Origin of the sequence: Aeromicrobium halocynthiae, assembly GCF_039531385.1 — a bacterium.
Lineage (GTDB): Bacteria > Actinomycetota > Actinomycetes > Propionibacteriales > Nocardioidaceae > Aeromicrobium > Aeromicrobium halocynthiae.
In genome coordinates this window covers 731,537-787,094 of sequence record NZ_BAAAPY010000001.1, presented here as the reverse complement: position 1 = coordinate 787,094, position 55,558 = coordinate 731,537, and the positions used below count along the sequence as shown (strand labels likewise).

Genomic DNA, 55,558 nt, shown 5'->3' with positions numbered 1-55,558 from the left:
CATCCGCGAGGACCGTCCTGACGACCTCGCCGCCGGCGCCCCCGACGACCTCTGAGGTCCGACGACCTCTGAGGTCCGACGACGGTGCCTCGGGAGCACTGCGCAATCCGTGAACACCTCTGGTGCACACCTGTCCACTAGGATGGCCTGATGCGTGACATCACCTACCCGGTCGTCATCGTCACCGCCAAGACGCTCTTCAAGGCGCTCGGCATGCGGTTCCAGACCTCGGGGACGGAGCACATCCCGACCACCGGCGGCGCGATCCTGGCCGCCAACCACATCGGGTACGTCGATTTCGTCTTCGACGGGCTCGCCGCGCAGCCCAGCAACCGCCTCGTGCGCTTCATGGCCAAGAAGGAGGCCTTCGACCACGCCGTCGGTGGTCCGCTGATGCGCTCCTTCCACCACATCGAGGTCGACCGCGACGCCGGAGAGTCCTCCTACCGCAAGGCCGTGGAGTACGCGCGGTCGGGAGAGATCGTCGGCATCTTCCCCGAGGCGACGATCAGCCGGTCCTTCGAGATCAAGGACCTCAAGACCGGGGCCGTCCGCATGGCCGCCGAGGCCGGTGTCCCGCTGATCCCGATGGTCACGTGGGGCACCCAGCTGCTGAAGACCAAGGACCACGAGTCCGACCTCTGGGGGCGCGGCAAGACCATCGCCCTGCACGTCGGCGCCCCGCTCGACGTGACCGGCGAGGACCCCGTCGCCGAGACCGCCCGGCTGCGCGACGCGATGTCGACGCTGCTGGACAGGGCCATCACCGAGTACCCGCTCTCGCCCGAGGGGCAGTGGTGGGCCCCGGCGCGGTACGGCGGCCTCGCCCCGACGCCCGAGGAGGCGGCACGGCTGGACGCCGAGGAGAAGGCGGCGAAGGCAGCCCGCCGGGCGGCCCGCCAGGCCGAGAGGGACGCGTCGTGAGGGCGCTCGTCGGCACGACGCTGCTCGCCGAGGCCGACCAGGACGAGCTGGTCCGCATCGAGGGCAACGGGTACTTCCCGCCGTCGAGCCTGGTCGAGGCGCTGTTCACGCCCAGCGCCACGGCCTACCACTGCCCGTGGAAGGGCGATGCGCAGTACTGGGACGTCGGGCAGGGTGACGACGTCCTGGCCGATGGCGCGTGGTCCTACCCGCACCCGATCGAGTCGTCCTTCGATCGTGTGGGTCAGGACTACAGCGGGTACGTCGCGTTCGACCGGCGGGTCACGATCGAGCAGTAGCAGGTGGCGGCCGACCAGTGGTCGTCCTGCACAATGAGGGCGTGAGCGAACCCGTCGTCCTCGGCATCGAGACCTCCTGCGACGAGACCGGCGTGGGCATCGTCCGGGGGACCGAGATGCTCGCGCACGCGGTCGCCTCGAGCGTCGACGAGCACGTCCGGTTCGGTGGCGTGGTGCCCGAGGTGGCCAGCAGGGCGCACCTGGAGGCGATGGTGCCGACCCTGGAGCTCGCCTACGAGCAGGCCGGCATCGACGTCCGTGACGTCGATGCCATCGCCGTCACCAACGGCCCGGGGCTCACCGGGGCGCTCCTGGTGGGCGTCGCCGCTGCCAAGGCGCTCGCCGTGGCGCACGACAAGCCGCTCTACGGCCTCAACCACCTCGTCTCCCACGTCGCGGTGGACCAGCTGCAGCACGGCCGGCTCGACCGCCGCGTCGCCGCGCTGCTCGTCAGCGGTGGCCACACCGAGATCCTGCTCGTCGACGACATCACCAGCGACGTCACGATGCTCGGGTCGACGATCGACGACGCCGCGGGGGAGGCGTTCGACAAGGTCGCCCGGCTGCTCGGGCTGCCGTACCCGGGTGGCCCGCACATCGACCGCGTGGCCCGTGAGGGCGACGGCTCGGCGATCGCCTTCCCGCGCGGGCTCACGGCCGCGAAGGACGCGCAGCGCTACCGGTACGACTTCTCCTTCTCCGGCCTGAAGAGCGCCGTCTCGCGCCACGTCCAGCGCGAGCAGGCGGCGGGCAGGTCGATCGACGTGGCGGACGTCGCGGCCTCGTTCCAGGACGCGGTGGTCGACGTCCTCACGCGCAAGACGATCCAGGCCTGCCGCGACCACGACGTCGACACCCTCGTCGTCGGCGGTGGCGTGGCGGCCAACGGTCGGCTCCGCGAGATGGTGCAGCAGCGGGCGGACGCCGCGGGGATCGAGGTGCGCATCCCGCGACCGTCCCTGTGCACCGACAACGGTGCGATGGTCGCCGCGCTCGGCGCGGAGGTGGTGCGCCGCGGCATCGGCTCGTCCTCGCTCGACCTCGGAGCCGTCTCGAGCCGGCCCGTCTCCGACATCGTCGCCTGAGCACGCGCGCGGCTTCCGCCCGTCGGCTCCGGGGAGAGGGTCCGAAGGCCGGTGACGTGCATCACATGGCCACGTACACTGCGGCCATGGGGCGAAGCGACGACTTCGCAGTCCCTCCGGGTGCGGACCCGGACCGGCTGACGAGACACCTGCACCGGGCGCACGACGACTTCGTGTCCTCCGGGAGGGCCGACCCCTCCGTGCGCAGCCTGGTGCTCGAGTCGTGGCGCCGCAGCCTCGACGGCGGGCTGGACCCCGAGCTCGACCTCCCGCGTGTGAACCTCGACGACGACGAGCTCGCCGAGATCCGCAGCTGGCACCCGTTGGCCGCGGGCATGCCGGTCATCCGGCGACTGCTCGTCGAGAGCGCGGGGGAGGCCGGGTTGCTCGTCGCGGTCAGCGATGCCGCGGGACAGCTGCTGTGGGTCGAGGGTTCGCACGGCCTTCGCTCGCGTGCCGAGGGCATGCACTTCGTCGAGGGCGCCGACTGGAGCGAGCGCAGCGCCGGCACGAACGCCCCGGGCACGGCTCTCGCCCTCGACCGTCCGGTGCAGTTCCTCGGCCCCGAGCACCTCGCGCGTCCCGTGACGCCGTGGAGCTGCTCGGCGGCACCGATCCACGACCCCGACACCGGGGCGATCCTCGGAGTCCTCGACCTCACCGGGGGTCCGGAGGTCGCCACCAACCAGAGCCTGTCCCTCGTCCGGGCGACGGTGGCTGCCGTCGAGGCCGAGCTGCGCATCCTGCGACTCGACCACGAGCGCAGCCCGGTGCGCAGCGGCGGGTGGTCGATGCCCCGCCTCGACGTGCTCGGCAGCCACGGTGCCACCCTGCGGTCCGGGCCCACCACGAGCCGCCTCAGCCTGCGCCACAGCGAGCTGCTGCTCCTGCTCGCCCTGTCCGGCGACGGACTCACCACCGCCGAGCTCGCGCTGGGGTTGAGTGAGGAGGAGCAGGCGGCGGTCACGATCCGCGCCGAGGTCTCCCGCCTGCGGCAGGTGCTCGGGCCGATCGAGCTGCGGTCCCGGCCCTACCGGCTCGCCCAGCCGATCCGCACCGACGTCAGTGACGTCCTGGAGGAGATCGCAGCCGGTCGCCTCCGCCGTGCCGTGGCCGCGTACTGCGGACCGGTGCTTCCGGCGTCGACCGCCCCCGGTGTGGAGGACCTGCGCGACGCGGTCCACCGACGCTTGCGCTCGGCGCTGCTGGCCAGCGACGACGTCGACGCCCTGCTGTCCTTCGCCGACACCCCGCACGGGCGCGACGACCTCGACGTCTGGCTCCGTGTGCTCGAGGTGCTGCCGAGCAGCTCTCCACGACACGCCGAGGTGGTCGGGCAGGTCGACCGGCTGGACGCCGAGCTGTCGCTCTGAGGGTCGACGAGCCCGGTCGCGACGTTGCCAACGTCGTTGCAACGTGGCCGTGACTAGCGTCACACGCACGCGGTCGCCCGTCAGACCGCTCGTCCACCTGTCATGAAGGAGCACCCCGTGAGCGTCTACGCCCAGCCCGGAACCGAGGGTTCCGTCGTCACCTACAAGTCCCGCTACGACCACTGGATCGGCGGCGAGTACGTCGCCCCGTCCTCCGGTGAGTACTTCGAGAACGTCTCGCCGGTCAACGGCAAGGTGTTCACCGAGATCGCCCGCGGCAACGCCGAGGACATCGAGAAGGCGCTCGACGCCGCGCACGCCGCCGCTCCGGCCTGGGGCAAGACCTCGGTCGCCGAGCGCGCGAACATCCTCAACAAGATCGCCGACCGCATCGAGGAGAACCTCGAGATGCTCGCTGTCGGCGAGACGTGGGACAACGGCAAGCCGGTCCGCGAGACGATGGCCGCCGACCTCCCGCTCGCGGTCGACCACTTCCGGTACTTCGCCGGCGCGATCCGTGCGCAGGAGGGTCACCTGTCGCAGATCGACGACGACACCGTGGCCTACCACTTCCACGAGCCGCTCGGCGTCGTCGGCCAGATCATCCCCTGGAACTTCCCCCTGCTGATGGCGACCTGGAAGCTGGCGCCTGCGCTCGCGGCCGGCAACGCCGTCGTGCTGAAGCCCGCCGAGCAGACGCCGGCGTCGATCATGCTCCTGATGGAGCTCGTCGCCGACCTCCTGCCCCCGGGCGTGCTCAACGTCGTCAACGGCTTCGGCGCCGAGGCCGGTGCCCCGCTGGCCTCGAGCAACCGCATCCGCAAGATCGCCTTCACCGGTGAGACCACGACCGGCCGCCTCATCATGCAGATGGCCAGCCAGAACCTCATCCCCGTCACGCTGGAGCTCGGCGGCAAGAGCCCGAACATCTTCTTCGAGGACGTCGCCAGCACCGACGACGCGTTCTACGACAAGGCGCTCGAGGGCTTCACGATGTTCGCGCTCAACCAGGGCGAGGTCTGCACCTGCCCGAGCCGCGCGTTGATCCAGAACTCGATCCTCGAGCAGTTCCTGCCGGCGGCGACCGAGCGCACGAAGGCGGTCAAGCAGGGCAACCCCCTCGACACCGACACGATGATCGGCGCCCAGGCCAGCAACGACCAGCTCGAGAAGATCCTGAGCTACTTCGAGATCGGCGTGCAGGAGGGCGCCCGCATCATCACCGGTGGTGAGCGTGTCGACCTCGGTGGCGACCTCTCGGGCGGCTACTACGTCGCGCCGACGATCTTCCAGGGTCACAACAAGATGCGGATCTTCCAGGAGGAGATCTTCGGCCCGGTCGTCTCGGTCACCGGGTTCGACGACTACGACGACGCGATGAGCATCGCCAACGACACGCTCTACGGACTCGGAGCCGGCGTCTGGTCGCGCGACACGAACACCGCCTACCGGGCCGGCCGCGACATCCAGGCCGGACGCGTGTGGACGAACTGCTACCACGCCTACCCGGCCCACGCGGCCTTCGGCGGGTACAAGTCGTCGGGCATCGGGCGGGAGAACCACTCGATGATGCTCGACCACTACCAGCAGACGAAGAACCTGCTCGTCTCGTACTCGCAGAACGCGCAGGGCTTCTTCTGATGGAGGGCCCCCCGTCGGCCACCGCGGGTGGGACGTCCCCGGCGGACGACCCGGTCCGGCGCGTGGACGTCACCCCGGAGGCTGCGGACCTGCTCCGCAGCCTCCGGGCGTCCCACGGCCAGCCCTTGATGTTCCACCAGTCCGGCGGGTGCTGCGACGGGTCCGCCCCCATGTGCTACACCCGGGGGTTCTTCATCGTCGGTCCGTCCGACGTCCACCTGGGTGACCTCGACATCGGTGCCAGCGACGTCGATCCCGAGGGCATCGTGCCGGTGCACATCTCCCGAGAGCAGTTCGCCTACTGGTCGCACACCCACATCACGATCGACGTCGTACCCGGCCGAGGCGCCGGCTTCTCGATCGAGGGGCCGACGGGTCACCGGTTCATCATCCGTTCCCGGGTCTTCACCGAGGCGGAGATGGAGCAGCTCGCGGCGGCCGGCGGAGCGTAGGCCCTGGGGCGTGTGGCCTCCGCGACGCTCCGGCGGAGGAGATGTAAAACACTGTTACGCTCGCGGGCACCGTGACTCCGGGTTAGTTTCGGGGTCCAGCCACGTGAGGAGCGACATGGGTGACATCGGGTTCAAGCTGAAGGTCCTGCGGCGGATCGGCATCATCCAACCCACGTCCCCGGCTCGCGGCCTGAAGGCGGCCAAGGCGCTGCGCACGTGGGGGCCCGGCTTCCCGTCCGGCGTGGCCGCCACCGCGGCTCGCTTCCCGCAGCAGACCGCGATCCACGACGACGCCGGCGACATCACGTGGGGCGAGCTCAAGGCCGACATCGACCGATACACCCAGGCCCTGAAGGACCGAGGCGTCGGTCCTGGCGTCTCCGTCGCGGTGCTGCAGCGCAACCACCGCTACCTGGTGATGACGCTCGTCGCCGTCATGCAGGCCGGCGGCCGCTTGCTGCTGCTGAACACGATGGCCAGCTCCTCCCAGCTGACCGAGCTCACCAAGCGCGAGGGGGCGGAGCTCGCCGTCATCGACTCGGAGTTCCTCGAGGTCGCCAAGAACATCCCTCGCGAGTCGATCGTGCTCGCCTGGGCCGACGACGACGCCCCGGACGACCTCCCGACGGTGGCCTCGATCAGCGCGGACATGCCGTCCGACCCCCACGACAAGCCCGAGAAGTCGGGCCAGATCATCATCTTCACCTCCGGCACGACCGGCCTGCCCAAGGGCGCGCGCCGCGAGGAGCCCAAGGACCTCAAGCCGCTGCTGGCCTACTTCGGCGCCATCCCGTACCGCGGCAACTCCACCGTCGTGCTGGCCGCGCCGTTGTTCCACTCGTGGGGCCTGATCAACTTCGGGTTCGGGTTGTCGACGGCACCGACGTACGTCCTGCGCCGCAAGTTCAGCCCCGAGCAGGTCCTGAAGGACATCGAGACCTATCGCGCGCGCGTCCTCGTCGTGGTGCCGCTCATGATCCAACGCCTCGTCGACGCCTCGAGCGAGGCGATCGAGAAGCGCGACGTCTCCAGCCTGGAGATCACCGCGTCGAGCGGGTCGGCGCTCGCCGGCGACCTCGCGAACCACTTCATGGACCTCTTCACCGACTCGGTCTACAACTTCTACGGCGCCACGGAGACCGGCTGGGTGACCATCGCCAGCCCCGAGGACCTGCGCGCCGCCCCTGGGACGGCCGGGCGCCCGCCGTGGCGCACCACCGTCAAGATCCTCGACGAGAACGGCAAGGAGCTCCCGCAGGGCGAGACCGGCGTCATCCACGTCGGCAACGACATGCCCTTCGGCGGGTACACCGACGGCAACTCCAAGTCCTTCGCCGACGGGCTCATGCACACCGGCGACCTCGGCTACTTCGACGAGGACGGTCGGCTCTTCGTCGCCGGTCGTGACGACGACATGATCATCTCCGGTGGCGAGAACGTCTTCCCGCGCGAGCTCGAGGACGCCCTCATCGAGCACCCGGCCATCTCCGACGTCGTGGTCACGGGCGTGGACGACCCCGACTGGGGCCAGGCGCTCGCGGCGTACGTCGTCGTCAAGGACGGCCAGGAGATCGACGCCGACGGCGTGATCGCGCACGCCAGGGAGCACGTGGCGCGCTTCGCCGTCCCGCGCAAGGTGACGTTCCTCGACGAGCTGCCGCGCAACCCCACGGGCAAGGTCATGAAGCGCGAGCTCCCGGACCCGGCCTGAGCGACTCCTCTGGTCCGCTGTGGCAGGCTGACCACGTGAGGACGACGGTCGAGGACCACGCGCGGACGCGGCCGGACGGCGCAGGCACGTGAGGGTCGTCGACCGCATCGACCGGTTCCAGCGCGACCACCCGGTCATCGGCTTCCCGATCGCGGTGATCTACAAGTACTTCGACGACCAGGGACCCTACCTCGGCGCGATCATCGCCTACTACGGCTTCATCGCCATCTTCCCGGTCCTGCTGATCTCGACGTCGATCCTCGGATTCTTCCTCGACGGTGATCCCGGTCTGCGTGACCGACTGCTCGACACCGCGCTCGCGCAGTTCCCGATCGTGGGCGACCAGCTCGGTCGCCCGGAGGGGCTGCAGGGCAGCACGAGCGCCGTCGTGATCGGTTCGCTCGTCGCGCTCTACGGCGCCACGGGACTCGGGCAGGCGAGCCAGAACGCCGCCAACGTCGCCTGGGCCGTGCCGCGCAACAGTCGCGCCAACCCGTTTCTCATGCGGCTGCGCAGCCTGATCTTCCTGGCCATCGCGGGTCTGGGGATCCTCGCCCTGGCCGTCGCGAGCTCGGTGCTCGCCAACATCACCATCTTCCCGACCCAGGACGCCGTCTGGGTCCAGCGCGGCATCCAGGTCGTGCTCTTCGTGTTCACCGTCGGGATCTTCGTCGGCCTGTTCCGCCTGGTGAGCCTCGGTCGGGCCGGCATCCGTGCGGTGCTTCCGGGTGCCGTCGTCTCGGCGGTCGGCTGGCAGCTCCTGCAGGTCCTCGGCGGCATCTACGTCTCCGCGATCATCACCCGCACCAGCCAGATGAACCAGACCTTCGCGCTGGTCCTCGGTCTGGTGGCCTTCCTCTTCCTCGCCGCGCTCGTGGCGGTGATCGGGCTCGAGGTCAACGTCGTGCTGCGGCGTCGTCTCTACCCGCGCGCGCTCCTGACCCCGTTCACCGACAACGTCGACCTCACCCGCGCGGACAAGAAGGCCTACACGATGTACGCCAAGGCGCAGCGTCACAAGGGCTTCCAGCACATCGAGGCGCGCTTCGACGAGGACTGGCAGACCATCGAGCAGCCCGCGGTCGGTGAGTCGGTGGAGCCGCCTCGACGCGTGGAGGACCCGGCGGCGCACTAGGCTGTGGGACGTCGCGGCCGTGCTGCGACGACCGGACTCCTGCGACAGAAGGACACGCTCATGCCCACGGGCAAGGTGAAGTGGTACGACGCCGAGAAGGGCTTCGGCTTCCTCTCCTCCGACGAGGGAGGCGACGTCCACGTGCGCGCTGATGCGTTGCCTGAGGGCGTCGAGACCTTGAAGTCCGGCACGCGGGTCGAGTTCGGGATCGCGCAGGGGCGACGTGGCGACCAGGCGCTGCAGGTGCGCGTGCTCGAGCGCGCCGGCACGGCGCGGCCCGCCGCGCCGACCAAGCGCAAGAAGCCCGAGGAGATGGTGACGATCGTCGAGGACCTCATCCGCGTCCTCGACGGTCTCGGGGAGGGCTACCGGCACGGTCGCCACCCCGATCGCAAGGCGGCCCGGCCGGTGGCGCAGCTCCTGCGCGGTCTGGCCTCGGAGCTTGACAGCTGAGGGGCTCGACGGCTGAGGGGCTCGACGGCTGAGGGCCGACTCCTGAGGGCTCGCAGGTCGGGTGGTGACGCCGTGACCACCGGTGGCGTACGTTGACGGTTGAACCGTCAACCGTCCGATGCCGAGGGCCACGCCATGAACACCTACACGATCGCGGACATCGAGTCGCGCCTCGTCCCGAGCGAGCGCATGCCCGTGCTCTTCGTCGGTCACGGCACGCCGATGCACGCCATCAGCGACAACGACATCACGCGCACGTGGGTCCGTGAGGGAGAGCGGCTCCCGCGGGCACAGGCGATCGTCGTGGTCAGCGCGCACTGGCAGACCCCGGGGTCGACTCGCATCACCGACGCGCCCCGCAACCGCGTCATCCATGACTTCTGGGGGTTCCCCGACGAGCTGTTCGCCGTCGACTACCCGACCGAGGGCGATCCGCGCGTCGCTCGCATCCTCGGGCGCGCCCTCGCCGCGTACGAGGCCGCCCTGGACGACCAGTGGGGCCTGGACCACGGTACCTGGAGCGTGCTGCGCTTCCTCGACCCCGCCCCGACGGTCCCTGTGCTGCAGGTCAGCCTGGACCTCTCGATGCCGCTGCCGGCGCAGTACGAGATGTTCACCCGGCTGCGGTCCCTTCGGCGGCGCGGCGTGCTGTTCATCGGCAGCGGCAACATCGTCCATGCGCTCGGCCGCGTTCGCTGGGAGGGTGGAGCGCCGTGGGACTGGGCCGAGCAGTTCGACGCCGACACCGCCGACGCGCTGCGCGAGCGGCGGGTCGATGCCCTGGTCGACCCCTTCGGCACGTGGGCCGAGGCCCGGATCGCGGTCCCGACCGACGACCACTACCGTCCGATGCTCGCCTCGCTCGCCCTGCTCGAGCCGACCGAGGACGTCCGGTTCTTCAACGAGACCATCGACCTCGGCGCGATCGGCATGCGCAGCTTCGTCTCCGCCTGACCTCAGCTCCCGCGCGTGCGGTGCGCGTCGCGGATGACGTAGGCGAACCACGCGGTGAGCACCACTGCGACGGCGATCATGGCCACCGTGAGGTCGACGTCGGCGGTGAACAGGCCGATGCCGACGAGCCCGCCGATCACCCAGGACAGCTGCAGGAGGGTCTCCGACCGTCCGAACATGCTCGTGCGCACCTCCTCTCGCACGTCGCGCTGGATGAGGGCGTCCAGGCTGAGCTTGCCCAACGACTGGCAGAGGCCTGCCGTCAGTCCGAGGAGGGACGCGACCGGCCAGACGAAGAACAGTGCGGCCACGACGAGCACCGCGACGTCGAGCGCCAGGACCGCGAGCACGACCCGGTGCGGGCTCCGTGACTTGGTCACGTTGCCGATGACCACGCCGAGGGTGTTGCCGACGCCGGCGGCACCGATCACCAGTGCCATCAGGACCGTCGCGTTCCCGGTCCAGCCGAGGCTGTCCGGCGGCTCACGGAGCGTGAAGGCCATGAAGATGGTGAGGAAGCCGGTGATGAGCCGCAGCCCGGCGTTGCTGCGCAGGGCGTCGACCACGTGCCGCGTGATGGAGATCCCGCGACGTCGCCCGCCCATCTCGGCGAGGTCGACCTGCTCCTCGCCGTCGCTGGAGTCGACGCGCGGGGGCAGCAGGATCGCGAGGATCGTGCCGATCACGAACAGCACGAAGGCGTACCGCAGCGCCCAGGGGGCGCCGATGGTGGCGGCGCCGACCGCCAGCGGGGCGGAGATCGCCGCGGCGGCGGTGCCGGTCAGCGAGATGCGGGAGTTCGCCTTCACCAGGGTGAACGCCGGCGGCAGCAGGCGCGGGACGGTGGCCGCTCGAGTGACGCCGTACGCCTTCGAGGCCACGAGGCAGCCGAGGGCGGCGAGGTAGAAGGCCGGCGACTCGTCGACGACCGCACCCGCGAGCACCCAGCAGCAGAACGCACGGATCGCCAGCGTGCTGCCGATCGCCCACCGACGACCGCGGCGGAACCGGTCGAGGAAGGGTCCGATCAGTGGGGCGACGATGGCGAACGGCAGCATCGTCAGCAGCAGGAACAGGGCCACCTGGCCGGCGGCCTGCTCGGTCGGGACCGTGAAGAACAGGGTGCCGGCCAGTGAGACGGCGATGGCCGCGTCGCCGGCGGTGTTGAACGCGTGCAGCTCGAGCAGTCGCGACAGGCCGCTCTCTCCTGCACCGCCGGAGTGGGTGAAGCGACGCGCTCCGTTCACGGCCCCGACACCGCCTCGCGCGACGAGCCGACCGGTGCCGAGGGAGATGCGCTTGGCGGTCCCGGCCGAGCGCGCCACCACGGACCCGCGGCGCCCGCCGCCCGTCGGCGGATCGACCTCGGACCCGCGCTGCGCGTCGTCGGGGGCAGTGGGGACCGAAGGCCCGTCTCCGCGCAGCCGGTCCCACCCGTCCTGGCCGGGCGGATCGTCGTCGTCGGCCATGGGCTCATCCTGCCCCACCCCCGGCCCGGCGGCCGGTCACGACATGGGCGAGGATGGGGGCATGTCCAGTGACGCCGTTCTCGCCGATGCCGTCGACGCCGCGCGCGCGGCGCTCGAGGACGTCGTGGAGCCTGCCGACGTCGGTGAGCACCTGCGCGCCGTGCCCGAGGGCGAAGGGCTCCTGACGCACCTGTTCGTCTGCACGCAGCCCGGCTACCGCGGGTGGACCTGGGCGGTCAGCCTGTCGCGAGCGCCGCAGGACGACGCCCCCGTGACGGTCAACGACGTCGTCCTGCTGCCCGGTGACGACGCCGTCGTCGCGCCGCCGTGGACGCCGTACCGGGAGCGCATCCAGCCCGGCGACCTCAGCCCGGGCGACATCCTCCCGCCCGAGGAGGACGACGCCCGGCTGGTGCCGGCCTGGTCGGCGGGGGACCACCTCGAGACGCTCGACCGGTACTTCGCCCGTGAGGTCGGTCTGGGTCGCGAGTGGGTCCTGTCCTTGGAGGGCCGCGACCTGGCGGCGCAGCGCTGGCAGGACGGTGACCAGGGTCCGGACACGCCACTGGCCAAGCAGGCCCCCGGCCGGTGCGACTCGTGCGGCTTCCTCGTGAGCCTCGCCGGGCGCCTGGCCGACCGCTTCGGCGTGTGTGCGAACGGCTCGGCCAACGACGACGGGCGCGTCGTCGCCCTCGACCACGGTTGCGGCGCCCACTCCGGGGCGCGGCTGAGCCGCTCGGCCGGGCCGCAGAAGCTGCCCGAACCCACGCTCGACACCGTCACGGTCGACGACGTCGACGATCTCTGAGCCGTCCCCGCGAGGCCGGCGCGACGTGAGGCGTCCGGAGCAGCGGTGCGAGGGGGCGCAGGCCCATGGTTGCAAGATGCCATTGATGGGGTCGACGTCGGCTCGCGCAGCGCCCCTCCTGGTCCACGAGGCCGAACCGGCCGACGGACCGCCGGCCTGAGTCAGCGCGCCCGACGGCGACCGGGCTGGTGGGCGAGGGCGTTGCGGCGCCGACGGCAGTACTCGATGCCGATGAGGCCCAGGCCCAGGCCGGCCAGCGAGGCCCAGACCCACCAGGTCCGCCCCTGCTGCTCGAGCGTCCCGAGGAAGGGCAGGAGGGCGACGGTGGCGACGCCCCACAGGATCGTGCCGATCGTCATCGTGCGGACGCCGTCGAGGTCCATGGGCTCGACGGCCGCGACGCGGTGCGTCGTGCGACCGATCTCGAACTCCTCGACGTCGGGACGGCCCAGCTCGTGGCGGCGCGCGGCGCGCTCGAGCCGCGCCCGTTCCCGGTGCCCGAGCTTGCGCTCGATCGTCTCCGGGCCGTCACCGGCGCGCACGACCATCTCGTCCTCGTCCACGCGCCCAGACTACCGGTCGGTACGGCCGGCGGGCAGGCGTCGTGGGCGGCTGGGAGGATGGCTCCGATGAATCCCCGTCGTCGCCGCCTCCTGATCCCCGGACTCCTCGTGGTGCTCCTGGTGGTCGTGGCCGTCGTGTCGTTCTCGCGCGGGGCGTGGGCCGTCGAGGCCGTCCCCGACGTCGAGCCCCTCGGCGTCGTCGACGACGCGCGCATCACCGAGTCCAGCGGGCTCGCGCTCAGCACCGACGACCCCGACCTCGCCTACACGGTCAACGACTCCGGCAACACCGACGCCGTCTACGCCGTCGAGCTCTCCAGCGGTGCGATCGTCGGGGTCACCACCATCAGCGGCACCGACTGGGTCGACACCGAGGCGCTCGCCCTGCACGACGGCACCCTGTGGGTGGCCGACGTCGGCGACAACGCCGGGGTGCGCGACGAGGTCACGCTGTACTCGCTCGACGAGCCCGGTCGCGGCGACTCGACGGTCGCGCCGCGACGTCACCGGCTCCAGCACCCCGGCGGTCCGGTCGACGTCGAGTCCCTCGCTGTCGACCCCACGTCGGGTCGCATGCTCCTGGTCACCAAGCAGCTGCTCGAGGGGTCGTTGCTCGCGCTGGCTCCCGATCCTCCGGTCGAGGAGGTCACGACCCTCGACGAGGTCGGCATCTCGACGCTCTCGCTGGCCACCGACGCGGCCTGGACGCCCGACGGCCGCCATCTCGTGGTGCGCAACTACGGCGAGGCCCAGGTCCTCGACCCCGACTCCGGGGACGTGGTGACGACGTTCGCCCTGCCCGAGCAGGAGCAGGGCGAGACCCTCGCCGTGGCTGCCGACGGCGGCTCGATCGTCATCGGCACCGAGGGTCGCCCCGCCCCGCTGCTGCGCGTCGCCCTCGACCTGCCGGAGCAGCAGCCGGGTCGTGGGGCGCTCGAGAACACCTCGGCGACCGAGCCCACCCCCGGAATCCCCGACGAGGAGATCGGCCGCCGCTGGCTGACGCCGGTGCTCTCCCTCGTGGCTCTCGGGGTGCTGGCCCTCGTCACGGTGTGGATGGAGCGCTCGCCCCGACGTCGCACCAAGCGTCGCCGCCGTTGAGTCGCCGAGCCGGCGGCGACAGACGTGACGGGCCGTTCACCATCGCAGGCTCGGCCTCTGGCATGCTCTCGCCATGGCCAGCACCGCACCCACCGCAGGATCGGCACCCGCGATCGACCGCTTCTTCCGCATCTCCGAGAGGGGTTCGTCGGTGGGCAGGGAGGTGCGAGGCGGCGTCGTCACCTTCTTGACGATGGCCTACATCATCGTGCTGAACCCGATCATCCTGTCCGGCGTCGCCGACGCCGACGGCAACTACCTCGGTGGCGGGTCGGAACCGGGCTCGGGGTTCGCGACCATCGCCGCCTGCACGGCCCTCGTCGCCGGCATCCTCTGCCTCCTGATGGGTGCCGTGGCGAACTTCCCCCTCGCGATGGCCGCCGGCCTCGGGCTCAACGCGTTCGTCGCCTACTCGGTCGCCACCCAGATGACATGGGCCGACGCCATGGGGCTCGTGGTGCTGGAGGGGATCATCATCCTCGTCCTGGTGCTGACCGGCTTCCGCAAGGCCGTCTTCGACGCCGTCCCGCGTGAGCTCAAGACCGCCATCGCGGTGGGCATCGGCCTGTTCATCACCCTCATCGGTCTCGTGGACGCCGGCTTCGTGCGCACGACCGGCAACGCCGCGCCGCCGATCGGTCTCGGCATCGACGGCGCGCTCGCCGGCTGGCCCGTGCTGGTCTTCTGCTTCGGCCTGCTGCTCATGCTCTCGCTCTACGCCCGCGGGGTCCCCGGTGCGATCCTCATCGGGATCATCGCGACCACCGTGCTGGCCGGCGTCGTGCAGGCGTTCACGGACACGCCCGCGAGCGGCGGTCAGGCCGACTCCACGGGCTGGAACCTGAACGTGCCAGGCCTGCCGGACTCCTTCGTGGACGTGCCGGACTTCTCGCTGCTCGGTGAGTTCAGCCTGTTCGGCTCGGTGGAGCGCATCGGCATCGTCGCGGTCTCGTTGCTGGTCTTCAGCCTCCTGCTCGCCGACTTCTTCGACACGATGGGCACGATGACCGCGATCGGCGCCGAGGCCGACCTCAACGACGAGGACGGCACGCCCGAGGGGGCGCAGCGGATCCTCATCGTCGACTCGATCGGCGCGATGGCCGGCGGCGCTGCGGGAGTCTCGAGCAACACCTCCTACATCGAGTCCGCGTCCGGCGTCGGCGACGGTGCCCGCACGGGTCTGGCCAGCATGGTCACCGGCGTGCTGTTCCTGGCCGCCACGTTCCTCACGCCGCTCGTGGCGAACATCCCCAACGAGGCGGCCGTCCCGGCACTCGTGCTCGTCGGCTTCCTGATGATGAGCCAGGTCACCGGCATCGACTGGACCGACGTCGAGATCGCCATCCCGGCGTTCCTCACGATCGTGCTCATGCCGTTCACGTACTCCATCGCCGCCGGCATCGGCGCGGGCTTCGTCGCCTTCGTGCTGCTCAAGGTGGTGATGGGTCGCTACCGCGCGGTGCACCCGCTGATGTGGGTCGTCGCCGCGCTGTTCGTCGTCTACTTCGCGATCGACCCGATCACGGGCTGGCTCACCTGACCCCGGCGCGCCTCGTGTGCCTGTGGTGCGACGAGGACCGGTCGCGGCGGGCCGTCACTCCGTTACCGTGAGCGACATGCGCATCGAGCTCGGAGACAAGAAACCCACCGTCGACGACACCGCCTGGGTGGCGCCGAACGCGACCCTCGCCGGCTCGGTGCGGATCGGTGCCGGTGCGAGCATCTGGTACGGCGCGGTGCTGCGCGCCGACAACGAGCCGATCACGATCGGCGCCGACTCCAACGTCCAGGACAACTGCGCCTTCCACGTCGACAAGGGCAAGCCCGTCACCCTCGGCGAGGGCGTCTCGGTGGGTCACGGGGCCGTCGTCCACGGCGCCACCATCGGCGACCACGTCCTGGTGGGCATGGGGGCGATCGTCATGAACGGGGCCGTGATCGGCGACGAGACCCTCGTCGCGGCCGGCGCGCTGGTCACCGAGGGCATGGAGGTCCCGCCCCGCTCGCTCGTCGCCGGGGTGCCGGCCAAGGTGCGCCGCGAGCTCACCGACGCCGAGGTGGCGAAGCTGCACCAGAACGCGGTGATCTACACCGAGCACCGCGACCTGCACCGCGACGGCGTCGTCAGCGACTGACGCGGCGGGTCGCACCACCTACAGGCGCTCGACGACCCAGTCGACGCAGCGGGTGAGGGCCTCGACGTCGTCGGGATCGATGTTCGGGTACATCGCGATCCGCAGCTGGTTGCGACCGAGGCCGCGGTAGCCGGCGAGGTCGAGGATGCCGTTCTCGCGCAGGACATCGACGACGGCGTCGGCCGAGACGCCCTCCAGGTCGATCGTGGCGACGACGCCCGAGCGGTCGGCGGGGTCGGGCACGAACGGACTCGCGTACTCCGACGCGTCGGCCCACCCGTAGACGCGGGCCGCCGAGTCCGCGGACCGGGCGACCGCCGCGTCGAGGCCGCCGGCGCGGTTGTAGACGTCGAGCTGGTGGGCCATGAGGAAGAACGTCGCGATCGCCGGGGTGTTGTACGTCTGGTCCTTGCGCGAGTTCGCGACGGCCGTGGTCAGGTCGAGGAACCCCGGGACGTGCCGCCCGGACGCCTTGACGGCCTCGGCGCGCTCGATCGCGGCAGGCGACATGAGCGCGACCCACAGGCCGCCGTCGGAGGCGAAGGCCTTCTGCGGGGCGAAGTAGTACGCGTCGGTGGCGCCGAGATCGACCGGTAGCCCACCGGCGCCGGACGTGGCGTCGGTGAGGACGAGCGCACCGTCGTCGGCCCCGGCGACCCGCTCCACCGGAACCATCACGCCGGTCGACGTCTCGTTGTGCGCCGCGGCGTAGACGTCGACGCCCGCGGTCGCGTGGTGGCGGGGTGCGGTGCTGGGCTCGGACTCCAGGACCTCCGGGTCGGCCAGGAACGGCGCCGCCGCGACACCGCGGGCGAACTTGCGCGTGAACTCGCCGTGGACGAGGTGCTGGCTGCGCTCGCGCACGAGGCCGAAGACCGCCGCGTCCCAGAACGCGTGGGTGCCGCCGACGCCGTAGACCACCTCGTGCCCGTCGGGCACGTCGAAGAACGTCGCCAACCCCTCGGTCACCCGGCCGACCAGCGAGCGCACGGGGGTCGCGCGGTGGGACGTGCCCATGAGCGAGCGGCCGGTGTCGGCCAGCGCCTGCAGCGCGGCCGGATCGACCTTCGAGGGTCCGGAGGCGAACCGTCCGTCGCGGGGGAGGAGGTCGGCGGGGATCTGCACCCCGCCATCATGACAGCCGGGCGCCGGGTGCCGCCCGCGAGAGCAGCCGCCCCACTCCGCGTGAGGCCGGTCCCACCCGTCACCTTCGTCACACCAGGTGGCCCGGCTCACAGCGCACCCCTACGATGCCCCCTATGGCATCAGACTCCGGCTCCGGCGTTGGCCCGGAGGCGACGGTCGCCGTCCCCCTCTCCGAAGGCTTCGACCACGAGGTCGCGGAGTGGGAGAAGGCCACCGCCGCCGTCCTGCGCAAGACCAAGCGGCTCGGCGACGACGCCCCCGACGCGGACGTGTGGGACCTCCTGGCCACCACGACGCTCGACGGCATCGTCGTCCCACCGCTCGGTACGCCGCAGACGTCCCGCGACGTGCCGGACCCGGGCCTGCCCGGCCGCGCGCCGTTCACGCGCGGCGCCGTGGTGGAGCGCGAGCTCGACGGGTGGGACGTGCGCGCCTGGTTCACCGACCCCGACGTCGACCGCACGGCCGAGCACGTCGTCACCGACCTCGAGAACGGCGTCAACTCGCTGTGGATCAGCGTCGGCGACGGCGCCGTCCCGCTGGAGGCGCTCGGGCAGGTCCTGGAGCCGGTCTTCCTGGACCTCGCGCCCGTCGTGCTCGACGCCCCCCTCGATCCGCTCGCGGCGGCCCAGGCGCTCGACGCCGTGCTCGAGGACCGCGCCGTCGACGCCGCGCCCGGCACGTCCTTCGGTGCCGACCCGCTCGGCGCCCGCCTGCGCGGACTCGGAGCGAGCGACGTCGACCTCGCCGTCCAGGTCGCCGAGATCGCCGCCCGTCGCGGCGTCGGGGCGATCGTCGTCGACGGCACCGCCGCGCACGACGCCGGAGCCTCCGACGTCCAGGAGCTCGCCTGGACCCTGCTCGCCGGTGCCACCTACCTGCGCGCGCTCACCGAGGCCGGCGTCACGGTCGACGACGCCGCACGACTCCTCGACCTGCGCCTCGCCGTCACCGATGAGCAGTTCCCCTCGATCGCCAAGCTGCGTGCCTCGCGCCGACTCTGGGGTCGCCTGCTCGAGCTGTCCGGCGTCGCCCCGGAGCACCGCGCTGCCCGCCAGCACGCCGTCACGTCCCGACCGATGATGGCGTCTTACGACCCCTACGTGAACATGCTGCGTACCACGATCGCGTCGTTCGCCGCAGGCGTCGGCGGTGCCACGAGCGTCACGGTCCTGCCCTTCGACGAGCCGCTCGGGCTGCCCGACGCCTTCAGTCGGCGCATCGCCCGCAACACCTCGGCGCTGCTCGTCAGCGAGTCGCACGTGGCCCGCGTGATCGACCCGGCCGGCGGCTCGCACGCCGTCGAGCGCCTCACCGACGACCTCGCCCGCGAGGCGTGGAGCCTCTTCGGGACCCTCGACGCCGCCGGAGACGTCGACGCCGGCATCGAGGCCCTGCGCGAGCGCATCGAGCAGACCGTGCAGGACCGTTCGCTCGCGGTGGCGCGACGCACGCGGCCGCTCACCGGGCTCTCGGAGTTCCCGAACCTGGAGGAGCGGGTGCCCGAGCGTCGTCCCTACGGCCGCGAGGTGCCCGTCGTCCGCTGGGGCCGGGAGTTCGAGGCGATGCGCGACGCGCCGGTCCCCGAGAAGGTCTTCGTCGCCACGATGGGCACCATCGCCCAGCACACCGCCCGGGCCACCTTCGTGGCGAACCTGTTCGCCGCCGGCGGCATCGACACGGTGCCCGGTGGTGCCAGCGAGGGTGTCGACGACGTCCTCGCGGCCTACCGCGAGGCCGGCACGCCTGCCGTGGTCTGCCTGGCCGGCCCGGACGCGCTGTACGCGCAGTGGGGCGCCGACCTCGTCCCTGCCCTGCGTGAGGCAGGGGCGCGCCACGTCGTCGTCGCCGGAAAGGACAAGGCCGTCGACGCCCCCGTCGACGACGCCGCGGCGATGGGGGTCGATGCGTTGGCCTTCCTGCGCCGCACCCGAGAGGAGCTGGCCTCATGACCGTCCCCGCATCCTTCGACGGCCTCCCGCTCGACGGTGAAGCACCGTCCGGCGACCCCACCGACGACACCGCGGCCGCCGTCCCGCAGGCCGAGCCCTGGGACTCCCCGGAGGGCATCGCCGTCAAGAACCTCTACACCGCCGACGACCTCGACGGTCTCGACGGGCTCGACACCTTCCCGGGCCTGACACCGTTCCTGCGGGGCCCCTACCCGGCGATGTACACCACGCAGCCGTGGACGATCCGCCAGTACGCCGGCTTCTCGACGGCCGAGGAGTCCAACGCGTTCTACCGCCGCAACCTGCGGGCCGGGCAGAAGGGGCTGTCGGTCGCGTTCGACCTCGCCACGCACCGCGGCTACGACTCCGACCATCCGCGCGTCAAGGGCGACGTCGGCATGGCAGGTGTCGCCATCGACTCCATCTACGACGCGCGCACCCTCTTCGACGGCATCCCGCTCGACGAGATGAGCGTGTCGATGACGATGAACGGCGCCGTGCTGCCCGTCCTGGCCCTGTACATCGTCGCGGCCGAGGAGCAGGGGGTGAAGCCGGAACAGCTCGCGGGGACCATCCAGAACGACATCCTCAAGGAGTTCATGGTCCGCAACACCTACATCTACCCGCCGGCACCGTCGATGCGGATCATCTCCGACATCTTCGCGTACACCGCCGAGAAGATGCCGCGCTTCAACTCCATCTCGATCTCCGGCTACCACATCCAGGAGGCCGGGGCGACGAACGACCTCGAGCTGGCGTACACGCTCGCCGACGGTGTCGAGTACATCCGTTCGGGCCTCGACGTCGGGCTCGACATCGACCGGTTCGCGCCGCGGCTGAGCTTCTTCTGGGCGATCGGCATGAACTTCTTCATGGAGGTCGCCAAGCTGCGCGCGGCCCGCGCCCTGTGGGCCCGCCTCGTGAGCGACTTCGACCCGAAGAACCCCAAGTCGACGTCGCTGCGCACCCACAGCCAGACCTCGGGCTGGAGCCTGACGGCGCAGGACGTGTTCAACAACGTCCAGCGCACCTGCATCGAGGCCATGGCCGCGACGCAGGGCCACACGCAGAGCCTGCACACCAACGCCCTCGACGAGGCCATCGCCCTGCCGACGGACTTCAGCGCCCGCATCGCGCGCAACACCCAGCTCGTGCTGCAGCAGGAGTCCGGCACCACCGATGTCATCGACCCGTGGGGCGGCTCCTACTACGTCGAGAAGCTCACCCGCGAGCTCGCGAACCGCGCCTGGGCACACATCCAGGAGGTCGAGAAGGCCGGTGGCATGGCCAAGGCGATCGAGGCCGGCATCCCCAAGATGCGCATCGAGGAGGCTGCGGCGCGCACGCAGGCCCGCATCGACTCCGGCGTGCAGTCCGTCATCGGCGTCAACACCTACCGCCTGGCCGACGAGGACCCGCTCGACGTGCTCAAGGTCGACAACGCCTCCGTCTACGCCCAGCAGGTCGCCAAGCTCGAGCGGCTGCGTGCCGAGCGCGACGACGACGCCGTGGAGTCCGCGCTGAACGCCTTGACGCGCAGCGCCGAGGAGGGGGCCCGCCGCGACGGCAGCTTGGAGGGCAACCTGCTGGCGCTGGCGGTCGACGCCGCCCGCGCCAAGGCGACGGTCGGAGAGATCTCCATGGCCCTGGAGAAGGTGTACGGGCGCCACCGCGCCGTGATCCGTACCATCTCCGGTGTGTACCGGACCGAGGCAGGCCAGGGCGGCAACGTCGACAAGGTCCTCGAGGCCACGGCGGAGTTCGAGAGGGCCGAGGGACGCCGCCCGCGCATCCTCGTGGCCAAGATGGGCCAGGACGGCCACGACCGCGGCCAGAAGGTCATCGTGTCCGCGTTCGCCGACATGGGCTTCGACGTCGACGTCGGCCCGCTGTTCTCCACGCCGGAGGAGGTCGCCCAGCAGGCCGTCGACGCCGACGTCCACATCGTCGGCGTCTCCAGCCTCGCCGCCGGCCACCTCACGCTGCTGCCGGAGCTGAAGAAGGCGCTCGCCGACCTCGGCGGCGAGGACATCGTCATCGTCATGGGCGGCGTGATTCCACCCGACGATGTCCCCACGCTCAAGGAGATGGGCGCGGCCGAGGTGTTCCTGCCGGGCACGGTCATCTCCGACTCCGCCCTCACGCTCCTGGACTCGCTGCGCAGCGACCGGCAAGGCTGACGTGGGCCGGCCTGACGAGGTTGGGCAGCCGTGACGGGCATCGACGTCGCGGCCATGGCCGCCGGCGTGCTCGAGGGGCGCCGCGCGGCGATCTCCCGCGCCATCACGTTGGTCGAGTCGAGCCGGGCCGACCACCGCGCGAGCGCTCGTGAGCTGCTCGCCGAGTTGACCCCGCACGCCGGGGGAGCGGTACGGGTCGGCATCTCCGGCGTCCCCGGTGTCGGGAAGTCGACCTTCATCGAGGCGCTCGGCAGTCATCTCGTCGCGCAGGACAAGCGCGTCGGCGTGCTCGCGGTCGACCCGTCGAGCGTCCGCACCGGCGGGTCCGTGCTGGGTGACAAGACGCGGATGGCCGAGCTCGCGGTGAGCCCGAAGGCCTTCATCCGACCCTCGCCGAGCGCCGGCACGCTCGGCGGCGTGGCCCGGGCGACGTCGCAGGCGATGACCGTCCTCGAGGCCGCCGGCTACGACGTCGTGCTGGTCGAGACCGTCGGCGTCGGGCAGTCCGAGATCACCGTCGCCGGGATGGTCGACACCTTCCTGTTCCTGACGATCGCCCGGACCGGCGACCAGCTCCAGGGCATCAAGAAGGGCATCCTGGAGATCGCCGACGTTGTGTGCGTCAACAAGGCCGACGGCGAGCGCGTGCGCGAGGCCGAGGCCACGGCCTCGGAGCTCTCCGGCGCCCTGCGCCTCGTCTACGCCGGCACCAGTGGATGGGTGCCGCCTGTGGTCACCGCCTCCGCCCTCGAGAGCACGGGCATCGAGCGCGTCTGGAACCGACTCGTCCGCCACCGCGAGTTCCTGGGGTCAGCCGGTCTCGCCACCAAGCGAGCGGAGCAGCAGCTCGACTTCACGTGGGCCCTGGTGCGCGACGAGCTCGAGCAGCGGCTGCGCACCGACGAGCACGTGGCCGCCGTGCGCGAGCAGGTGCGCGAGCAGGTGCTCGCGGGACAGATGCCGGCGTCGACCGCGGCCGACCTCGTGCTCGCTGCCTACGACGGTCGCGACCGGCCGCCGAGCGCGGACAGTTGAAGAAGTAACCAGAAAGAGGGCAGGCGAACTAGTTACAAAGGACTAGTGCCTGGGGTACGCTCGTGTACAGCGAACCGATCGACCATCTCGGGGGGATGGTCGGCAACGCACACCGCGACCAGGCCGGCCATCTCGGGGGGGATGGCCGGCCTCGTCGCGATCTCGCCGCGTTCGGCGCGCTGTCGGTCGGGTCAGTTGAGGGTGCTCGGGTCCGGGCCGATGCGCTCGCCGCGATCGATCGCGCTGATGGCGTCGATCTCGTCCTGGGTCAGCGTGACGTCGGTCGAGGCGAAGTTGGAGACGAGCCGGTCGCGGTTCACCGACTTGGGGAAGACGATGTTGCCGAGCGCGAGGTGCCACGCGAGCACCACCTGACCGGGCTCGGCGTCGTGCGCCGTCGCGGCGTCGACGACGGCCTGCTCCTCGAGCACCTTGCCCTGGGCGAGCGGGCTCCACGCCTCGGTCGCGATCCCGCGCTCGGCGTGGACCGAGCGCAGGTGCTCCTGCGTGAGGGCCGGGTGGAGCTCGACCTGGTTGACCGACGGGACGCTGAGGCCCTCGTCGACGAGGCGCTGCAGGTCCTCCTCGCGGAAGTTGGAGACGCCGATCGAGCGGACACGGCCGTCGGCCTTGAGCTTCTCGAAGGCCTTGAACGTCTCGACGAACCTGTCGTTGGCGGGGGTGGGCCAGTGGATGAGGTAGAGGTCGAGGACGTCGAGACCGAGCTTGTCCATGCTCGTGTCGAAGGCTGCCAGCGTGGAGTCGTAGCCCTGGTCGTCGTTCCACAGCTTGGTGGTGACGAACAGGTCGTCGCGCGCGATGCCGGACGCCGCGATGGCGGCGCCGACCTCCTTCTCGTTGCCGTAGATCTTGGCGGTGTCGATGTGGCGGTAGCCGATCTCCAGCGCCGTCTCGACGACCTCCTGGGTCTCGTCGGGATCGACCTGGAAGACACCGAGTCCGAGCTGCGGGATGGTGACCCCGTCGTTGAGGGTGATGTCAGGAACAGTCATGACTCCACCGTAGGACGGGCCCACGGGACCCGCAGTGCGTCGCTCAGGCGTCGGCCCAGGCGGGGTTCCAGCCCTCGACCTCGTCGGCGCGACGCTCGGACGGTCCGGTGTAGATCGACGACGGGCGGATGAGCCGACCGGTCTTGTACTGCTCCAGGATGTGGGCGCTCCAGCCGGCGGTGCGCGCGGAGGTGAACATCGCCGTGAACATGTTCGGCGGGACCTCCGCGAAGTCGAGGACGATCGCGGCCCAGAACTCGACGTTGGTCTCGAGGACGCGATCGGGCCGGCGTTCGCGCAGCTCCTTGAGCGCGGCCTGCTCGAGCGCCTCGGCGACCTCGGCACGCGGCGCGGCGAGCTCCTTGGCGGTGCGGCGCAGCGTGCGGGCGCGGGGGTCCTCGGCGCGGTAGACGCGGTGACCGAAGCCCATGAGGCGCTCGCCGGAGTCGAGCAGCTTCTTGACGTAGGCCTCGGCGTCGCCGGTCTTCTCGACCTGCTCGATCATGTGCAGCACGCGCGACGGGGCGCCGCCGTGCAGCGGGCCGGACATCGCGCCGACGGCACCGGAGAGGGCAGCGGCGACATCGGCACCGGTCGACGCGATGACGCGGGCGGTGAACGTGGATGCGTTCATGCCGTGCTCGGCGGCCGAGACGAGGTAGGCGTCGATGGCCTTGGCGTGGTCGGGGTTGACCTCGCCGCGCCAGCGCGTGAGCATCCGCTCCACGATCGATTCCTGCTCGTCGATGACGGCCTGGGGGACCATCGGCTGGCCGACACCACGGGCCGCCTGCGCGACGTAGGACAGGATCATGACGGCGGTGCGGGAGAGGTCCTCGCGCACCTGCTCGGGGGTCTCGATGTCGTACAGCTGGCGCAGACCCCAGGCGGGGGCCGTGAGCGCGATGGCACTCTGCACGTCGGCACGGATGTCGCCGGAGTGCACCGGGATGGGGAACGGCTCGGCAGGGGGCAGGCCCGGCTCGTAGGAGCCGTCGACCAGCAGGCCCCAGATCTTCTCGAACGGCACCCGGCCGACGAGGTCGTCGATGTCGACGCCTCGGTAGCGCAGCGCCGATCCTTCCTTGTCGGGCTCGGCGATCTCGCTCTGGAAGGCGACGACGCCCTCGAGTCCGTGGTGAACCTGCACGTCGTTGTCTGCCATGTCCAGCATTGTGCACCGTGGGCGGCAGGCGGCGTCCCCCGGCTGGTCCCGGCGCGCTCGCCTACCCTGGCGGCATGGAACGTGCCGACCTCGCCACCATGCGCACCGAGTACGCCACGGCGGGCCTGGACGAGCACTCCGCCGGTGACGACCCTCTTGCCCTGCTCGAGCGCTGGCTGGCCGACGCGGTCGCCGCCGGGGTCCACGAGCCCAACGCGATGGCGGTCGCGACGAGCACGCCCGACGGCCGTCCGTCGGTGCGCATCGTGCTGCTGAAGGGGCTCGACGAGCGAGGTGCCGTGTTCTACACCAACTACACCTCCCGCAAGGGCACGGAGCTCGAGACCAACCCGCGGGCCGCAGCGGTCACGCTCTGGCACTCCCTGGAACGTCAGGTACGCATCGAGGGCGCGGTCACGCGACTGTCCGACGAGGAGTCCGACGCCTACTTCGGCTCCCGCCCCCTCGGCAGCAGGCTCGGAGCGGTCGCCTCGCCGCAGTCGCAGGTGCTCGACGGTCGCGAGGAGCTCGAGCGGCGCCTCGCCGAGGCCGAGCGCACGGCCGGGCCCGACGGCCCGACCCGACCGGCGACGTGGGGTGGCTACCGGGTGGCGCTGGAGTCGGTGGAGTTCTGGCAGGGTCGACCGAGCCGGCTGCACGACCGGATCCGGTTCCTCCGCGACGGTGAGCGCTGGCGGCGCGAGCGGCTCGCCCCGTGAGGGGCACCACGAGCTCCTCCCGCAGCGGCGCGACCGCCGACGACGTGCCCTGCCCCTGCGGCAGCGGGACCGCCCTCGGCAGCTGCTGTCGCCCCGTGCTCACCCAGCAGCGGCGCGCCGCCACCGCCGAGGAGCTCATGCGATCGCGCTACACCGCGTACGCCTTGCGCGACGACGACCACGTCTTCCGCACGTGGCACCCACGTACCCGACCCGACGACGTCTCGACGTCCCCGGCCCTCACGTGGACGGGCCTGGAGGTGCTGACCGTCGAGGCCGGCGGGCCGGAGGACGACCACGGCGTCGTGGAGTTCCGGGCCCACTGGTCCACGCCGTCGGCGACGGGAGCGGTGCACGAGTCGAGCCGGTTCGAACGCCGGGCCGGCCGGTGGTTCTACGCCGATGGCGACGCCCTCGCCTGAGGGTGTCAGGCCGCGGAGACCTCGATCCAGACCTGCACGGCCTGGCCGACGAGCTCGCCGCCGGGGGTGTGCAGGGCAGTGGCGGTGTGGAACTTGCGACCGTCGCGACGGGTCACGGCGCCGGACGCGACGAGCGCCTCGCCGACACGCGGACGACGGTTCAGGTGCGCCGTCATCCGGCCGAGGAGCATCAGCTGGCTGGTGAAGTCCGCTGCCCACCCACCGGGGCAGTCGAGGGCCGCCCACGCGACCGGCACGGGGATCATGCCGTCGCCCGCGTCGAACGCTGCGTGCGGCGTCCACGGCCCGACGGTCCGGCCACCGCCGACCGGACCGGTGAAGACCCGCAGGCCGTCGCCCTCGGCACGGGCTGTCCCGCACGTGAAGCAGCGGTCGAACGGGTGGGCGTCGAACCCCTTGTACCCCGCGAGCCCCTCCGCGACCTCGTCCGGCGTCGGCGCCGGCAGGGGGTCGCCGTCGATGCGGCCCGGACTCGCCTGCCCGATCGTCGCGCCCCCGGCGGTCACGAGGGTGAGGTCGTCACCGTGGCGCTCCCACGTCAGCGGGACGTCGAGCGGGGGCGGCAGCCGCAGGGTGCTCGTGACGACGTCGCCACCGTGCACCTCGGCGAGCAGTCCCGCCGCGTAGCCGCCGTTGCCCGACGTCGCCGGACCGTTGAACTGCGCCGGGATCGTCACCATCGGGCCAACCTAGCCGCTCGTGGTTCGTCCCTCAGGACCGCAGTGCCTCGTAGCGGCGCAAGGACTCCTTGCGCTCGGCGGCGTGGTCGAGCATGGGGGCCGGATACTCCTCGGGGGGACGGGAGAGCGTCCACGGCTCGTGGACGGCCTTGCCCTCGACCCCGCGCAGCTCAGGCACCCAACGGCGCACGTAGCGGCCGTCCGGGTCGAACTTCTTGCCCTGCGTGACGGGGTTGAAGATCCGGAAGTAGGGGGCGGCGTCGGTGCCACAGCCGGCCACCCACTGCCACCCGTGCTGGTTCGAGCAGGGATCGCCGTCGACGAGGAGGTCCATGAAGTGCTTGGCGCCGACGGTCCACTCCAGGTGCAGGTCCTTGACGAGGAAGCTCGCGACGATCATGCGCACCCGGTTGTGCATCCATCCGGTCGCTGCCAGCTGACGCATGCCGGCGTCGACGATCGGGAACCCGGTGCGACCGTCCTTCCACAGCTGGAGGTCGCCACCCGGGTGGTCGTACTCCATCCGCTCGAACCGCTTGTCGTAGTAGCCCTCGATGGTGTCGGGCCGGTGGTGCACGACGTCGGCGTAGAACTCGCGGAACGCCAGCTCGCGTCCGTACGCCTCGGCTCCCTTCGACGAGCGCTCCGCCAGGTCGGCCAGGAGGGTGCGCGGGTGGACGTGTCCCCACTTGAGGTGCACCGACATCCTCGATGTGAGGTCCTCGCCGGGCAGGTCGCGGACGTCGTCGTACTCGTCGACGTGATCGAGCCACTCGCGCCAGCGACGGCGAGCTGCCTCCTCGCCGACGGGCGGCAGCTCGAGGCCCTCGGGCGGGTCCACCTCCGGCAGCGCGGTGGTCTCGACGTCGGCCCGGATCCACGGGACGTCCCGGGCACCGGGCGCCGGGTCGCGCCAGCCGTGCTCGAGCCAGGCCCGGTAGAACGGCGTGAACACGCGGTACGGACTCCCGTCGGCCTTGGTGATGCGTCCCGGAGCGACGGCGTAGGCCGAACCGGTGCGCACGAGCTCGACGTCGTCCTCGGCGAGGGCCCGCTCGATCCGCTGGTCGCGCTCGGCCTCGTACGGGGTGTAGTCGGCGGCGACGTGCACCGACGTGGCACCGACGGACCGGGCGACCCGGGGGATCACCTCCCACGGCTTGCCCTTGACGATGGTCAGGCCGATGCGCTCGTCGAGATGAGCTAGCGCGCGCATGAGGTAGGCCAGCCGGGTGCGGCCACCGGGACCCCAGTAGTGCTCGTCGAGCACGAACATCGGCACGACGCCGTCGGGTCCGGCGTCGACGGCGGCCCTCAAGGCCGGGTTGTCGAGCAGGCGGAAGTCGTTGCGGAAGCAGAGCACGGACGTGGCCATGGCCTCCATCCTGCGCGGCGGAACGGCGTGCCGCACGCCATGGAACAATGAGAGGGTGAGCGACCTCATCGACACCACCGAGATGTACCTGCGCACCGTCTACGAGCTCGAGGAGGAGGGCATCGTCCCCCTCCGTGCGCGCATCGCCGAGCGCCTGCACCAGAGCGGACCCACGGTCAGCCAGACGGTCGCCCGCATGGAGCGCGACGGTCTGCTCACGGTCGAGGGCGACCGCCACCTGGAGCTGTCCGAGAAGGGTCGTCAGCTCGCCACGCGCGTCATGCGCAAGCACCGTCTCGCCGAGCGCCTGCTGACCGACATCATCGGACTGGAGATCGAGTTCGTGCACGAGGAGGCGTGCCGCTGGGAGCACGTCATGTCCGAGCAGGTCGAGAAGCGCCTCATGACCCTGCTCGAGCATCCCACGGAGTCGCCGTACGGGAACCCGATCCCGGGCCTCGCCGAGCTCGAGGACGGCTCGCTGGAGGCCGAGGACCCGGCCGAGTTCCTCCTGGGCCTGCAGCCGTTGACCGTCGCCGCCAAGGCGAGCACCGAGCCGCACCGTCGGATCGTGCGACGCATCGCCGAGGAGCTGCAGAAGGACACCGAGGTCATGTCGGTCCTGCGTCGCGTCGGGGCCCTGCCCGGCAACGACGTGCTCGTCTCCGCCGGCCACGACGGCGTCGTCGTCGCCCGCCAGGGCGAGACGGCCGAGATCGACGCCGACGCGGCCCAGCACATCTTCGTCACCTCCTGAGGCCACCGGCCCCCCGGGAGGCGACGTTCAGCCGGCCCTCAGGGCGTCCTCGAGCGATGTGAGGCCGTCCGGCGGCACCCCGAGCAGCGTGGCCGCGTCGTCGTCGCGGCACACCATGTCCACCGACAGGCTGTGCACCAGTGCAGCGGTGAGCGAGCTCGGCCCGGGGGCCACCTGGCCGACCAGGAAGCTCAGCGTGTGTGGCATCAGGACCGGGAACGTCACCGTGGTGGGCGCCCGGCGGCCCCCGGCGCGGGCGTGCGCGGCCAGCAGGTCGCGGTACCGCACGACGTCCGGCCCGCCGACGTCCAGGGACCGGTTGACGCCCGACGGCAGGTCGGCCGCAGCAGCCAGGTAGTGCAGCAGGTCCGCCAGCGCGATGGGTTGCATCGACCGGTTCAGCCAGGACGGTCCGACGACGACCGGTAGCCAGCGCACGGCGGTCTCCAGCAGGTCGAACGACGCCGAACCGCGACCCACCACCATGCCGGCTCGCAGCTCGACGGCCGGCACGGCGCTGTCGAGGAAGATCCGGCCGACCTCGGCCCGGGAGGCGAGGTGCTCGGTGATCTCACCCTCGTCCGGCACGAGACCACCGAGGTAGACGATGCGCGAGACGTCGGCCTCCTCGCACGCGCGCGCGAAGGTGCTGGCGAGACGTCGGTCGACCTCGGCGAAGTCGTCGCCGTCGCTCATGGCGTGCACGAGGTAGTAGGCGACGTCGACGTCGTCGAGCGCGCTGCGCAGCGCGTCGGCGTCACCGACGTCGCCGGTGGCCACGTCGACCTCCTCCGTCCAGCCCTCGTCGGGGAGCCGGGACGGGTCGCGCACCAGCACGCGGACGTCGTGATCGGTCGAGTCGAGCAGGCGCTGCACCAGGTGACCGCCGACGAAGCCCGTGGCGCCGGTGACGAGGACGCGAGCCACGTCAGCCCGTCTTCGGGGGCAGGGGGATGAAGCCGCTGGTGCGCCGCACGTAGTCGTCGTAGCCGGGCTTGCTCTCGCGCATGCCCTTCTCGTTGAGCGACGCCCCCGTCACCTTGGTCAGGAAGATGGTCATCGCGACGGGGCTGACGACGGTCAGCAGTCCGGGCAGCGACGAGGCGGCGACGAGCCAGATGCCGGTCCACACGCAGGCGTCGCCGAAGTAGTTCGGGTGACGGGTGTAGCGCCACAGACCCTGGTCCATGATCTTGCCGTCGGTGTCCGGTCGCTTCTTGAACTCCTTGAGCTGCCAGTCGCCGACGGACTCGAAGACGAACCCGACCAGCCAGACGAGGACGCCGACCCACGCGAGCCAGGTGTAGTGCCCCTCGTTGTTGACGCCGACCATGATCGGCGTGGCGACGAGGTACATGGCGATGCCCTGCGGCAGGAACACCCGACGAACCGCCACCTGGGCGAACGAGCGCCCGTCGGCGTCGGCCATCTGCTGGTAGCGCGGGTCCTCGGGCTTGCCGCGGTTGCGCAGGTGCAGATGGACGGCGAGCCGCACGCCCCAGACCGTCGTGAGCAGCAGGAGCAGCCCCGACGGCCAGGCGTAGCCCCCGGCGCCGCGGTCGGCCACGAACACGGAGACGACGGCGATCGTGACGAACCCGAGCGGCCAGGCCGTGTCGACGACGGTGAGCTTCTCGGCGCGGATGGCCAGGGCCAGGCACACGCCCATGAAGACGACGACGGCGACGAGACCGATGCCGAGCGTCAGCAGCGTCTGGGTACCGTCGTTGTCGATCATGAGAGCCAGGCTAGGGGCGAACGTGGCATCCCGCTCTCCCCGGAGGTGCTGGGCTTGACGGCGAGGATCTGGTCGACGCCCATGCGGTTCTCCTCGAACGCGAGGGATCCGCCGGCGAGGTACAGGCGCCACACGCGGGCCATCTCCTCACCGACCAGCGCCACCGCGCTGCCCCAGCTCGCCTCGAGGCGAGCGGCCCACGCGGCGACCGTCTGCGGGTAGTGCTCCCGCATCGCCTGCACGTCGCGGATCTCCAGGCCGGCCCGGTTGATCAGACCGATCGTCTTGGCGAGCGGCTTCATGTGCATGTCCGGAGCGATGTACGTCTCGATGAACGGGCCGCCGCCGGGGGAGTCACCGGGCTTGTCATTGCTGCGCGACATCTGCTGGATGAGCACGCGCCCGCCCGGTCGCAGGTAGCGGTGGATGGCCGCGGTGAACACCTCGTACTCCGCATCGCCGACGTGCTCGCCCATCTCGACCGACGCGATGGCGTCGATACGGCCGTCCTGCACGCCTGCTTCCGACAGGTCGCGGAAGTGCCGCAGGCTGACGTCGACCCGCTCGGACAGACCGCGCTCGGCCGCACGCTTGAGCACGAAGTCGCGCTGCTCGCTGGAGAGGGTCACGCCGGTGACGTGCACGCCGTAGTGCTCCGCCGCGTGCAGCGTGAGCGAGCCCCAGCCCGAGCCGATGTCGACCATGCGCATGCCGGGTCGCAGGTCGAGCTTGCGGCAGATGAGGTCGAGCTTGGCCAGCTGGGCCTCGTGCAGGCTCTGCTCGGGACTCGTGTGGAACCCGCTGGAGTAGGCCATCGTCTCGTCGAGGATGAGCTCGTAGAAGTCGTTGGACAGGTCGTAGTGGTGGCTGATGGCCGCCCGGTCCCGCTCGCGGCTGTGCAGGTCCCCGGTCAGGTGCGACTCGGCGGCGGGGATCGCGGGCCGCTTGCCGACGACGCCGAGCCTGAGGGCGAGAGCGACGCCCTTGGCGACGGTGCTCGGGCGGACGCGGGGGCGACCGGCGGTCTCGTCGGCCGCTCGAGCCTCGCGCACCGCCGCCCAGACGCGTCGCAGGCCGTCGGCGAGGTCACCCTCGACGTCGAGGTCCCCCTGCACGTACGCGCGGGCCACGCCGAGCTCGCCGGGCTGCCACAGGACGTGGCGCACGGCGCGCTTGGAGCGCAGCACCAGCACCGGAGCGTCGTGCGGACCGGCCTCGCTGCCGTCCCACAGGCGCAGACGGACCGGCAGGGTCATGCCGAGGGTCTCCTCGGCGAGGGACAGGACGGCGTCGGCCTTGATCATGGGGTCATCCTCTCGACACGGGGGAGGCGACACCACGCGGCGTCCCTCTCGGCGAGTTCGTCACCATGGTCCGCGCGGGTGGGTCTTCTTTGGCATGCTGTGCCCATGAGCCTGTGGGCCCGACTCCGGATGTGGTTCTCGCGCACGGGCAGTGAGGTGCTCGGCTGGACCCTCGTGGTCGTTGGCATCGTCCTGATGCCCCTGCCCGGACCCGGCACGTTGATCCTCGTCTCCGGCGTGGCCCTCCTGGCGCGTCACTACGCCTGGGCCCGACGCCTGCTCGACCCGCTCAAGGCCCGAGCGATCGAGGCAGCGGTCTACGGCGTGCAGACGATCCCACGGATCACCGTCAGCGTGCTGGGCGGTGCCTGGTTGTTCGCCCTCGGCGTCGTCTGGTGGGTCGGCCCGACCATCCCCGAGTTCGAGGTCCTCGGGGTCGGCTTCGGCCCCGAGCTGCCGGCCCAGGGGTGGGTCACCGGTCTGGGCCTCATCACGTCGGCACTGGTGGCCTGGGGACTCATCGTCTACAGCATCAAGCGCTGGCGCGGCGACCCGCACGCACCCGGGCTGGACGACCGCGGTCTCGACGACACCCCGTCGACCGATGAGCAGACCCTTGCCTGAGACCTTCCTCGCCCGACGGTTCCCCACGGCCGACCTCCCGTCGGTCCGGCTCGGCACGGGGCCCACCCCCGTGCGCCGGCTCGACGCCCTCGACCTGCCGGTCGAGACGTGGCTGAAGGACGAGGGCACCTACGGCGACCGGTTGTGGGGAGGCAACAAGGTCCGCAAGCTGGAGTGGATCGTCGCCGAGGCCCACCGACGCCGTCGTGACACGCTCTTCACGGTCGGGGGCATCGGCACGCATTGGGGGCTCGCGGCTGCCCTCCACGGGCGCGAGCACGGGCTGCGCACGGTCCTCGGACTCGTCCACCAGCCGGTCGACGACCACGTCCGCGACCAGACCCGCCGCATCGACGCCTCGGGCGCCCACGTCCATCGCTACCCGAGCGTGCGACGGCTCAAGCTCGCGGCGCCGTACCTGCTGGCCCGCTACAGCCGTCGTGGTCGGCTGCCGTACTACCTGCCTGCCGGGGGCTCGTCCCCGGTCGGCACGCTCGGCTACGTGGAGACGGCGCTCGAGATCGCCGACCAGGTGCGGACCGGCGAGCTCCCGGAGCCCGCCACCGTCGTCACGGCCGTGGGTTCTGGTGGCACGACCGCGGGCCTGCTCCTCGGCCTGCGCCTGGCGGGTCTGCGGTCGCGGGTCCTCGGCGTCGTGGTCAACGACGCGCTGCCGCTCGACGCGGTCAGCATCTCCGCGCTGGCCCGTTCCACCGCCGAGCTGCTGCGGTCGCGAGGAGCCGACGTCCCCACGACCTTCGGCCCCAGCGACCTCGATGCGAGAAGTGACTGGCTCGGCGCCACCTACGGGGCGCCGACGCCCGAGGGCGAGGCGGCCCGGGTGGCCGCGCTCGAGCGCGAGGGACTCGAGCTGGAGCCGGTCTACACTGCCAAGGCGCTGGCCGCGGTGTCCGACCGGTCCGCCGGTCTCGAGGGACCGGTGCTGCTGCTGCAGACCCACGGCCCGCGCGACTGAGCCCGCCCGACGCCGCCGGACGGAAGGTTCAGGCCTTGCCGAGCAGCTCGAGCACCTGCTTCTCCAACGTCCTCGGGACCGGCTCGCCCGGGGCGATCGCCCGATGTCCGGAGGTGACGGCGATGCCGTCCTCGAACAGGTCGACGACGCGCGGGTCGACGTAGGAGGACCGGGCGACCGCCGGGGTGTTGCCTAGGTGCTCGCCGACGGTCCTCATCGCCGCCGAGACGGACCGCTTGCGGGAGGTCTTGGTCGAGCCGTCCGCGACGGAGAGCTCGGCCGCGGCGATGACGGTGCCCCGCCACGTGCGGAAGTCCTTGGCCGAGAACTCCTCGCCGAGCGTCGCCTTGACGTAGTCGTTCACGTGGGAGGCGTCGAGGTCGTGCCACGTGCCGCCCTCGCGCCAGGCGAGCAGCTCCGGCCCACCCGAACGGCGCCGACGCAGGCGATCGAGGACGCCGACGAGCAGCTCGTCGCGGACCGTCACCTCCACCTGCTGGCCCGACTTCGCCGTGTAGCAGAAGGCGATGCCGTTCTCGGTGCGCTCGACGTGCTCGGTGTGCAGCGTCGTGAGTCCGTAGCTGCCGTTCTCCTCGGTGTAGCGGCCCGAGCCGATCCGGAACATCCCGAGGTCGAGGAGGCCGAAGGTGGCGGCGCAGACCGTCTCGAGGTCGGGCTCGTCGCCGATCCGGTCGCGGACGGCCTTGCGGCGACGCAGCAGAGCGGTCGCGAACTGCTCCATGTGCACGAACTTCTCGGCGTCGCGTCGTTCGCGCCACGCCGGGTGGTAGAGGTACTGCTTGCGTCCGGCGGCATCGGTCCCGACCGCCTGGAGGTGCCCGTTCGGCACCGGACAGATCCAGACGTTCGTCCAGGCCGGCGGGATGACGAGCTCCTTGCACCGGGCCACGTCGACCGGTTCGAGCGCGGCGCCGTCGGTACCGACGTAGCGGAACCCGCGGCCGTGCTTGAGCCGCTTCCAGCCGGCCATGGAGGGGGAGACACGACGCAGGCGGACCATGGCCCGACCGTAGGGTCGGGACGGGGCAGTCGCCACTCGGCAGGCGATGCTCCGCGGGTCTCGGCCAGGGTGGTTCCGTCACACTGGCGCCATGCTGCGCGTCGTCTCCGTCCTGGTGTCCGTCGTGGTGGTGCTGACGGCCTGCACCTCGGGCGACGAGGACGGTTCCGAGCCGGCCGAGCGGGCGTCGGGAGGCGACGCCCCTGCGGCGGCATCGTTCTGCACCGGCACCGAGGTCCGAACACTCTCGACGGCGGCGGGGGACCGGCCCTACCTCGTCCGGGGCCCGAGCGGCTGGGACGGCAGCACGGCGCTCCCCGTCGTGTACCTGTTCCACGGCCTCGGTGGGCAGGCCGACACGACGCTCGCCTACACGGGACTCGCCGAGGTCGCCGACGAGCGTGGCTTCCTCGTGGTCGCTCCGCAGGCGACAGGGCAGGGCAACAGCTGGGACTACCGCTCGACGACGGCCCAGGAAGGGTCCGACCTGGCCGGCCTGCGGGAGCTGATGACGGCCGTCGGTGAGCAGGACTGCGTCGATGCCGACCGGCAGTTCGCGACTGGCCTGTCGAACGGCTCGGCCCTGGTGCTGGCGATGGCCTGCTCGGGCGACTTCCCGCTGCGTGGCTACGCGGGCGTGGCGGCCGCCTTCTACGACAGCAGCTGCGTCGACGCTCCACCCGCACCGATCGCGTACTTTCACGGAACCGCCGACGAGGTGGTGCCCTTCGGTGGCGGTCCGACACCGATCGAGCCGACGGAGCCGGTCGAGACGAGCATGGCCGGCTGGGCGCGGCACAACTCCTGCGCGCCGGAGCCGACCGTCGCGGGCGTGGGCGCCGATGTCGAGCGACGTGTCTGGCAGGACTGCGACGCCGACCTGGTGGCCTACTACGTCGACGGTGGCGGTCACACCTGGCCCGGCGCCGAACCGCTGCCGTTCCTCGGTGGCACCACGGGGACCATCTCGGCGTCGCAGGAGATGGCCGACTTCTTCGGGCTGGACTGACGCGAGCGTCGGCGCGTCCGCTCCCACCCGAGCCGGCCCGCATCCGCACCGGGAGCAGGTGAAGGACGACCCTGGGCCGGTCGCACCTCCTGCGTGGGTGCCGCGGTCCGGCACGGCCGGAGACACGCCGGCGTCACCGTGTGCCCCCGGCAGGATTCGAACCTGGAGAAGATGTGGCACACCCCCGCCGCGCAGATCCGCCAGTGGGTCCTTGACGGCCTCCTGACCCAGCAGTCCAACGGCCTGTTCTCCACCAGCGAGATCAGCCGCTTCAACCGCGAACACGGCAACCTCCTGCCCTGAACACGCCATGACCCCGGACCATGAGTCAGTCGGGGGTCGAGCGCTGCCCGCCCCAACTCATCCACTCAGGTGAGACAACCGCGCCAGACGCCTCGCGCACACGTGGGGCGTAGGGAAGGTTAGGGCAGGGTCCTGCTGCCGAAACCCAGCTTGTCCCACAGGACGTCGACGTCGTCAGCGTTGAGCCAGCGCAGAGAGTAGGTGACAGGCCGATCCTGATCTGGATCCGAGTGATCGATGTAGGTGAGGGTGCCACCGCGAAGCTCTTCAACCGCATCGCCAGTTAAGTCGAGCCCATCGACATATTCCGGTAGCGGTGAGGTCTCATCGGTGCGCATCATCAACCACTCAATGACTTCCCGCGGCTCACTCCACTTTGTCCACCAGAGACGACCGCTCACGCCTTCGGCCACGGATTCAACCCGAGTCGCGAGATAGCCATGGACACGGTCCTCCAGCACGATCTCCGCCATGGCCTTGCGGAGATCATCCAGGCTCGCATCGTGCGGAGTGCGCGAGAAGTCAGGTCGACGAGGCACGGTTCGATGATCCCACCGAGCCCACGAGAAAAGGTCTGAACTTCTCTCACGACCTTCTGCGGGGTGCTCCCAACGACGGGCACGAGAGCGTCGGCCCAACGCCGGGAGGCACACCATGGCCGCGAAGACCGCCACCAAGAAGTCCGACACCGCCGCACCCAAGACCCTCAAGGACGCCGCAGCCACCGGAGCCGTGCGCCTGTTGCGTCAGCGCAAGAACGGCACGCTCCGCAGCCTGCCGTACCTCGCGCCGGGTAGCGACCAGCGCACGCAGGCCGAGGCCGTGGCTGCGCGCCGCGCCAAGGGCGAAACCGTTGGCGCTATCGCTACCGACCTCAATCTCTCCATCGCCACCGTCCGCCGCATGATCACGAACCTGCTCGTGGCCCAGCAGATCGAAAAAGGCGACTCCGCCGACCGCTACACCCCCGGCGAGACGAAGGCCGTCCTTTCGGTCGTGGGCGAGGACGCCGCCTGAGCGAAGTTACTGACATTCAACGACCGGGTTGGCCTTCGCGGCTGGCCCGGTCGATTGACGTAACCGACGTGGAAGGATCTAGACGTGGGCAAGTGGCTAAGGGAACCGGAGCCGGATCCGGACATCGAGCGGTTCCGCGAGGGCATGGTTGCGCTGTACCGCGATGGTGAGCACGCCGGATATGTCGCGACAAGTCTCAGCACGTTCATGACCCCGTTCTCTCGTCAGAAGCAGTGGTGGGTCTGGCTCGTTGTCGTGTTCAACGACGGCACCCGCCACAACAAGATCGAGGACTACCCGCCTTGGACGTACGTGCGCGAGATGCTGGACGGCCACTTCGACTGGCAGCAATCGACCACGGAGACGGGTCCATACGACGTCATTTGGTTGCCGTCAGAGGAGTCGCAGCGGCTTCGCGCTGAACTCAACATCCAGCCTGAAGACTTCTGAATCCGGCCCTTGCCCGTACGCCGACGAAGAACGCACCCTCGGCCCCGGCGCCGAGGGCACCCGTAATCAGCGGTTCTAGGCCGATTTCTGGGCCCTGTCGGGTGAGCACCGCGTGGGGGCAATGGCAGTGGCTGGGCCAGGTGTGGTCGCGCCGTGGTCTCTCGACCTCGTGGGCGAGTAAACACGCAGGCCAGGGGCGCATCGACCTTCGGTTGCGTAGTGCGAGCGGCTACGCGACGCCGTCGTCCCAGTCCGTGAAGTGCGAATAGTCGATGCCGTAGAGAACTTTGTTGAACTCGTCCTCGTTCATGCCCTCCAGTTCCTCGCACCGGTTGAAAATCCCCCTGTTGACCTGGGCCAGGTGTCGGCGGGTGAGGCACGGAAACTCCGTCGACCCGCAGGAGCACCCAGGCCCCTCCTCGTCGGGTCCGTGCGCCACAACGATCTCGACAAGTGCGGCCATCCACTTGTTGCGCTTCTCGTAGGCGAGGTCTCGCTCTTTCGAAGCACTGTTGGCCGCCTCGCGATACGAGTTCACCATCTCGCGGGACTTCTTCACATGGTCCTCCAGGCGCACGACCGTCTGCCACTGCGGCTCGCCATCGCGCTTGAAGTGTGCCCGGCAGTCCTTGCAGAGTTCACGAGACTCCCCCTCTGGCCGACGCATAAACATGTACTCGCAGCACACGCACATTGAAGGTCGGAGTTCATCATGTCGTCGCCGCGGGGACGGAGGCGATGCGATCGAAGGCGTGGAGTGAGGAGCGTGCGTCGCTCGCATGTTCTTGTAGTACTGGCGCAATTGGTGGACCTGGCCGGAGTGCAACAGCGCGGTGCCGCGTAGGACGTTGATGTTGAGCTTGTGCGCGGTCTGGACCAATAGACGCGGACTAACATGTAGTTCCTTGGCAAGGTCAACTACCCGGATGCGCTCATTCTTCATCTCTACATTGTGCGCTCGTGATCCGACACATTCGTTGCGCTCCGGAGAGGTGTCGCGCCACGCGTCTACGGGATCGCGGTCAGTTCAATGCCTGCCTTTCGCGCCTTCTCCGTCAGGAGCGTGACGAAAGCAGAGCACGACACCAGCATGTAGACGGCGTCCTCAATGGGGACCTCGGACTCGTCCTGCATCGCGTGACGAATTCCATGCGCGTCACTGGTCCAGCCGTAGAGAGCCAGCCACGCCTTCTTCACGGCGGGGTGGAGCAATATATCGGCGGCTTCGAGTTTCTTCAAAGCGTCGCCCAGCGTTGCCTTCTGCCCGACGAGCGCGATGCACAGCGCCTCGACAGCAGACACGGCCTCCTTCACCGAGTTGGCGGCGTCAGGATTGGCTCTGTCAGCCAACAAGTTGATCGACCTTCGTAGGTGAGTGCGGACTCCGGACAACGGATGCGCCAACGCGTCCTCGATCGCGTCTATCGCCTGCTGGTCTGTGACCTCGACTAGTTCACCGCTCACGAAGCGGTAAGCGCAGAGGTAATCCTCCAGTACCTCATTAGCGAACTTGGTAGCTCTGTGCCTATTCCGACCTGAGTGCTGAATGGTGTACTCGAGGATGTCGTACATCTCATGCCAGTCGCCAGCGAAGAATCGATTTCGCAGCCGAGCGTGGATTTTATCGCTGTAGTTCGGCATTGCGTCTGCTGGCAACTCGAAGAAGCCGATCCAGATGGCGTAGTAGAGCCTGTCGTATGCTTTGTCGTTGACGGAGACGGTCTCTCGCGGGAGGCATGACCAGACCACATCCCACAGGCGATTCCGGGTTGCATCATCAACGGCTTGTCGTTGAATTACTTCGCGGACCGGACGGTGCCCCATCCGTTCGGAGAATCTCGCCACGCCACTCCTTTGCTCGTCATCCGAGCCTAGTAGCGGAAGGTGACGTTATTGCGTACCCCGAAACGCCGCGTCGAGGCGAGCGCTGCGTTCGGCCTCGTTCTCCGCGTCCTCGAACAGGTGCGTGTAGGTCTGAGCCGTGAACGCCACGTTGGCATGGCCCATCCAGCGAGAGATCTCAACCATTCGATGCCCCTGGTGAGACATGAGGCTGGCGTAGGTGTGTCGCAGGTCGTGAACGCGCATGGGTGCGAGCCCCACGGCGCGAGCCGCTGGCGTGAAGCGCCGACGGTAGAAGCTCGCCATGTCGCGCGGCTGCGAGCCGCGACCCCACACGTAGTCGTCAGGCTCACTGCCCCTCGCTGTGTGAAGTCCAGGACCTGCCGCATCAGCGTGGGCGGCACCGGCACGGTGCGGCGGCTGCGGGAGGTCTTCGGCGTCTCAACGACCGACCCGGCGTTCTTGCTCCGGACTACTGTCTCGTCGACTCGTACGGTGTTGCGTAGCGGGTTGAGGTGGCGGACACGGAGCCCGGCAATCTCACCTCGGCGAAGTCCAGTCCAGGCCATGAAGCGGATCATGACGGCGTCGCCTTCGGCCTTGAGGTCGTCCGGTTCGGATGCCCTTGCGCTTGTCCGCAGCGAGTCCAGCGGTCTGGACAGCCTCGGCCAGCACGTTGACCTCGTGGACGGCGAGGAAGTGGACGTGCTCATTGGCGTCGTCCAGTCTTCAACGCTGACGACGGCGACGAGGGCCCCGATTCGATTCTTCGTCACGCGTGCCCCCGGCAGTGTGCTGGTTCAAGACATACCGGACAGATGTCTCACGTCATCCCGGACAGTCTGTCGATGCTCCGTGAGTGACCAAAGCCCGTCTGGTGATCACCGCTGTCGTCCTGGAGGGCCGCACGCCGGCCGAGGTCGCGAAGACCTATGGCGTGTCGCGTTCGTGGGTCTATGAGCTTGCTCGTCACCGCGAGGAGGGCGAGTCGGCTCTCGAGCCGCGCTCCCGGCGTCCAAGGACCTCTCCGAGGGCGACGCCTGCTGAGGTCGTCGCGCTGATCGTCGAGCTCCGCGCACGACTGTCCCAGCAGGGATTGGACGCCGGGCCAGAGACCATCGTCTGGCACTTGGAGCACCACCATGACGTCCAGGTCTCACGCGCCACGGTGGCGCGGATCCTGCACCGTCAAGGGCTGGTGACTCCCGAACCGAAGAAGAAGCCGAAGTCGGCTCTGCATCGATTCGAGGCGTCCCTGCCGAACGAGACCTGGCAGTCCGACTTCACCCACTACCGCCTCACCGGCGGCACCGACGTCGAGATCTTGACCTGGCTCGATGACTGCACTCGCAAGGCCATCAGAGTCGCCGCCCACCCACGCGTCACCGGCCTGATCGTGGTCGAGCAGTTCCGCCGAGCCGTCGCCGAGGCTGGTATCCCAGCCTCGACCCTCACCGACAACGGCATGGTCTACACCACCCGCTTCTCTGGTGGACGGGGCGGACGCAACGGATTCGAGTCCGGGTTGCGTCGCCTGCACGTGATCCAGAAGAACGGCCGCGCCAACCACCCCACCACCCAGGGCAAGGTCGAACGCTTCCAGCAGACCCTCAAGAAATGGCTTCGCGCCCAACCCGTCCAGCCTGTCGCGATCGCCGACCTGCAGAGGCTGCTCGATCACTTCGTCGAGCACTACAACCACCACCGGCCCCACCGCTCCCTGCCGCACCGCTCCACCCCGGCAGCCCGCTACGACACCCTGCCCAAAGCCTTGCCCGGCACCACCCGCGACGCCCAGACCCACACCCGCATCCGCCACGACCGCATCGACACCAGCGGCGTCGTCACCCTGCGCATCGCCGGCCGCCTGCACCACATCGGCATCGGCCGAACCCACGCCCGAACCCACGTCATCCTGCTCGTCGCGGACCTTCAAGTCCGCATCGTCAACGCCACCACCGGAGAACTCCTTCGAGAGCTCACCATCGACCCCGACTACCAACCCCAGAAATGACGACAGCCGGACCCACTTTCGTGGGTCCGGCTGTCCGCGATGTCCTGAGACATCACACGGTGCCCCCGGCAGGATTCGAACCTGCGACCTGCGGTTTAGGAAACCGTTGCTCTATCCCCTGAGCTACGGGGGCGACGGCCCCAGCGTAGTGGTCGTCGGCGCGTCGTCACCAAGCAGTGACCTCGAAGGCGTGCGCACGACACGCGAGCGGCGTAGCGTCGGGGCCAGTTCCCCCGGAGGATGCCCATGAGCGCCAGTGACGACCGCCCGCCCGGTGCTGTCGCGCGCTCGTTCACGTACCGCCTCAGCGGGGACCGGCAGCAGCAGGCGGTCCTCGACGACTTCCGCACCGCGGCGATGCTCGGGGTGCACGCCCTCGGGATCGAGGACGCCGCCGGCCCCCGGATCGTCGTGCGGTGCGAGACCGAGGACGATGCGATCCTCGTCGACCACGTCGTGCGGGAGATCGACCCCGGCGCGGCACGCATCGGCCGCAGGACGCCACCAGCGACGACACCGCGCACCGGCGAGCCGACCGACCTGGCGCCGTAGGATCGGACCGACGGGTCCGGTACGAGAGGGTGGTCTCAACGTGAGTGGAACCAAGCGGGTCGACGCGTGGCTCACCGACATGGACGGGGTCCTCGTCCACGAGGAGCGCGCCATCCCCGGGGCCGCGGAGTTCATCGCGACGCTGCGCGAGCTCGACTTGCCGTTCCAGGTGCTCACGAACAACTCCATCTACACGCCGCGCGACCTGCGTGCGCGCCTCGGTGCCGCGGGCATCGACCTGCCCGAGGGCGCCATCTGGACGTCGGCCCTCGCCACGGCGCAGTTCCTCGCCGAGCAGCGTCCCGAGAGCTCGGCCTACGTGATCGGCGAGGCAGGGCTGACGACCGCGCTGCACGACGTCGGCTACGTCATGACCACCCGTGACCCGGAGTACGTCGTCCTGGGGGAGACGCGCACCTACTCCTTCGAGGCCATCACCCGCGCCATCCAGCTGATCGAGCGGGGCTCACGCTTCATCGCGACCAACCCCGACCCGACCGGGCCGTCGCCCACCGGCTCCCTGCCGGCGACCGGCTCGGTCGCCGCACTGATCACCAAGGCCACCGGTGTCGAGCCGTACTTCGTCGGCAAGCCCAACCCGCTCATGATGCGCAGCGCCCTCAACGAGATCGAGGCGCACTCCGAGAGCACCGTGATGGTCGGCGACCGCATGGACACCGACGTCCTCTCCGGGCTCGAGGCCGGCCTGAGGACCGTCCTGGTGCTCACCGGCTCGACCGCGGCCGAACGCGTCGACCGGTTCCCGTACCGTCCGACGCGGGTCGTCGACTCGATCGCCGACGTCGTGCCACTGGTCAGGGAGCTGCACGCGCAACGGTAGACTCGGTCCGTCCGTGCCCGTCACCCCCAGGGCGCGGGCGAGGACGACACGGAGTGATGACGTGAAGGTTTTCCTGATCGGAGACCGCGGAACGCTCGGCCCACCGGCCGCCGCCGCTCTCCGCTCGGCCGGCCACGAGGTCGCCGACCCCCGAGACCAGAGCATGTCCGGATGCGATGTCGTCGTGTCCCTCGCGCCGCCCCAGCCAGTGGGCCATGCAGCGCTGGCCCCCGGCGCGTGGCGTCGCCACGACCGCCACCTCGCCGAGGGATCGCACCGTCTCGTGGACGCAGCCCGGCGGGCCGGCGTCCCACGCTTCGTCCAGTGCAGCAGCAGCGTGCTCTACGTCGACTCCGGTGACGACCGGATCGACGAGTTCACGACGATCGACCTCACGCAGGCCACCGAGCCGTTCGTGATCGCCGAGGCCAACGCCGAGCAGTTCGGGCGCGACGGCGGCGAGCACGTCGTGCTGAGGCTCGGTCGGGTCGTCGGCCCCACCCAGCACACCGCGTGGATGGTGCGGCGCGCACGATCGGGGCGACCGACCGGGTTCGGCGACCCGCAGTCGTGGATCCACCTGATCCACCTCGAGGACGCCGCCGCCGCGGTCGTCGCAGCCGTCACGGCCCCGCCCGGCACCTACAACGTCGGCGCCGAGCCGACCCGCCGCCACGATCTCGCCGAGCAGCACGCGCTGGCGGGAGAGCGTCGCGGCCCGAGGTTCCACAGTCCGCTCACCCATCGCCTCGGGGGGCGACGCCTGGAGATGCTCACGCGCTCGCAGCGGGTCTCCTCGCAGCGGTTCGGCGACCGGACCGGCTGGCACCCGGCCCATCCCAAGCTCACGCCCGACTGGTTCGACCGTGCCCTCGTCGACGCCTGAGCCGTCCGACGAGGTCGCCGAGCGCGAACGTCGTCGGCGCGCTGCTGCGCTGCTCGGCGACCTCCTGCCGTCGTCGACGACCGACGACCTGCCAGCACCGGACGAGCAGACCGGCCGCGGGGCGGGGGACCGCGACGACGAGCTGCGTCGCGACGTCCCCCCGCACCACGGTTCCTGACCGCGGACTCGGCCTCAGGGCCGAGCGTTGAGCGCGTCGCGGATCTCGCGCAGCAGCTGGATGTCCTCGGAGACGCCCTCGGGCTCGGGCTCCTGGCCCCGGTTCAGGCGCTCGTTGAGCGTCTTCATCGGCATCACGAAGACGAAGTAGACGACGGCCGCGGTGATCAGGAAGGTGATGACGGCCGTGATGAAGGCGCCGTACGTGAACTCCTGACCGTTGACGATGAATGATCCGCCGGTCTCGCCCCCGCCGGCGACCAGACCGATCATCGGCTCGATGAACGAGCTCGTGAACGAGCCGACGAGTGCGGTGAACGCGGCCCCGATGACGACGGCGACCGCGAGGTCGATGATGTTCCCGCGCAGCAGGAAGTCCTTGAAGCCTTGGATCATGGTGTGTCCCCTCTGATTGGTCCGGCGGGCACGACCGTCGCGCCCCGCCCGCCGAGCGTAGTGCGGGACAGCAGGCGCGGTCACGCGAAGGTCCCTACTGCTGCCCGATCCCGGTCGGGGCGGTCGCGACGACGCTGAGCCGGGCGTCCTCCGACGCCGCAGCGAGAGCGGCGGCGCCCTCGCGGTCGGTGAGGACCCGCACCGTCGCGGGAGCCGTCGGGTCACCGGTGTCGGTCGTCGTGGCCACCACCTCCAGTCCCTCACCCACCACGACGCCCCGTGCGCCGGCACCGTCGCGGGCCCGGGTGACGGCCACGACGTCCGCCAGGTCACCCACGGACAGCGCCTGGACCTCCAACGGGTCGGCCACCCGCACCGTCGCCACCACGGTCCCGGCGGGACGACCGCTCAGCACGCCCGGACCCAGCAGGCGGGCGTCGGTGAACGCCTCGCCCCGACGCATCGGTCCGGCGACCTGCGAGCCAGGGAGCGTGTCGGCCGACGTCGTCGCCCCGTCGGGCACGGCCCGCGGATCCACCCGGACCTCCGTGACGTCGTCGGCGGCCAGGGTGCTCCCGCTGGGCAGGTCGCGGGCGGCGACGAGTAGACCGGTGGACGGGGGAGCGTCGGCGCGCACGGCCGACACCGCGCTCAGGACCGCCAACGCGACCAGGACGCTGGCGAGGAGACGGCGGTGGTCGAAGAACACGCGACGCAGGCGATCCATGGCGCCACGCTAGGACCGCCACCGACCCGGCGGCAGTGCCCGTCCACAGGGCGCGTCCACAGGGGCCGTCCACGGGCTCCGAAGGGCTCCCAGGTGACAATCCGATTACGGGCCCGGCCAATCTGCTCAGGCCGGTGCCGGTGGCCCCGGCCCGCGGCTAGGGTGCGGTGGTGCCGGGCACCCCGGCCACGTCACCAGGAGGAACTTTGCGTCGATTCACCAAGGCCGGTGCCGCAGCCGGCGTGGCTGCGCTCGTGCTCGCTGCAGCGGGCTGCGCCAACACCAACAACGATGACGACAGCGCCGGCGGGTCCGGCGAGGACTGCGTCGAGTCCAACGGCATGAAGGTCGGCATGGCCTTCGACGTCGGCGGACGCGGCGACCAGTCGTTCAACGACTCCGCCGCCGCCGGCCTCGACCGCGCCGAGTGCGAGCTGGGCTTCGAGATCCAGACCGCCGAGGCGCAGGACGGCGAGCCCGAGGCCGCCCGTGAGGACCGCCTCCAGCAGCTCGTCGACGCCGACTTCAACCCGGTCATCGCCGTCGGGTTCGCCTACTCGGAGTCCGTTGGCAAGGTCGCCGCGGCCAACCCGGACGTCAACTTCGCCATCGTCGACGACGGCGTCGAGGGTGACAACATCACGAACCTGCTGTTCGCCGAGGAGCAGGGCTCCTTCCTGGTCGGCGCCGCCGCCGCCCTCAAGAGCGAGAGCGCCAACATCGGCTTCGTCGGTGGCGTCGAGGTCCCGCTGATCCAGAAGTTCGAGGCTGGCTTCGTCGCCGGGGCCGAGGCCGTCAACCCCGACATCGAGATCCAGAGCCGCTACCTGACGCAGCCGCCGGACTTCAGCGGGTTCGCCGATCCGGCCGCCGGTCGCACCGCCGCCGAGGGCATGATCGACAACGGCGCCGACGTCGTCTACCACGCCGCCGGTGGCTCCGGTGGTGGTGTCTTCGAGGCCGCCGCCGCCGGCGACGCCTTCGCCATCGGCGTCGACTCCGACCAGGCGCTCACTGCCGACGAGTCGGTCCAGGACGTCATCCTGACCTCGATGCTCAAGAACATCGACGTCGCCGTCTTCAGCTTCCTCGAGACGGTCAACGACGGCGAGCCGGCCACCGGCCCGACGGTCTACGACCTCTCGGTCGACGGCGTCGGCTACTCCACCACCGGTGGTCGTGTCGACGACATCGCCGACCAGCTGGACGAGTACAAGCAGCAGATCATCGACGGCGAGATCGAGGTCCCGACCTCCTGATCGCCCCTGGCCGCGGCTCGGCTCGACGCAGTAGCGTTGGCCGGGCCGCGGTCGTCGTGCCCGCACCGCCCGATCCACCAGGAGTCCCCTCCGTGTCGTCCCCCTCCGCAGCGGCCGCCTCCGCGGACGCCACCGACGTCGTCGTCCGGCTGCGCGGCATCGGCAAGACCTTCCCCGGCGTGGTCGCCAACCACGACATCGACATCGACGTCGCCCGCGGCACCGTCCACGCGATCGTGGGGGAGAACGGTGCCGGCAAGTCGACGCTCATGAAGATCCTCTACGGGGTCCAGAAGCCCGACTCCGGGACGATCGAGATCGACGGACGCCAGGTCTCGCTCTCCTCGCCGTCGGACGCGATCGCCGCGGGCGTCGGCATGGTCTTCCAGCACTTCATGCTGGCCGACAACTTCACCGTGCTGGAGAACGTCGTCCTCGGCGCCGAGAAGCTGCACGGCATCGGCGACGGCGCGCGCGAGGAGATCCGCCGCATCTCGGCCACCTACGGCCTCGACATCGATCCCGATGCGCTCGTGGAGGACCTCGGCGTCGGGGCCCGTCAACGCATCGAGATCCTCAAGGTCCTCTACCGCGGGGCGCGCATCATCATCCTCGACGAGCCGACGGCCGTGCTCGTGCCGCAGGAGGTCGAGGAGCTCTTCGACAACCTGCGTGAGCTCAAGTCCGAGGGTCTCGCCGTCATCTTCATCAGCCACAAGCTCGACGAGGTCCTGTCCGTCGCCGACACCGTCACCGTCGTGCGGCGCGGTACCACCATCGACACGGTGGCGGCGCAGAGCGTGACGTCGCGCCAGCTCGCCGAGCTCATGGTCGGCAGCGAGCTCCCGAGCCCCACGACCGAGACCTCCACGGTCACCGACGTGCCGGTGCTGCAGGTCCGTGACCTCACGCTTCCCGCAGCGGTCGGCGGACGTCCGCTCCTGTCGGACATCGACCTCACCATCCACCGCGGTGAGATCCTCGGCATCGCCGGTGTCGAGGGCAACGGCCAGGCCGAGCTCGTCGAGGCCGTGATGGGCATGCGTCCCGGCGCCACGGGATCGGTCGAGCTCTCCGGTCAGGACCTCGCCGGGCTCTCGACCCGCCGTCGACGCGAGGCCGGCATCGGCTACATCCCCGAGGACCGCCACCGGCACGGCCTGCTGCTCGACGCCCCGCTCTGGGAGAACCGAGTCCTGGGGCACCAGACCCGCGAGCCGAACGTCCGCGGGCCGTTCGTGAGCCGCGGCGGAGCCCGCGCCGACACCGAGCGGATCGTCCGGGACTACGACGTGCGCACCCCGGGCATCGACGTGCTCGCGCGAGCCCTCTCCGGCGGCAACCAGCAAAAGCTCATCATCGGGCGAGAGATGAGCGGCGACCCGAGCCTGCTCATCGCCTCCCACCCGACCCGAGGCGTCGACGTCGGGGCGCAGGCGGCGATCTGGGACCACATCAAGAACGCCCGTCGCGAGGGCCTGGCGGTCCTGCTCGTCTCGGCCGACCTCGACGAGCTGATCGGACTCTCCGACACCATCCAGGTGATCCTGCGCGGTCGGCTCGTCGGTACCTTCGACCCCGCCTCGGTGACCCCGCAGCAGCTCGGCTCGGCCATGACCGGGGCCGCCGACGACGACCCAGGAGCGTCCCCCGCGTGACCGACAACCGTCTCAAGCGTCTCGGGCTCGGCCTCGCGGCACCGCTCCTGGCCCTGCTCAGCGCCTTCCTCATCACGAGCCTCGTCCTGCTCGCGGCCGGCGACTCGGTCACCGGCGTGTGGGGCCAGATCCTCAGTCCGCCGCAGGCCCGCGGGCTGACGAACATCGTCAACGCCGCCACGGTCTACTACCTCTCCGGCGTCGCCGTCGCGATCGGGTTCCGGATGAACCTGTTCAACATCGGCGTCGACGGCCAGTACCGCGTGGCGTCCTTCGCCGCCGCGGTCGTGGCCGGCGAGGCGTTCCTGCCCGGCTACCTCAACACCCTCCTGGCGCTCATGGCCGCGATGGCCGTCGGTGCCGTGTGGGCGGGCATCGCCGGGATCCTGCGCGTCACGCGAGGCGTGTCGGAGGTGATCTCCACGATCATGCTCAACGCCATCGCCACTGCGCTCGTCGCCTACCTGCTCCGCAAGGCGGCCGTCGACAACCCCGGGTCCAACATCACCGCCACCAAGGACGTCCCCGAAGGCAGCCGGATCCCGGGATTCTCGGTCTTCCCGGACTCGCCGAACCAGGTCTACGGGTTCGTCGTCGTCGCCGTCCTGGTCGGCATCACCTACTGGGTGGTCATCAACCGCACCCGCTTCGGCTTCGACCTGCGGGCCACCGGCCTGTCCCAGAGCGCAGCCGTGGCCTCCGGCATCGACACCAAGCGGATGATCTTCGTCTCGATGCTGCTCTCGGGTGCCGTCGCGGGCCTGGTGGGCATGCCGATCCTCTTCGGGCAGGCCTTCAACTACGGCTCGACGTTCCAGTCCGGGCTCGGCTTCGCCGGCATCGCCATCGCGCTGCTCGGGCGCAACCACCCGGTCGGCATCGCGCTCGGAGCCCTGCTGTTCGCCTACCTCGACGAGCAGTCCAACCCGCTGCAGATCCTGCAGAACGTCTCCCCGGACATCGTCCGCATCACGCAGGGCACGATCGTGCTCACCGTCGTGATCGCCTACGAGGTCGTCCGCCGCTACGGCGTCCGCCTCGAGCAGCGCCAGGTGGCGCTCGCCCTCGAGGCCGAGCGCTCGACCTCACGAGAGGAGGCGTCGCCATGAGCGTCGCCGTCACCGGCACCACCACCGTCAAGGCTCCGCGGCGACGGCTGCGCCTGCCCTACGTCCTGCTCGGGTTCGCCCTGCTGCTCGTGCTGCTCTCCTTGCTGCGCATCGTCACCGGCACCGGTGACCTCAGCTCCTCCGGCACCCTGCGGGCCACCCTGATCGCGGCCATGCCGATCGGACTGGCCGGGCTCGGGGGTCTGTGGGCCGAGCGCGCGGGCGTCGTCAACATCGGCCTCGAGGGCATGATGATCCTCGGGACCTTCGGAGCCGGCTACTTCGGCTACTTCTGGGGGCCGTGGGAGGGCGTGCTCGGCGCCATCGGGTTCGGCATCGCCGGCGGTCTGCTGCACGCCGTCGCCACGGTGCTCTTCGGCGTCGACCACATCGTCTCCGGCGTCGCGGTCAACATCATCGCCCTCGGCGTCGTGCAGTACCTCGCCGTGCTCTCCTTCAGCGGCGTCCCCGGCGGCGGCCAGACGCAGTCGCCGCGTGTCGACGACCTGCCGAGCATCTCGATCCCCGCGCTCGCCGACCCGCTCGGGTCCCTGGAGCAGCGCCAGTGGTTCTTCGTCTCCGAGCTCGCCGCCCTGCTGCGCTCGTTCGTCTCCAACCTCTCGGTGCTGACGCTGATCTGTCTCGGCCTGTTCGTGCTCACGTGGTACGTGCTGTGGCGCACGACGTTCGGGCTCCGCCTGCGCTCGGTGGGGGAGAACCCGGCCGCAGCCGAGACCCTCGGCGTCGACGTCATCCGCTACAAGTTCATCGCCGTGGCGACGTCCGGCGCCTTCGCCGGTCTCGCCGGCGGGTTCCTCGCCCTCGTGGCCGCGAACGGCTTCCGCGACGGCCAGACCGGAGGTCGCGGCTACATCGGTCTCGCCGCCATGATCTTCGGCAACTGGCGACCGGGCGGCCTGCTGGCCGGCTCCGGGCTGTTCGGCTACACCGACACGCTGCGTCTGCGCGGCGGCGGGGACTCCGTCCACGGGCTGCTGCTGCTGGTGGCGATCGGACTCATCGGCCTGGCGCTGTGGCAGTGGCGCCAGCACGGACGGCAGTCCGCGCTCGTCGCCGCCGTGCTCGGCGTCGTCGTCGCACTCTGGTACGTCCTCACCGACTCCGTGCCGGAGGACCTCACCGGCATGACGCCGTACGTCACCACCCTGCTCGTGCTCGCCCTGTTCGCGCAACGGCTTCGCATGCCTGCCGCGGACGGCAAGCCCTACCGCAAGGGGTCGGCGGGATGACCAACGTGCCCTTCGGCATCAGTGGTGCCGACGACCCCGTCGACTGGGAGTCCCTGCGCACCTACGCTGCCCAGGTCATGGAGCGTGCCTACGCCCCCTACTCGCGGTTCCGCGTCGGAGCGGCCGGTCTCGTCGACGACGGCCGCGTCGTCCTCGGGTGCAACGTCGAGAACGCCTCCTACGGTCTCGGGCTCTGCGCGGAGTGCGGTCTGGTCTCGGCGCTGCACGCCACCGGTGGAGGTCGGTTGCGTGCCGTGGCGTGCGTCGACGGCAAGGGCGAGCCCCTCATGCCGTGCGGGCGCTGCCGCCAGCTGCTGTGGGAGAACGGTGGCCCCACCATGGAGCTGCTCACGCCGTCCGGGGTCAGGCCCATGAGCGAGGTGCTGCCCGGCGCGTTCGGTGCGCACGACCTGGAGGACCAGTGATGCCAGACCTCTCCGCAGCCGCCCTCGTCGTCGACCCGTACCCGCTCCTGGCGGAGCTGCGCGGCGCCGGCCCGATGCTGCGCGCCGACGACGGACGGTGGGTGGCCACGACCCACGCGGCCGTGTCCGCGGTCCTGCGTGACCGACGGCTCGGCAGGCTCTGGACGGACTGGGAACCGGCCGAGCACATGGAGCCGTTCAACGCGCTGCACCGCCACCAGCTCATGGAGAACGAGCCGCCCGAGCACACCCGCATGCGCAAGCTGCTCGCCGGGGCGTTCGGTCGGGGGCACGTCGAGCGCATGCGACCGAGGATCGAGGACCTCGCCGCGTCGATGCTCGACGACCTGCCCACCGACGCCCCCGTCGACATCCTCGCGTCCTACGCCGAGCCGATGCCGGTCTTCGTCATCGCCGACCTCCTGGGGGTCCCGCGTGAGGATCACGAGCGGTTGCGCGACTGGTCCCAGGCGATCGTCCACATGTACGAGCAGGGTGTCGACACGTCCGTCCGCGAGGCGGCGGTGACGGCGAGCGAGGAGTTCGCCGCCTACGTCCGGGACGTCGTCGAGCGTCGTCGTCGCGAACCTGGTGACGACCTCGTCACCGACCTGCTCGCCGAGCGCGAGCAGGGGCGCGGCTTCTCCGAGGACGAGCTCGTCGCCACCGTCGTCCTGCTGTTGAACGCCGGGCACGAGGCGTCGGTCAACGTCTTCGGCAACGGGATCCACGCGCTGCTGTCACACCCCGCCGAGCTCGACCGCGTGCGGTCGGGCGAGGTCGACGTCGCCACGGCGCTGGAGGAGATGATCCGCTTCGACGCCCCGCTGCAGATGTTCGAGCGCACGGCCACCGTCGACGTGGAGGTCGCCGGCGCCTCGGTGCGGGCGGGGGAGAAGGTCGCGTGCCTCATGGGCTCGGCCAATCGCGACGCCGACGTCTTCGCGGCCGCCGACACGTTCGACGTCGGCCGCAGCCCCAACCCGCACGTCGGGTTCGGTCTCGGTCTGCACTTCTGCCTGGGCGCGCCCCTGGCCCGGCTGGAGCTCGAGATCACCGTGCGACAGCTGCTCGAGCGGTTCCCCGACCTCGCCCTGAGCGGTCGGGCGCCGCGCCGTCCGACCTGGGTGCTGCGCGGGTTCGAGTCGATCGAGGTGACCCTGACATGATCATCGACGAGCCCTTCGACGCCCCGGCGATCATCGCCGCCAAGCGGGACCGTCAGGCGCTGCAGGACGACGAGATCGACTGGGTCGTCGACGCCTTCACGCGCGACGTCGTCGCCCCCGAGCAGATGTCTGCGCTGGCCATGGCCATCCTCCTCAACGGCATGGACCGCCGCGAGATCGCGCGCTGGACGGCAGCGATGATCGCCAGCGGCGAGCGGATGGACTTCTCCGGCCTGAGCCGGCCGACCGCCGACAAGCACTCCACGGGAGGCGTCGGCGACAAGATCACCCTGCCGCTCGCGCCGCTCGTCGCGGCCTGCGGCGTGGCCGTTCCGCAGCTGTCCGGGCGCGGTCTCGGGCACACCGGGGGCACCCTGGACAAGCTCGAGTCGATCCCCGGGTGGCGCGCGGACGTCTCCAACGAGGAGATGCTCGCCCAGCTCGAGGACGTCGGCGCGGTCATCTGTGCCGCCGGCGCCGGACTGGCCCCGGCGGACAAGAAGCTCTACGCCCTGCGCGACGTGACGGGCACGGTCGAGGCGATCCCGCTCATCGCCAGCTCGATCATGAGCAAGAAGATCGCGGAGGGCACCGGTGCCCTCGTGCTCGACGTGAAGGTCGGCTCCGGGGCGTTCATGAAGACCGAGGCGGACGCCCGCGAGCTGGCCGAGACGATGGTGGCGCTCGGCACGGACGCCGGCGTCCGGACCGTCGCCCTGCTGACCGGCATGTCCGTCCCGCTCGGCCTCACGGCCGGCAACGCCCTCGAGGTGCGCGAGTCGATCGAGGTCCTCGCCGGCGGCGGGCCCGACGACGTCGTGCAGCTGACGCTCGCCCTCGCCCGCGAGATGCTGGCCGCCGCAGGACGCGACGACGTCGACCCGGCCGACGCGCTCGCCGACGGGCGGGCCATGGACGTCTGGCGCCGGATGATCGGCGCCCAGGGCGGTGACCCCGACGCCGCTCTGCCCACCGCGCGCGAGACGCACGTCGTCACGGCCGAGACGAGCGGCACCGTCGAGCAGGTGGAGGCCATGGCCGTCGGGCTGGCTGCGTGGCGCCTCGGAGCAGGACGATCCCGTCCCGGGGAGGCGGTCCAGGCCGGCGCGGGCGTCGAGCTCCACGTCCGTCCCGGCGACGAGGTGTCCGCCGGCGATCCGCTCCTGACTCTGCACACCGACACGCCGGAACGCTTCGGCCGAGCGCTCGCCGCTCTCGAGGGCGGTCTGGTCGTGGGCACGGGCTCCGCTCCCGAGCAGTCCGTCGTCATCGATCGCATTGGTTAGGGTCGGGGCATGCGAGTGCTGAACGACGCGCAGGAGATCGCCCAGGCCGAGGGGCAGGAGCTCGGCGTCAGCGAGTGGCTGCAGATCGCGCAGGAGCGCATCGACCTCTTCGCCGACGCCACGGGAGACCGCCAGTGGATCCACGTCGACCCCGAGCGGGCCGCCGACGGACCGTTCGGCGCGACGATCGCCCACGGCTACCTGACGCTGTCGCTCCTGCCGTTCCTCGGGGCGCAGGTCTACGCCTTCGCGGGCGACGTCGCGCGGGTCAACTACGGACTGAACACGGTCCGCTTCATCTCGCCGGTGACCGTCGGCTCGAAGATCCGCAACCGCGTCTCGGTGCTCGAGGTCAAGGACCTCGAGCGGGGTCAGCAGGTGACGCTGAGGCACCAGATCGAGATCAAGGGCCAGGACAAGCCCGCGTGCGTCGCCGAGACCGTCACGCTGCTGATGGAGGCTCAATCATGACCAGCACGTCCACGAGTGCCACGACCGCGAAACCCGCCACCCCCGAGCAGGTGCTGCGCGCGCCGAAGGTCGCCCTTCACGAGCACCTCGACGGCGGGGTGCGGCCGGCCACCGTCGCCGACATCGCCGAGCAGATCGGCCACGAGCTGCCCGCCGCACCGGACCAGCTCGGCCTCTGGTTCGCCGACGCGGCCAGCTCCGGGTCGCTGCCTCGCTACCTGGAGACGTTCGAGCACACCGTGGCGGTCATGCAGCGGGCCGAGGACCTGGCGCGCGTGGCCAAGGAGTCCGTGCTCGACCTGGCCGCCGACGGCGTCGTGTACGCCGAGCTGCGCTGGGCGCCCGAGCAGCACCTCGCGGGCGGGCTGAGCCTGCCGGAGACGGTCGAGGCCGTCCAAGCAGGGATCGACGAGGGCCGCGCGGAGGCACGTGCCGAGGGCACGCCGATCGTCGTCGGGCAGCTGCTCACCGCGATGCGCCACGCCCAGCACGGCCTGGAGATCGCCGAGCTCGTCGTGCAGTACCGCGACCGCGGCGTCTGCGGGTTCGACATCGCCGGCGCCGAGGACGGGTTCCCGCCGATCCTGCACCTGGAGGCCTTCGAGTACCTGCGCCGCGAGAACGCGCACTTCACGATCCATGCGGGGGAGGCCTTCGGGCTGCCGTCGATCTGGCAGGCGATCCAGCGCTGCGGCGCCGACCGGCTCGGTCACGGCGTGCGCATCATCGACGACATCGACCTCGCCGCCGCCGACGGCCCGCGACTGGGCCGACTCGCCTCCTACATCCGTGACAAGCGCATCCCGCTGGAGATGTGCCCGTCCTCGAACCTGCAGACATCGGCAGTGCCCAACATGCGATCCGTCGCGGACCATCCGATCGGCCTGCTCAAGGACCTCGGATTCCGCGTCACCGTCAACTGCGACAACCGTCTCATGAGCGGCACGACGATGAGCCGGGAGATGCAGCTGCTCGTCGATGCGTTCGGCTACGGCACCGACGACCTGCGCTGGTTCACCGTCAACGCGATGAAGAGCGCCTTCCTGCCCTTCGACGAGCGCCTCGCGCTGATCAACGACGTCATCAAGCCCCGGTACGCCGCGCTGTGAGACGCCTGCCGCCGTCGTTCACCCCCTGAGCACGCGACGCGCCCGTCGCGGTGACATCGGCTCGCAGCCGGCCTCGACGGCGGCACGCACGATCGCCGGCTCCGCGCGCATCAGGCGCCACCCGCGTCGCACCAGGATCCACGGGGCCTTGCGACCTTCGCGCAGGTCGCGCGCCAGCCGCATCGCGAACGTCACGAGGGCCGGACGACGCAGACAGATCGCGCGGTCCAGCAGGCCGGCGTCGCGGCACGCGGCGACGACGGCCGGTGCGAAGAGTCCCTCGGCGATGAACCGTGATCCCGCCGTCACCTCGCGGGTCCCCGTCCGGCGCGACGCCGCGAGGTCGTACACGGGTACGTCCGCCCGACCCGAGACACAGAGCTCGGCGATCGCCCCCACGGCCTCGCTCGCCGACCAGGAGGCCACGTGGTCCCAGTCGACGATCCCGAGGCTCGACCGTGGCAGGTCGGGCTCGTCTCCGTCGCGGTAGAAGTCGTCGAGCCGCAGGACGGACCAGCCCAGGACCTCCGCGAGGTGGGACTTGCCCACGCCCGAGGGCCCGGCCACGACGACCACCCGGCCGGCCGCGAGGACGGGCCCGTCGTCCGGCTCGGTCTCCTGCACCCGCACGATCCTAGAGGGGGCCGCAGGAGGCGCGGCCGGCCGTCGTCGGCGGGGCCCGTCCGGCTCGTCGATAGGCTGCACGCATGACCAGCCTGCCGTCCGTCGCTGCCGTGGCCGCCACGATCGACCACGCCATCCTCAAGCCCGAGCTCACCCTCGAGGAGGTCGACTCCCAGCTCGACGTCGCCCGCCGCCTCGGGCTGTTCAGCGTGTGCGTCCGCCCGTCCGACGTCGCCCACGCCGTCGCTCGCCTCGATGGCAGCGGGGTCGCGGTGGGGACCGTCATCGGATTCCCGCACGGCACGACGTCGACCGCCGGCAAGGTCGCCGAGGTGCGTCAGGCGCTCGCCGACGGTGCCGTGGAGCTGGACATGGTCGTCTCCATCGGCCGCCTCCGCAGCGGGATGCTCGACGACGTCGAGGCCGACGTCCGGGCCGTCGTCGACGCGGCGGACGGTCACGTCGTCAAGGTGATCCTCGAGACGGCCCTGCTCGACGACGACCAGGTCGTGGCCGGCTGTCGTGCCGCGGAACGTGCCGGCGCCCACTTCGTGAAGACGTCGACCGGGTTCGCCGGCGGCGGCGCGACGGCGCACCACATCGCCCTGATGCGCGGCGCGGTCAGCGAGTCGGTGCAGGTCAAGGCGTCCGGAGGCGTGCGAGGCCTGGACACCCTGCTCGAGCTGTCCGACCTCGGGGCGACGCGCTTCGGCACCAGCGCGTCCGACGTCATCCTCGCCGACCTGCAGGCGC

The 55,558-nt window shown here is 70.7% G+C and carries 60 protein-coding genes and 1 tRNA gene (2 of these 61 cut by a window edge); 42 read left to right on the top strand and 19 right to left on the bottom strand.

The features are described from left to right. From ABD213_RS03930 to ABD213_RS03880, 11 genes are all read left to right on the top strand, one after another. Positions 1–55: the 3' end of a DUF5709 domain-containing protein gene (locus tag ABD213_RS03930; protein ID WP_344324604.1), read on the top strand. It extends 407 nt beyond the left edge of the window; only the last 55 of its 462 coding nucleotides appear in the window; its start codon lies beyond the left edge, outside the window; it ends in the stop codon at positions 53–55. Positions 56–150: 95 nt separating this feature from the next. Next, a complete protein-coding gene (locus ABD213_RS03925; protein WP_344324601.1) occupies positions 151–924 on the top strand; it encodes a lysophospholipid acyltransferase family protein in 774 nt (257 codons plus the stop codon). Next, positions 921–1,223 (top strand): DUF427 domain-containing protein, encoded by a 303-nt coding sequence (locus ABD213_RS03920; RefSeq protein WP_344324598.1) that lies wholly within the window; start codon positions 921–923, stop codon positions 1,221–1,223. Before ABD213_RS03925 ends, ABD213_RS03920 begins: the two co-directional genes overlap by 4 nt. A gap of 41 nt (positions 1,224–1,264) precedes the next feature. After that, positions 1,265–2,308, top strand: a complete 1,044-nt coding sequence (tsaD, locus tag ABD213_RS03915) for a tRNA (adenosine(37)-N6)-threonylcarbamoyltransferase complex transferase subunit TsaD (RefSeq protein WP_344324595.1) — start codon at positions 1,265–1,267, stop codon at positions 2,306–2,308. Positions 2,309–2,394: 86 nt separating this feature from the next. Next, positions 2,395–3,681, top strand: coding sequence for a GAF domain-containing protein (locus tag ABD213_RS03910; protein ID WP_344324592.1), 1,287 nt, complete (start codon positions 2,395–2,397; stop codon positions 3,679–3,681). Between the two features lie 117 nt (positions 3,682–3,798). After that, positions 3,799–5,322, top strand: a complete 1,524-nt coding sequence (gene adh, locus ABD213_RS03905) for an aldehyde dehydrogenase (RefSeq protein ID WP_344324589.1) — start codon at positions 3,799–3,801, stop codon at positions 5,320–5,322. After that, the gene (locus ABD213_RS03900) at positions 5,322–5,774 is read left to right on the top strand and encodes a DUF779 domain-containing protein (protein WP_344324586.1); all 453 of its coding nucleotides are present in this window, start codon (positions 5,322–5,324) and stop codon (positions 5,772–5,774) included. Before adh ends, ABD213_RS03900 begins: the two co-directional genes overlap by 1 nt. Before the next feature lie 115 nt (positions 5,775–5,889). Then, a complete protein-coding gene (locus ABD213_RS03895; protein WP_344324583.1) occupies positions 5,890–7,485 on the top strand; it encodes an AMP-binding protein in 1,596 nt (531 codons plus the stop codon). Positions 7,486–7,573: 88 nt separating this feature from the next. Continuing rightward, positions 7,574–8,620, top strand: coding sequence for a YihY/virulence factor BrkB family protein (locus tag ABD213_RS03890; RefSeq protein WP_344324580.1), 1,047 nt, complete (start codon positions 7,574–7,576; stop codon positions 8,618–8,620). Between the two features lie 60 nt (positions 8,621–8,680). After that, positions 8,681–9,073, top strand: coding sequence for a cold-shock protein (locus ABD213_RS03885; RefSeq protein WP_344324577.1), 393 nt, complete (start codon positions 8,681–8,683; stop codon positions 9,071–9,073). Between the two features lie 135 nt (positions 9,074–9,208). Beyond that, positions 9,209–10,027 (top strand): dioxygenase family protein, encoded by an 819-nt coding sequence (locus ABD213_RS03880; RefSeq protein ID WP_344324574.1) that lies wholly within the window; start codon positions 9,209–9,211, stop codon positions 10,025–10,027. 2 nt (positions 10,028–10,029) lie between these two features. Here ABD213_RS03880 and ABD213_RS03875 read toward each other — a convergent pair whose 3' ends face one another. Beyond that, positions 10,030–11,496, bottom strand: coding sequence for an MFS transporter (locus ABD213_RS03875; protein WP_344324571.1), 1,467 nt, complete (start codon positions 11,494–11,496; stop codon positions 10,030–10,032). 61 nt (positions 11,497–11,557) lie between these two features. Between ABD213_RS03875 and ABD213_RS03870 the strand changes: the two genes are divergently transcribed. Continuing rightward, complete coding sequence (locus ABD213_RS03870; RefSeq protein WP_344324568.1) at positions 11,558–12,304, top strand: DUF3027 domain-containing protein; 747 nt, start codon at positions 11,558–11,560, stop codon at positions 12,302–12,304. A gap of 161 nt (positions 12,305–12,465) precedes the next feature. Here the strand turns inward: ABD213_RS03870 and ABD213_RS03865 are convergent, their stop codons facing one another. Next, positions 12,466–12,867, bottom strand: a complete 402-nt coding sequence (locus tag ABD213_RS03865) for a DUF2530 domain-containing protein (protein ID WP_344324565.1) — start codon at positions 12,865–12,867, stop codon at positions 12,466–12,468. Between the two features lie 66 nt (positions 12,868–12,933). On the opposite strand from ABD213_RS03865, the gene ABD213_RS03860 reads away from it, so the two are divergent. The 3 genes from ABD213_RS03860 (at position 12,934) to ABD213_RS03850 (ending at position 16,103) form a co-directional block, all read left to right on the top strand. Further along, entirely contained in the window at positions 12,934–13,968 is a 1,035-nt protein-coding gene (locus ABD213_RS03860) for an SdiA-regulated/phytase-like domain-containing protein (protein ID WP_344324562.1), read from the top strand. Between the two features lie 73 nt (positions 13,969–14,041). Continuing rightward, a complete protein-coding gene (locus ABD213_RS03855) occupies positions 14,042–15,508 on the top strand; it encodes an NCS2 family permease (RefSeq protein ID WP_344324559.1) in 1,467 nt (488 codons plus the stop codon). A gap of 76 nt (positions 15,509–15,584) precedes the next feature. Then, entirely contained in the window at positions 15,585–16,103 is a 519-nt protein-coding gene (locus ABD213_RS03850; RefSeq protein ID WP_344324556.1) for a gamma carbonic anhydrase family protein, read from the top strand. An 18-nt stretch (positions 16,104–16,121) separates the two neighbouring features. Here the strand turns inward: ABD213_RS03850 and serC are convergent, their stop codons facing one another. Further along, positions 16,122–17,228 carry a phosphoserine transaminase gene (serC, locus tag ABD213_RS03845; protein WP_344324553.1) on the bottom strand — a complete coding sequence of 369 codons (1,107 nt, stop codon included), beginning with the start codon at positions 17,226–17,228 and terminating at the stop codon, positions 16,122–16,124. Between the two features lie 134 nt (positions 17,229–17,362). Between serC and ABD213_RS03840 the strand changes: the two genes are divergently transcribed. Genes ABD213_RS03840 through meaB form a run of 3 tightly spaced genes read left to right on the top strand, consistent with a single transcriptional unit; the run spans position 17,363 to position 22,416 of the window. Continuing rightward, positions 17,363–19,201: a methylmalonyl-CoA mutase family protein gene (locus ABD213_RS03840; protein WP_344324550.1), complete on the top strand. Its 1,839-nt coding sequence runs from the start codon at positions 17,363–17,365 to the stop codon at positions 19,199–19,201. After that, on the top strand, positions 19,198–21,381 hold the full coding sequence (gene scpA, locus ABD213_RS03835) for a methylmalonyl-CoA mutase (RefSeq protein ID WP_344324547.1): 2,184 nt from the start codon (positions 19,198–19,200) through the stop codon (positions 21,379–21,381). The genes ABD213_RS03840 and scpA overlap by 4 nt, the downstream gene beginning before the upstream one ends. A gap of 30 nt (positions 21,382–21,411) precedes the next feature. Continuing rightward, positions 21,412–22,416: a methylmalonyl Co-A mutase-associated GTPase MeaB gene (meaB, locus tag ABD213_RS03830; RefSeq protein WP_344324545.1), complete on the top strand. Its 1,005-nt coding sequence runs from the start codon at positions 21,412–21,414 to the stop codon at positions 22,414–22,416. 191 nt (positions 22,417–22,607) lie between these two features. On the opposite strand, the gene ABD213_RS03825 is transcribed toward meaB, so the two are convergent. Together ABD213_RS03825 and ABD213_RS03820 are read right to left on the bottom strand one after the other, a co-directional pair. Further along, a complete protein-coding gene (locus ABD213_RS03825) occupies positions 22,608–23,429 on the bottom strand; it encodes an aldo/keto reductase (RefSeq protein WP_344324542.1) in 822 nt (273 codons plus the stop codon). A 43-nt stretch (positions 23,430–23,472) separates the two neighbouring features. After that, entirely contained in the window at positions 23,473–24,594 is a 1,122-nt protein-coding gene (locus ABD213_RS03820) for a citrate synthase 2 (protein WP_344324539.1), read from the bottom strand. Positions 24,595–24,668: 74 nt separating this feature from the next. Between ABD213_RS03820 and pdxH the strand changes: the two genes are divergently transcribed. Both pdxH and ABD213_RS03810 read left to right on the top strand, forming a co-directional pair. After that, on the top strand, positions 24,669–25,313 hold the full coding sequence (pdxH, locus tag ABD213_RS03815) for a pyridoxamine 5'-phosphate oxidase (protein ID WP_344324536.1): 645 nt from the start codon (positions 24,669–24,671) through the stop codon (positions 25,311–25,313). After that, the gene (locus ABD213_RS03810) at positions 25,310–25,735 is read left to right on the top strand and encodes a YchJ family protein (RefSeq protein ID WP_344324533.1); all 426 of its coding nucleotides are present in this window, start codon (positions 25,310–25,312) and stop codon (positions 25,733–25,735) included. Before pdxH ends, ABD213_RS03810 begins: the two co-directional genes overlap by 4 nt. A gap of 5 nt (positions 25,736–25,740) precedes the next feature. Here the strand turns inward: ABD213_RS03810 and ABD213_RS03805 are convergent, their stop codons facing one another. Together ABD213_RS03805 and ABD213_RS03800 are read right to left on the bottom strand one after the other, a co-directional pair. Then, a complete protein-coding gene (locus tag ABD213_RS03805) occupies positions 25,741–26,436 on the bottom strand; it encodes a hypothetical protein (RefSeq protein ID WP_344324529.1) in 696 nt (231 codons plus the stop codon). Positions 26,437–26,467: 31 nt separating this feature from the next. Further along, entirely contained in the window at positions 26,468–27,811 is a 1,344-nt protein-coding gene (locus ABD213_RS03800; protein WP_344324526.1) for a cryptochrome/photolyase family protein, read from the bottom strand. A gap of 55 nt (positions 27,812–27,866) precedes the next feature. Between ABD213_RS03800 and ABD213_RS03795 the strand changes: the two genes are divergently transcribed. Then, entirely contained in the window at positions 27,867–28,568 is a 702-nt protein-coding gene (locus ABD213_RS03795; protein ID WP_344324523.1) for an iron-dependent transcriptional repressor DtxR, read from the top strand. A gap of 27 nt (positions 28,569–28,595) precedes the next feature. Here ABD213_RS03795 and ABD213_RS03790 read toward each other — a convergent pair whose 3' ends face one another. Genes ABD213_RS03790 through ABD213_RS03780 form a run of 3 tightly spaced genes read right to left on the bottom strand, consistent with a single transcriptional unit; the run spans position 28,596 to position 31,610 of the window. After that, positions 28,596–29,495: an NAD(P)H-binding protein gene (locus ABD213_RS03790; RefSeq protein WP_344324520.1), complete on the bottom strand. Its 900-nt coding sequence runs from the start codon at positions 29,493–29,495 to the stop codon at positions 28,596–28,598. 1 nt (position 29,496) lies between these two features. Continuing rightward, positions 29,497–30,306 (bottom strand): DUF1295 domain-containing protein, encoded by an 810-nt coding sequence (locus ABD213_RS03785; protein WP_344324517.1) that lies wholly within the window; start codon positions 30,304–30,306, stop codon positions 29,497–29,499. Next, positions 30,303–31,610, bottom strand: coding sequence for a class I SAM-dependent methyltransferase (locus ABD213_RS03780; protein ID WP_344324514.1), 1,308 nt, complete (start codon positions 31,608–31,610; stop codon positions 30,303–30,305). The genes ABD213_RS03785 and ABD213_RS03780 overlap by 4 nt, the downstream gene beginning before the upstream one ends. 105 nt (positions 31,611–31,715) lie before the next feature. On the opposite strand from ABD213_RS03780, the gene ABD213_RS03775 reads away from it, so the two are divergent. Both ABD213_RS03775 and ABD213_RS03770 read left to right on the top strand, forming a co-directional pair. Beyond that, positions 31,716–32,234 carry a PGPGW domain-containing protein gene (locus ABD213_RS03775; protein ID WP_344324511.1) on the top strand — a complete coding sequence of 173 codons (519 nt, stop codon included), beginning with the start codon at positions 31,716–31,718 and terminating at the stop codon, positions 32,232–32,234. Next, positions 32,227–33,210: a 1-aminocyclopropane-1-carboxylate deaminase/D-cysteine desulfhydrase gene (locus ABD213_RS03770; protein WP_344324508.1), complete on the top strand. Its 984-nt coding sequence runs from the start codon at positions 32,227–32,229 to the stop codon at positions 33,208–33,210. Before ABD213_RS03775 ends, ABD213_RS03770 begins: the two co-directional genes overlap by 8 nt. 28 nt (positions 33,211–33,238) lie before the next feature. Here ABD213_RS03770 and ABD213_RS03765 read toward each other — a convergent pair whose 3' ends face one another. Further along, complete coding sequence (locus ABD213_RS03765; RefSeq protein WP_344324505.1) at positions 33,239–34,231, bottom strand: DNA topoisomerase IB; 993 nt, start codon at positions 34,229–34,231, stop codon at positions 33,239–33,241. A gap of 91 nt (positions 34,232–34,322) precedes the next feature. On the opposite strand from ABD213_RS03765, the gene ABD213_RS03760 reads away from it, so the two are divergent. Beyond that, positions 34,323–35,240 carry a CE1 family esterase gene (locus ABD213_RS03760; RefSeq protein WP_344324502.1) on the top strand — a complete coding sequence of 306 codons (918 nt, stop codon included), beginning with the start codon at positions 34,323–34,325 and terminating at the stop codon, positions 35,238–35,240. A gap of 171 nt (positions 35,241–35,411) precedes the next feature. Then, positions 35,412–35,543, top strand: a complete 132-nt coding sequence (locus ABD213_RS03755; protein ID WP_344324499.1) for a hypothetical protein — start codon at positions 35,412–35,414, stop codon at positions 35,541–35,543. Between the two features lie 119 nt (positions 35,544–35,662). Here ABD213_RS03755 and ABD213_RS03750 read toward each other — a convergent pair whose 3' ends face one another. Then, positions 35,663–36,082: a hypothetical protein gene (locus tag ABD213_RS03750; protein ID WP_344324496.1), complete on the bottom strand. Its 420-nt coding sequence runs from the start codon at positions 36,080–36,082 to the stop codon at positions 35,663–35,665. A 115-nt stretch (positions 36,083–36,197) separates the two neighbouring features. Here ABD213_RS03750 and ABD213_RS03745 point away from each other — a divergent pair, with 115 nt between their 5' ends. Continuing rightward, positions 36,198–36,560 carry a hypothetical protein gene (locus ABD213_RS03745; protein WP_344324493.1) on the top strand — a complete coding sequence of 121 codons (363 nt, stop codon included), beginning with the start codon at positions 36,198–36,200 and terminating at the stop codon, positions 36,558–36,560. Between the two features lie 84 nt (positions 36,561–36,644). Then, positions 36,645–37,010, top strand: a complete 366-nt coding sequence (locus tag ABD213_RS03740; protein ID WP_344324490.1) for a hypothetical protein — start codon at positions 36,645–36,647, stop codon at positions 37,008–37,010. 229 nt (positions 37,011–37,239) lie between these two features. On the opposite strand, the gene ABD213_RS03735 is transcribed toward ABD213_RS03740, so the two are convergent. From ABD213_RS03735 to ABD213_RS03725, 3 genes are all read right to left on the bottom strand, one after another. Further along, complete coding sequence (locus tag ABD213_RS03735; RefSeq protein WP_344324487.1) at positions 37,240–37,953, bottom strand: hypothetical protein; 714 nt, start codon at positions 37,951–37,953, stop codon at positions 37,240–37,242. Between the two features lie 65 nt (positions 37,954–38,018). Further along, the gene (locus tag ABD213_RS03730; RefSeq protein ID WP_344324484.1) at positions 38,019–38,855 is read right to left on the bottom strand and encodes an AbiJ-NTD4 domain-containing protein; all 837 of its coding nucleotides are present in this window, start codon (positions 38,853–38,855) and stop codon (positions 38,019–38,021) included. 45 nt (positions 38,856–38,900) lie between these two features. Next, positions 38,901–39,188 (bottom strand): tyrosine-type recombinase/integrase, encoded by a 288-nt coding sequence (locus ABD213_RS03725; protein WP_425546012.1) that lies wholly within the window; start codon positions 39,186–39,188, stop codon positions 38,901–38,903. A 523-nt stretch (positions 39,189–39,711) separates the two neighbouring features. Here ABD213_RS03725 and ABD213_RS03720 point away from each other — a divergent pair. Then, complete coding sequence (locus ABD213_RS03720; protein ID WP_344324478.1) at positions 39,712–40,866, top strand: IS481 family transposase; 1,155 nt, start codon at positions 39,712–39,714, stop codon at positions 40,864–40,866. A gap of 60 nt (positions 40,867–40,926) precedes the next feature. Here ABD213_RS03720 and ABD213_RS03715 read toward each other — a convergent pair. After that, positions 40,927–40,999, bottom strand: a tRNA-Arg gene (locus tag ABD213_RS03715). 113 nt (positions 41,000–41,112) lie between these two features. Here ABD213_RS03715 and ABD213_RS03710 point away from each other — a divergent pair. The 4 genes from ABD213_RS03710 (at position 41,113) to ABD213_RS03695 (ending at position 43,323) form a co-directional block, all read left to right on the top strand. After that, entirely contained in the window at positions 41,113–41,418 is a 306-nt protein-coding gene (locus ABD213_RS03710; RefSeq protein WP_344324475.1) for a hypothetical protein, read from the top strand. Positions 41,419–41,458: 40 nt separating this feature from the next. Beyond that, entirely contained in the window at positions 41,459–42,259 is an 801-nt protein-coding gene (locus ABD213_RS03705) for an HAD-IIA family hydrolase (RefSeq protein WP_344324472.1), read from the top strand. 61 nt (positions 42,260–42,320) lie between these two features. Beyond that, positions 42,321–43,145, top strand: coding sequence for an NAD-dependent epimerase/dehydratase family protein (locus ABD213_RS03700; RefSeq protein WP_344324469.1), 825 nt, complete (start codon positions 42,321–42,323; stop codon positions 43,143–43,145). After that, complete coding sequence (locus tag ABD213_RS03695) at positions 43,126–43,323, top strand: hypothetical protein (RefSeq protein WP_344324466.1); 198 nt, start codon at positions 43,126–43,128, stop codon at positions 43,321–43,323. Before ABD213_RS03700 ends, ABD213_RS03695 begins: the two co-directional genes overlap by 20 nt. A gap of 14 nt (positions 43,324–43,337) precedes the next feature. Here the strand turns inward: ABD213_RS03695 and mscL are convergent, their stop codons facing one another. Both mscL and ABD213_RS03685 read right to left on the bottom strand, forming a co-directional pair. Continuing rightward, entirely contained in the window at positions 43,338–43,718 is a 381-nt protein-coding gene (mscL, locus tag ABD213_RS03690) for a large conductance mechanosensitive channel protein MscL (protein WP_344324463.1), read from the bottom strand. Positions 43,719–43,812: 94 nt separating this feature from the next. After that, complete coding sequence (locus tag ABD213_RS03685) at positions 43,813–44,445, bottom strand: SAF domain-containing protein (RefSeq protein ID WP_344324460.1); 633 nt, start codon at positions 44,443–44,445, stop codon at positions 43,813–43,815. 206 nt (positions 44,446–44,651) lie between these two features. Between ABD213_RS03685 and ABD213_RS03680 the strand changes: the two genes are divergently transcribed. The 9 genes from ABD213_RS03680 (at position 44,652) to ABD213_RS03640 (ending at position 54,181) form a co-directional block, all read left to right on the top strand. After that, the gene (locus ABD213_RS03680; RefSeq protein WP_344324457.1) at positions 44,652–45,704 is read left to right on the top strand and encodes a BMP family lipoprotein; all 1,053 of its coding nucleotides are present in this window, start codon (positions 44,652–44,654) and stop codon (positions 45,702–45,704) included. Between the two features lie 92 nt (positions 45,705–45,796). Beyond that, a complete protein-coding gene (locus tag ABD213_RS03675; protein ID WP_344324454.1) occupies positions 45,797–47,362 on the top strand; it encodes an ABC transporter ATP-binding protein in 1,566 nt (521 codons plus the stop codon). After that, on the top strand, positions 47,359–48,471 hold the full coding sequence (locus ABD213_RS03670) for an ABC transporter permease (RefSeq protein ID WP_344324451.1): 1,113 nt from the start codon (positions 47,359–47,361) through the stop codon (positions 48,469–48,471). The genes ABD213_RS03675 and ABD213_RS03670 overlap by 4 nt, the downstream gene beginning before the upstream one ends. Further along, complete coding sequence (locus tag ABD213_RS03665; protein ID WP_344324448.1) at positions 48,468–49,721, top strand: ABC transporter permease; 1,254 nt, start codon at positions 48,468–48,470, stop codon at positions 49,719–49,721. The genes ABD213_RS03670 and ABD213_RS03665 overlap by 4 nt, the downstream gene beginning before the upstream one ends. Continuing rightward, a complete protein-coding gene (locus ABD213_RS03660; protein ID WP_344324445.1) occupies positions 49,718–50,146 on the top strand; it encodes a cytidine deaminase in 429 nt (142 codons plus the stop codon). Before ABD213_RS03665 ends, ABD213_RS03660 begins: the two co-directional genes overlap by 4 nt. Next, a complete protein-coding gene (locus ABD213_RS03655) occupies positions 50,146–51,315 on the top strand; it encodes a cytochrome P450 (RefSeq protein WP_344324442.1) in 1,170 nt (389 codons plus the stop codon). Before ABD213_RS03660 ends, ABD213_RS03655 begins: the two co-directional genes overlap by 1 nt. Positions 51,316–51,317: 2 nt before the next feature. After that, complete coding sequence (locus ABD213_RS03650) at positions 51,318–52,601, top strand: thymidine phosphorylase (RefSeq protein WP_425546019.1); 1,284 nt, start codon at positions 51,318–51,320, stop codon at positions 52,599–52,601. Positions 52,602–52,610: 9 nt separating this feature from the next. Continuing rightward, on the top strand, positions 52,611–53,072 hold the full coding sequence (locus ABD213_RS03645; RefSeq protein WP_344324436.1) for a MaoC family dehydratase: 462 nt from the start codon (positions 52,611–52,613) through the stop codon (positions 53,070–53,072). Further along, a complete protein-coding gene (locus ABD213_RS03640) occupies positions 53,069–54,181 on the top strand; it encodes an adenosine deaminase (RefSeq protein WP_344324433.1) in 1,113 nt (370 codons plus the stop codon). The genes ABD213_RS03645 and ABD213_RS03640 overlap by 4 nt, the downstream gene beginning before the upstream one ends. Before the next feature lie 18 nt (positions 54,182–54,199). On the opposite strand, the gene ABD213_RS03635 is transcribed toward ABD213_RS03640, so the two are convergent. Then, positions 54,200–54,805: an ATP-binding protein gene (locus tag ABD213_RS03635; protein ID WP_344324430.1), complete on the bottom strand. Its 606-nt coding sequence runs from the start codon at positions 54,803–54,805 to the stop codon at positions 54,200–54,202. Between the two features lie 83 nt (positions 54,806–54,888). Between ABD213_RS03635 and deoC the strand changes: the two genes are divergently transcribed. After that, positions 54,889–55,558, top strand: the 5' portion of a protein-coding gene (gene deoC, locus ABD213_RS03630; protein WP_344324427.1) for a deoxyribose-phosphate aldolase. 50 nt of this gene lie beyond the right edge of the window; only the first 670 of its 720 coding nucleotides appear in the window; it begins with the start codon at positions 54,889–54,891; its stop codon lies off the right edge, out of view.

Coding starts and splice junctions, on each gene's coding strand:
- ABD213_RS03925 (WP_344324601.1), top strand. CDS start 151: ATGCGTGACATCACCTACCCGGTCGTCATCGTCACCGCCAAGACGCTC.
- ABD213_RS03910 (WP_344324592.1), top strand. CDS start 2,395: ATGGGGCGAAGCGACGACTTCGCAGTCCCTCCGGGTGCGGACCCGGAC.
- ABD213_RS03900 (WP_344324586.1), top strand. CDS start 5,322: ATGGAGGGCCCCCCGTCGGCCACCGCGGGTGGGACGTCCCCGGCGGAC.
- ABD213_RS03895 (WP_344324583.1), top strand. CDS start 5,890: ATGGGTGACATCGGGTTCAAGCTGAAGGTCCTGCGGCGGATCGGCATC.
- ABD213_RS03885 (WP_344324577.1), top strand. CDS start 8,681: ATGCCCACGGGCAAGGTGAAGTGGTACGACGCCGAGAAGGGCTTCGGC.
- ABD213_RS03880 (WP_344324574.1), top strand. CDS start 9,209: ATGAACACCTACACGATCGCGGACATCGAGTCGCGCCTCGTCCCGAGC.
- ABD213_RS03875 (WP_344324571.1), bottom strand. CDS start 11,496: ATGGCCGACGACGACGATCCGCCCGGCCAGGACGGGTGGGACCGGCTG.
- ABD213_RS03870 (WP_344324568.1), top strand. CDS start 11,558: ATGTCCAGTGACGCCGTTCTCGCCGATGCCGTCGACGCCGCGCGCGCG.
- ABD213_RS03860 (WP_344324562.1), top strand. CDS start 12,934: ATGAATCCCCGTCGTCGCCGCCTCCTGATCCCCGGACTCCTCGTGGTG.
- ABD213_RS03855 (WP_344324559.1), top strand. CDS start 14,042: ATGGCCAGCACCGCACCCACCGCAGGATCGGCACCCGCGATCGACCGC.
- ABD213_RS03850 (WP_344324556.1), top strand. CDS start 15,585: ATGCGCATCGAGCTCGGAGACAAGAAACCCACCGTCGACGACACCGCC.
- ABD213_RS03840 (WP_344324550.1), top strand. CDS start 17,363: ATGGCATCAGACTCCGGCTCCGGCGTTGGCCCGGAGGCGACGGTCGCC.
- scpA (WP_344324547.1), top strand. CDS start 19,198: ATGACCGTCCCCGCATCCTTCGACGGCCTCCCGCTCGACGGTGAAGCA.
- ABD213_RS03825 (WP_344324542.1), bottom strand. CDS start 23,429: ATGACTGTTCCTGACATCACCCTCAACGACGGGGTCACCATCCCGCAG.
- ABD213_RS03820 (WP_344324539.1), bottom strand. CDS start 24,594: ATGGCAGACAACGACGTGCAGGTTCACCACGGACTCGAGGGCGTCGTC.
- pdxH (WP_344324536.1), top strand. CDS start 24,669: ATGGAACGTGCCGACCTCGCCACCATGCGCACCGAGTACGCCACGGCG.
- ABD213_RS03805 (WP_344324529.1), bottom strand. CDS start 26,436: ATGGTGACGATCCCGGCGCAGTTCAACGGTCCGGCGACGTCGGGCAAC.
- ABD213_RS03800 (WP_344324526.1), bottom strand. CDS start 27,811: ATGGCCACGTCCGTGCTCTGCTTCCGCAACGACTTCCGCCTGCTCGAC.
- ABD213_RS03785 (WP_344324517.1), bottom strand. CDS start 30,306: ATGATCGACAACGACGGTACCCAGACGCTGCTGACGCTCGGCATCGGT.
- ABD213_RS03780 (WP_344324514.1), bottom strand. CDS start 31,610: ATGATCAAGGCCGACGCCGTCCTGTCCCTCGCCGAGGAGACCCTCGGC.
- ABD213_RS03775 (WP_344324511.1), top strand. CDS start 31,716: ATGAGCCTGTGGGCCCGACTCCGGATGTGGTTCTCGCGCACGGGCAGT.
- ABD213_RS03765 (WP_344324505.1), bottom strand. CDS start 34,231: ATGGTCCGCCTGCGTCGTGTCTCCCCCTCCATGGCCGGCTGGAAGCGG.
- ABD213_RS03760 (WP_344324502.1), top strand. CDS start 34,323: ATGCTGCGCGTCGTCTCCGTCCTGGTGTCCGTCGTGGTGGTGCTGACG.
- ABD213_RS03755 (WP_344324499.1), top strand. CDS start 35,412: ATGTGGCACACCCCCGCCGCGCAGATCCGCCAGTGGGTCCTTGACGGC.
- ABD213_RS03745 (WP_344324493.1), top strand. CDS start 36,198: ATGGCCGCGAAGACCGCCACCAAGAAGTCCGACACCGCCGCACCCAAG.
- ABD213_RS03735 (WP_344324487.1), bottom strand. CDS start 37,953: ATGAAGAATGAGCGCATCCGGGTAGTTGACCTTGCCAAGGAACTACAT.
- ABD213_RS03710 (WP_344324475.1), top strand. CDS start 41,113: ATGAGCGCCAGTGACGACCGCCCGCCCGGTGCTGTCGCGCGCTCGTTC.
- mscL (WP_344324463.1), bottom strand. CDS start 43,718: ATGATCCAAGGCTTCAAGGACTTCCTGCTGCGCGGGAACATCATCGAC.
- ABD213_RS03685 (WP_344324460.1), bottom strand. CDS start 44,445: ATGGATCGCCTGCGTCGCGTGTTCTTCGACCACCGCCGTCTCCTCGCC.
- ABD213_RS03665 (WP_344324448.1), top strand. CDS start 48,468: ATGAGCGTCGCCGTCACCGGCACCACCACCGTCAAGGCTCCGCGGCGA.
- ABD213_RS03660 (WP_344324445.1), top strand. CDS start 49,718: ATGACCAACGTGCCCTTCGGCATCAGTGGTGCCGACGACCCCGTCGAC.
- ABD213_RS03655 (WP_344324442.1), top strand. CDS start 50,146: ATGCCAGACCTCTCCGCAGCCGCCCTCGTCGTCGACCCGTACCCGCTC.
- ABD213_RS03645 (WP_344324436.1), top strand. CDS start 52,611: ATGCGAGTGCTGAACGACGCGCAGGAGATCGCCCAGGCCGAGGGGCAG.
- ABD213_RS03640 (WP_344324433.1), top strand. CDS start 53,069: ATGACCAGCACGTCCACGAGTGCCACGACCGCGAAACCCGCCACCCCC.